The 50120-nt window shown below is 38.7% G+C and carries 39 protein-coding genes; 29 read left to right on the top strand and 10 right to left on the bottom strand.

Going from position 1 to position 50120, the window contains the following annotated elements; all coding sequences use genetic code 11:
* Nucleotides 1–188 precede the first annotated feature (188 nt).
* Nucleotides 189–380: a hypothetical protein gene (locus HR057_RS14510; RefSeq protein ID WP_173732169.1), complete on the bottom strand. Its 192-nt coding sequence runs from the start codon at nucleotides 378–380 to the stop codon at nucleotides 189–191.
* Nucleotides 381–469: 89 nt separating this feature from the next.
* Here HR057_RS14510 and HR057_RS17460 point away from each other — a divergent pair, with 89 nt between their 5' ends.
* The 6 genes from HR057_RS17460 to HR057_RS14535 all read left to right on the top strand — a co-directional run bounded on the left by HR057_RS17460 (nucleotide 470) and on the right by HR057_RS14535 (nucleotide 8028).
* A complete protein-coding gene (locus HR057_RS17460) occupies nucleotides 470–691 on the top strand; it encodes a WYL domain-containing protein (RefSeq protein ID WP_456236880.1) in 222 nt (73 codons plus the stop codon).
* A 390-nt stretch (nucleotides 692–1081) separates the two neighbouring features.
* The gene (locus tag HR057_RS14515; protein WP_173732170.1) at nucleotides 1082–1780 is read left to right on the top strand and encodes a response regulator transcription factor; all 699 of its coding nucleotides are present in this window, start codon (nucleotides 1082–1084) and stop codon (nucleotides 1778–1780) included.
* A gap of 61 nt (nucleotides 1781–1841) precedes the next feature.
* A complete protein-coding gene (locus HR057_RS14520) occupies nucleotides 1842–4046 on the top strand; it encodes a sensor histidine kinase (protein ID WP_173732171.1) in 2205 nt (734 codons plus the stop codon).
* A 268-nt stretch (nucleotides 4047–4314) separates the two neighbouring features.
* Nucleotides 4315–5079: a threonine/serine exporter family protein gene (locus tag HR057_RS14525; RefSeq protein ID WP_374724198.1), complete on the top strand. Its 765-nt coding sequence runs from the start codon at nucleotides 4315–4317 to the stop codon at nucleotides 5077–5079.
* A 318-nt stretch (nucleotides 5080–5397) separates the two neighbouring features.
* A complete protein-coding gene (locus HR057_RS14530; RefSeq protein ID WP_173732172.1) occupies nucleotides 5398–5832 on the top strand; it encodes a threonine/serine exporter family protein in 435 nt (144 codons plus the stop codon).
* A 306-nt stretch (nucleotides 5833–6138) separates the two neighbouring features.
* Nucleotides 6139–8028: an LTA synthase family protein gene (locus tag HR057_RS14535; RefSeq protein WP_329955894.1), complete on the top strand. Its 1890-nt coding sequence runs from the start codon at nucleotides 6139–6141 to the stop codon at nucleotides 8026–8028.
* 351 nt (nucleotides 8029–8379) lie between these two features.
* On the opposite strand, the gene HR057_RS14540 is transcribed toward HR057_RS14535, so the two are convergent.
* Nucleotides 8380–8718: a DUF2680 domain-containing protein gene (locus tag HR057_RS14540; RefSeq protein WP_173732173.1), complete on the bottom strand. Its 339-nt coding sequence runs from the start codon at nucleotides 8716–8718 to the stop codon at nucleotides 8380–8382.
* Nucleotides 8719–8876: 158 nt separating this feature from the next.
* Between HR057_RS14540 and HR057_RS14545 the strand changes: the two genes are divergently transcribed.
* Nucleotides 8877–9245, top strand: coding sequence for a DUF423 domain-containing protein (locus HR057_RS14545; protein ID WP_173732174.1), 369 nt, complete (start codon nucleotides 8877–8879; stop codon nucleotides 9243–9245).
* Between the two features lie 543 nt (nucleotides 9246–9788).
* On the opposite strand, the gene gerQ is transcribed toward HR057_RS14545, so the two are convergent.
* The 3 genes from gerQ to hemQ form a co-directional block, all read right to left on the bottom strand.
* Nucleotides 9789–10250 carry a spore coat protein GerQ gene (gene gerQ / locus HR057_RS14550; protein ID WP_173732175.1) on the bottom strand — a complete coding sequence of 154 codons (462 nt, stop codon included), beginning with the start codon at nucleotides 10248–10250 and terminating at the stop codon, nucleotides 9789–9791.
* 33 nt (nucleotides 10251–10283) lie between these two features.
* The gene (locus tag HR057_RS14555; RefSeq protein ID WP_173732176.1) at nucleotides 10284–10709 is read right to left on the bottom strand and encodes a cell wall hydrolase; all 426 of its coding nucleotides are present in this window, start codon (nucleotides 10707–10709) and stop codon (nucleotides 10284–10286) included.
* Between the two features lie 1118 nt (nucleotides 10710–11827).
* Entirely contained in the window at nucleotides 11828–12571 is a 744-nt protein-coding gene (hemQ, locus tag HR057_RS14560) for a hydrogen peroxide-dependent heme synthase (RefSeq protein ID WP_173732177.1), read from the bottom strand.
* Between the two features lie 373 nt (nucleotides 12572–12944).
* Between hemQ and pta the strand changes: the two genes are divergently transcribed.
* Nucleotides 12945–13916 (top strand): phosphate acetyltransferase, encoded by a 972-nt coding sequence (gene pta / locus HR057_RS14565; RefSeq protein WP_173732178.1) that lies wholly within the window; start codon nucleotides 12945–12947, stop codon nucleotides 13914–13916.
* 735 nt (nucleotides 13917–14651) lie between these two features.
* Here pta and HR057_RS14570 read toward each other — a convergent pair.
* Together HR057_RS14570 and HR057_RS14575 are read right to left on the bottom strand one after the other, a co-directional pair.
* Nucleotides 14652–15497 (bottom strand): lipoate--protein ligase family protein, encoded by an 846-nt coding sequence (locus HR057_RS14570; protein ID WP_173732179.1) that lies wholly within the window; start codon nucleotides 15495–15497, stop codon nucleotides 14652–14654.
* Between the two features lie 119 nt (nucleotides 15498–15616).
* Complete coding sequence (locus tag HR057_RS14575) at nucleotides 15617–16303, bottom strand: RsfA family transcriptional regulator (protein WP_173732180.1); 687 nt, start codon at nucleotides 16301–16303, stop codon at nucleotides 15617–15619.
* Between the two features lie 837 nt (nucleotides 16304–17140).
* On the opposite strand from HR057_RS14575, the gene HR057_RS14580 reads away from it, so the two are divergent.
* From HR057_RS14580 to HR057_RS14590, 3 genes are all read left to right on the top strand, one after another.
* Nucleotides 17141–17371 (top strand): DUF1450 domain-containing protein, encoded by a 231-nt coding sequence (locus HR057_RS14580; protein WP_173732181.1) that lies wholly within the window; start codon nucleotides 17141–17143, stop codon nucleotides 17369–17371.
* 418 nt (nucleotides 17372–17789) lie between these two features.
* Nucleotides 17790–19082 (top strand): HD domain-containing protein, encoded by a 1293-nt coding sequence (locus HR057_RS14585; protein ID WP_173732182.1) that lies wholly within the window; start codon nucleotides 17790–17792, stop codon nucleotides 19080–19082.
* A 12-nt stretch (nucleotides 19083–19094) separates the two neighbouring features.
* Nucleotides 19095–19616, top strand: coding sequence for a YwgA family protein (locus HR057_RS14590; RefSeq protein WP_173732183.1), 522 nt, complete (start codon nucleotides 19095–19097; stop codon nucleotides 19614–19616).
* A 247-nt stretch (nucleotides 19617–19863) separates the two neighbouring features.
* Here the strand turns inward: HR057_RS14590 and HR057_RS14595 are convergent, their stop codons facing one another.
* Nucleotides 19864–20049, bottom strand: coding sequence for a 2-hydroxymuconate tautomerase (locus tag HR057_RS14595; protein ID WP_173732184.1), 186 nt, complete (start codon nucleotides 20047–20049; stop codon nucleotides 19864–19866).
* 403 nt (nucleotides 20050–20452) lie between these two features.
* Here HR057_RS14595 and HR057_RS14600 point away from each other — a divergent pair, with 403 nt between their 5' ends.
* Nucleotides 20453–20965: a YwhD family protein gene (locus tag HR057_RS14600; protein ID WP_173732185.1), complete on the top strand. Its 513-nt coding sequence runs from the start codon at nucleotides 20453–20455 to the stop codon at nucleotides 20963–20965.
* A gap of 438 nt (nucleotides 20966–21403) precedes the next feature.
* On the opposite strand, the gene HR057_RS14605 is transcribed toward HR057_RS14600, so the two are convergent.
* The gene (locus tag HR057_RS14605; RefSeq protein WP_173732186.1) at nucleotides 21404–23485 is read right to left on the bottom strand and encodes a transglycosylase domain-containing protein; all 2082 of its coding nucleotides are present in this window, start codon (nucleotides 23483–23485) and stop codon (nucleotides 21404–21406) included.
* Between the two features lie 897 nt (nucleotides 23486–24382).
* On the opposite strand from HR057_RS14605, the gene speE reads away from it, so the two are divergent.
* The 10 genes from speE to HR057_RS14655 all read left to right on the top strand — a co-directional run bounded on the left by speE (nucleotide 24383) and on the right by HR057_RS14655 (nucleotide 35179).
* Nucleotides 24383–25210 (top strand): polyamine aminopropyltransferase, encoded by an 828-nt coding sequence (speE, locus tag HR057_RS14610; protein ID WP_173732187.1) that lies wholly within the window; start codon nucleotides 24383–24385, stop codon nucleotides 25208–25210.
* A 308-nt stretch (nucleotides 25211–25518) separates the two neighbouring features.
* Nucleotides 25519–26400 (top strand): agmatinase, encoded by an 882-nt coding sequence (gene speB / locus HR057_RS14615; RefSeq protein WP_173732188.1) that lies wholly within the window; start codon nucleotides 25519–25521, stop codon nucleotides 26398–26400.
* A gap of 688 nt (nucleotides 26401–27088) precedes the next feature.
* Nucleotides 27089–27475 carry a GntR family transcriptional regulator gene (locus HR057_RS14620; protein ID WP_173732189.1) on the top strand — a complete coding sequence of 129 codons (387 nt, stop codon included), beginning with the start codon at nucleotides 27089–27091 and terminating at the stop codon, nucleotides 27473–27475.
* On the top strand, nucleotides 27472–28374 hold the full coding sequence (locus HR057_RS14625) for an ABC transporter ATP-binding protein (RefSeq protein WP_173732190.1): 903 nt from the start codon (nucleotides 27472–27474) through the stop codon (nucleotides 28372–28374). The genes HR057_RS14620 and HR057_RS14625 overlap by 4 nt, the downstream gene beginning before the upstream one ends.
* Complete coding sequence (locus HR057_RS14630) at nucleotides 28349–30364, top strand: multidrug ABC transporter permease (RefSeq protein WP_173732191.1); 2016 nt, start codon at nucleotides 28349–28351, stop codon at nucleotides 30362–30364. Before HR057_RS14625 ends, HR057_RS14630 begins: the two co-directional genes overlap by 26 nt.
* A 445-nt stretch (nucleotides 30365–30809) precedes the next feature.
* Nucleotides 30810–31235: a universal stress protein gene (locus tag HR057_RS14635; RefSeq protein WP_173732192.1), complete on the top strand. Its 426-nt coding sequence runs from the start codon at nucleotides 30810–30812 to the stop codon at nucleotides 31233–31235.
* A gap of 520 nt (nucleotides 31236–31755) precedes the next feature.
* Nucleotides 31756–32202: a DUF1934 domain-containing protein gene (locus tag HR057_RS14640; protein ID WP_173732193.1), complete on the top strand. Its 447-nt coding sequence runs from the start codon at nucleotides 31756–31758 to the stop codon at nucleotides 32200–32202.
* A gap of 137 nt (nucleotides 32203–32339) precedes the next feature.
* Nucleotides 32340–34010, top strand: a complete 1671-nt coding sequence (argS, locus tag HR057_RS14645; protein ID WP_173732194.1) for an arginine--tRNA ligase — start codon at nucleotides 32340–32342, stop codon at nucleotides 34008–34010.
* Nucleotides 34011–34508: 498 nt separating this feature from the next.
* Entirely contained in the window at nucleotides 34509–34667 is a 159-nt protein-coding gene (locus tag HR057_RS14650; RefSeq protein WP_173732195.1) for a XapX domain-containing protein, read from the top strand.
* 86 nt (nucleotides 34668–34753) lie between these two features.
* Nucleotides 34754–35179 carry a DUF488 domain-containing protein gene (locus tag HR057_RS14655; RefSeq protein WP_173732196.1) on the top strand — a complete coding sequence of 142 codons (426 nt, stop codon included), beginning with the start codon at nucleotides 34754–34756 and terminating at the stop codon, nucleotides 35177–35179.
* A 236-nt stretch (nucleotides 35180–35415) separates the two neighbouring features.
* On the opposite strand, the gene cls is transcribed toward HR057_RS14655, so the two are convergent.
* The gene (cls, locus tag HR057_RS14660; protein WP_173732197.1) at nucleotides 35416–36612 is read right to left on the bottom strand and encodes a cardiolipin synthase; all 1197 of its coding nucleotides are present in this window, start codon (nucleotides 36610–36612) and stop codon (nucleotides 35416–35418) included.
* 977 nt (nucleotides 36613–37589) lie between these two features.
* On the opposite strand from cls, the gene HR057_RS14665 reads away from it, so the two are divergent.
* The 7 genes from HR057_RS14665 (at nucleotide 37590) to icmF (ending at nucleotide 49898) form a co-directional block, all read left to right on the top strand.
* Nucleotides 37590–39710 (top strand): heterodisulfide reductase-related iron-sulfur binding cluster, encoded by a 2121-nt coding sequence (locus tag HR057_RS14665; protein WP_173732198.1) that lies wholly within the window; start codon nucleotides 37590–37592, stop codon nucleotides 39708–39710.
* Nucleotides 39711–39743: 33 nt separating this feature from the next.
* Complete coding sequence (locus tag HR057_RS14670) at nucleotides 39744–40925, top strand: acetyl-CoA C-acetyltransferase (RefSeq protein WP_173732199.1); 1182 nt, start codon at nucleotides 39744–39746, stop codon at nucleotides 40923–40925.
* A gap of 241 nt (nucleotides 40926–41166) precedes the next feature.
* Nucleotides 41167–42018, top strand: a complete 852-nt coding sequence (locus HR057_RS14675; protein WP_173732200.1) for a 3-hydroxybutyryl-CoA dehydrogenase — start codon at nucleotides 41167–41169, stop codon at nucleotides 42016–42018.
* A 121-nt stretch (nucleotides 42019–42139) separates the two neighbouring features.
* Nucleotides 42140–43282, top strand: a complete 1143-nt coding sequence (locus tag HR057_RS14680; protein WP_173732201.1) for an acyl-CoA dehydrogenase — start codon at nucleotides 42140–42142, stop codon at nucleotides 43280–43282.
* A 106-nt stretch (nucleotides 43283–43388) separates the two neighbouring features.
* Nucleotides 43389–44531: an acyl-CoA dehydrogenase gene (locus HR057_RS14685; protein WP_173732202.1), complete on the top strand. Its 1143-nt coding sequence runs from the start codon at nucleotides 43389–43391 to the stop codon at nucleotides 44529–44531.
* 1208 nt (nucleotides 44532–45739) lie between these two features.
* The gene (locus HR057_RS14690; RefSeq protein WP_230474467.1) at nucleotides 45740–46372 is read left to right on the top strand and encodes a TetR/AcrR family transcriptional regulator; all 633 of its coding nucleotides are present in this window, start codon (nucleotides 45740–45742) and stop codon (nucleotides 46370–46372) included.
* A gap of 259 nt (nucleotides 46373–46631) precedes the next feature.
* Complete coding sequence (gene icmF / locus HR057_RS14695) at nucleotides 46632–49898, top strand: fused isobutyryl-CoA mutase/GTPase IcmF (RefSeq protein WP_173732204.1); 3267 nt, start codon at nucleotides 46632–46634, stop codon at nucleotides 49896–49898.
* The last annotated feature ends 222 nt before the right edge of the window (nucleotides 49899–50120 follow it).

Below are 50120 nucleotides of genomic sequence, written 5' to 3' on the forward strand. Positions count from 1 at the left end.
TGCGGTAGGATTTAATAAGAAAATCACAATTTATTGTGTCCATTATCTTGACAGAGCATCATTTTGCATAAATTATTTTTTATTTTATCTATGCCTTAATATGCCTTTAGGAGCAATCTTGTATTGCGCTGCGGTTAACTCCTGCTTTTTTCACCACCTGAATTGTAATTAGAACTTTGTGTGAATATTTAAAGATCATAATCAAAATATCCACTATCAATTTGTTCTTTGATCTCTTCGATATACATTTTTAATTCTTTCGTAAGTTCATCTTTTTCAAGTTCATCCATTGTAAACTCAATGATTTGACTGTTATTGAAATCCATAACATGAACAAGCCGTTGACCGGCAAATAATTTTGTATATAGTACTTTGTACATCGTTAGCCTCCTTTTTGCGAACATATATTCTTTTTAATATTGATATTAAAACACATGTTCGGTTATAATGTAAATAGGGAGGCGAAAATATGTTTGCGTATTTAAAATCACATATTGAAAGTAAAGCTCCTGTTGAAATGATTTACCAATCTTCAAATGGAACGATTACACATCGAATCATTACCATATATGAAATAAGCGACAAATACATCAAAGCCTATTGTCATCTGAGAAAGAAATTCCGCATATTTAGGCGGGATAATATTTTATCAATATATCCATACAAACAATTAAGAAAATATATAAGTTAGGAGATAAAATGAACGATTTTATACGAAATGGGTGGGTGGATAGGTAATCCTTAACTAGGATTTTAACACCCGCCCGGTATTATTGTTGTACCCCAATGTACCCCAATTTAAAATCACTTGTACCCCATTTTTCCCACCAAAAGTAATGTAAAAAATAATGAACGCTTTTGAGTGAAATAGGTAAAATACGTGCTTTTTCCTACAACGCCAAAATGAAAATACATAAAAATAACTGAAAATCTTAAGAAAATCTTAAGTTTTATCATCAGTGAATATTAAGATTTGCCAGTTACAATAACAATTGTTCAGAACAGATGTAGATCTCCCGCTGTGTCCATGTCCAAAACATTTTTCAAAACGTTATAATTTGGGAAAGGAGTGTGATAAAAAATGAACAATTATAACGTACTTGTCGTTGATGATGAAAAAGAAATTCGTGATGCGATTGAGATATATTTGAGAAATGAAGGAATTACCGTTATTAAAGCAAAAGATGGGATTGAAGCGTTGGAAAAGTTAATGGAACATGATATTCATCTCATCATTTTAGATATTATGATGCCGCGGCTTGATGGTATTGCAGCAACGTTTAAGATTCGTGAGCAGAAAAACATTCCAATCATTATGCTGAGTGCAAAAAGTGAAGATACCGATAAAATTCTTGGCTTGCAAGTTGGTGCAGATGATTATGTAACGAAGCCGTTTAATCCGCTTGAGCTTATTGCCCGGGTAAAGTCACAGCTGAGGCGTTATGTTATGTTGGGGACGTATGAAGGAGCAAGAGGTGACCAGCTTGTTCATTTAAACGGCTTGACCCTTGACAGGTCTGCGAAAGAATTGACTGTGAATGGTGAACCGGTGAAACTGACACCAATTGAATATAAAATTGTTGAGCTACTCATGACCAATGCTGGAAGGGTTTTTTCAATTCAGGAAATTTATGAGCGGGTTTGGAAAGAGCCGGGATATAATGCTGAAAATACAGTGGCTGTTCATATTCGCAAAATTAGGGAGAAAATTGAAATCGATCCGAAAAATCCCCGCTATTTAAAAGTTGTATGGGGAATTGGCTATAAGATGGAAAAGTAAAGAGAGATGTTCTGTGCTTTATTTTAAGCGTAATTGAAACAAAGAAGGAGGTTTGAAGTCATTGTCTAAAAAATGGAAAAGAAGAGCAGCCGTTATAGCTTGGGTGCTTCTATTAACCTATGGATTAAGCGGGCTGTTTATTGGTCTTTCCAAAGCAAGTTATTTTATCAACAAAGATTATTTTCAAACGGATCCGTTTAATCATACATTAGATGACTTCATTAATAAATTATGGGTGTTTGAATTAAGTAAGATTACAAAAGAGGATGCAAAGAAAGAGATTACCGTGACAAAGGATGAAATTGATGAGCACCGCTATCGGTACGGAAATTTAAACGAACAAATTACAAGTATCAAAGAGCAATATGAAGGAAAAATTCAAGATGCATTGGAAGCAAAAAACGAAGAAGTTGCTAATATTTATAAGGCAGAACGGGATGCAAAAATTGAAGATATTACAAAAAACTTCACGAGCGATGACCATGTTCGTCAAAAAATAATAAAGGAAAAAGAAGCAGAAATTGATCAATATTTTGAAGAAATGGAACAATATCGTCGCGAGTTTCTTGATCTTAAAAATACATTTCAGTATTATTTGCGAAATGTAGAGACTGGTGAAATTTTTACAAATATTGAAGGTTCACCGGAACAAGTGTTTACAAGTAAACAGATGGCTTTTATTAAAACTTATAAAGAATTATCTACTGCGGATCGCTATCAGCATTTTGGCGAATTTAATGAGGCTGTAGAGCGGTTTTACAATAAAAACGCTGCTGTTTTTACAGGGCAAATTGCAGTTCCAAAAGCAGCACCAGAATCAAATACAGTATTGCAAGAGTATTACGATTTTAAACAAGACCAAATCATCTATTATATTTATACTTTAGTGGGAATTGCTGCCTTAGTTTTGAGCATCTATTTATATAAAAAGACAGAGGTTGTCCGTGTTTTCCAACCGGAACTCGATCAAATAGCAGTCTCCTATAATAGGGTTCCCATTGATGTAAAATTTGCTGTCTTTTTCATAACAGTTTGTATAGCCATTGCTGTTCTAGATGATAGTTGGTTCCTTTTTGGCTATCCGGAAAATATATATAGTTTTGCAGAAGGAGTAATTTATCATTTCTTCTGGACCACTTTGTCGGTAGCTTGTGTACTTTTGCAAGCGAAACTGCTTGTTGAGCGATATAAAGTTCATGGACAGTTTAAAGAGGATTTATCCAAAGCGATGGTCTGGAGGATCATTGATGCGGTAAAAAGCGCATTTTTAAACCGGCGGGTTGGCACACAAGTAATTATTATTTTGGCGATTGTTTTTGCTTTTGGCATGGGTTTTGCGGCTGGTTTCGTTGAGCCGATCTTTTTCGTTGTTTATTTTTTCGCTTTTCTTTTCGTTGGTTTTCCGCTTTTTATATGGCTTATGAAGCGAATCGGTTATTTTAATCGGATTGTTAAACATACGAGCGAGTTAGCTGCAGGAAATTTTGAGCAGGATTTGCCGGTTAAAGGGAAATCGGTTTTGGCCAATTTTGCGAGAAATATTAATGAGTTAAAGTATGGTGTAAAGGCATCGCAGAGAGAGAGAGCGAAAAGTGAACGGCTGAAAACAGAGCTCATTACAAATGTCAGCCATGACCTTCGAACACCGCTTACTTCGATTATTACGTATACAGAGCTGTTAAAAACGCCGGATTTGAGCGAAGATGAGCGTAATTCCTATATTGAAATCATCGACCGAAAGTCGAAGCGGCTAAAAGTGTTGATTGATGATTTGTTTGAAGCATCGAAAATGGCGAGCGGCAATATTGAGCTTTTAAAAGAAAAAGTAGATGTGGCTCAATTGTTGCAGCAAGCATTAGCCGAATATGATGAAAAAATCAATGAATCAACGCTGCAATTTAGGGTTACAGGTTTAGAAACGCCGGTGTATGCGGTTGTTGATGGACAAAAAATGTGGCGAGTATTTGATAATTTGATTGGCAATATTTTGAAATACTCCCTTGAGCATACCCGCGTTTATATAGATTTGAAGCGCAAGGATAATAAGGTAATCATTGAATTTAAAAATATTGCAAAATATGAGCTTGGCTGTGACGTTGACGAGCTATTTGAACGGTTTAAGCGCGGGGATGCGTCGCGGCAAACGGAAGGTTCCGGGCTTGGCCTTGCGATTGCAAAATCGATTGTTGACCTCCATGGTGGCGAGCTTACTATTGTAGTTGATGGTGATTTGTTTAAGGTAACTGTCGTTTTGGATGCGAGTTAAATTGATTTGAGCTTGTAGGGTTTGGTAATAGATTTTAGGGAACTTTTTAAAAATGGAAAAATCAAACTGTGAAAATGATATTTTTGCCTCTCAAGGAATTAGTGTTAGACTAAAAGCTTGAGAGGTTTTTTATTTTTTTCTTGTGACGATGAGTTTTTAGTGCTGTTTACTTTTGCTAGGATTCACTTTTAAATTTTTTTGCAAAAGAATAAAATGATGCTAAATAGAAACCGGATAGATTTCATTTCGGGTAGGAGAGATTTGTTCAATGGATATGAAAACGATGACGGAACCTTCATTAGAAGAGGTTGTAGATGTCTGTATGCTAGCAGGGAAAATCATGCTGCAAAACGGTGCGGAGACATACCGGGTTGAGGATACGATGATGCGGATTGCCGCTTCATACAACTATTTGGAACCTCATAGTTATGTAACGCCTACTGGTATTATTTTTACCGTTGACCAAATGGAGGCACCTCGATTTATCCGCATTACGGAACGGTCAACTGATTTAGAGAAGGTGGCCAAGGTCAATAGTGTTTCAAGAAAAATCAGCAGCGGGGAATTAACGATTGACGAAGCCTATGAACAATTGCTGCAAATTGAAGCAACAAAACATGCTTATTCCATATGGTGGCAAGTTGCAGCAGCGGCGATTGCTTCTGGCTGCTTTTTAATCATGTTTAAAGGAGAATGGCGCGATTTCTTCCCAGCATTATTAACTGGTGGAATTGGATTTATTTTTTTCATTTACTTGAGCCGCATGGTCGATATTAAATTTTTTGCGGAATTTATATCATCTTTTGTAATTGGGTTTATTGCCGTTATTTTTGTGAAAAGCGGGATTGGTCATGAACTTGACAAAATTATCATTGGTTCGGTGATGCCGCTTGTGCCAGGGTTATTAATTACAAATGCTGTCCGGGACTTGATGGCGGGACACTTATTATCAGGTCTCTCCAAAGGGGCTGAAGCATTCCTAACAGCTTTTGCGATCGGCTCTGGGGTTGCTGTCATTATCTCATTTTATTAATGACTGAGAGTGGGCGTTTGAGAGTGCCATTTGATGGTGCCAGACCCCTCTGGCGTACCGTCTGTGGCACCGTCTGCGGTGAGGTGCCAGACCCCTCTGGTGTACCGACTGCGGCACCGTCTGCGGTGAGGTGCCAGACCCCTCTGGCGTACCGACTGCGGCACCGTCTAGGGTGAGGTGTCAGACCCCTCTGGTGTACCGACTGTGGCACCGTCTAGGGTGAGGTGCCAGACCCCTCTGGTGTACCGTCTGTGGCACCGTCTGCGGAAGGGGTAGACCCTTTAAAGACCATTTAACAAATATGGAAAGGATTTTTTTATGTTTATGATTGAGCAGCTTGTTACGAGTTTTATTGCTACGGCGGCTTTTGGGATTATTTTTAATGTGCCGAAGAATGCATTGTTGAAATGCGGTTTTGTAGGTATGTTTGGGTGGATGGTTTATATGGTTCTCGTTAATATTCTTGAAATTGATATGATGTTGGCAACTTCGGTGGCATCAATTTTAATTGCCATTATGAGCCAGACGTTTGCTAAAATTTACAAAATGCCAATTATTGTATTTAATGTTTCTGGAATTATTCCGTTAGTCCCTGGGGGATTGGCGTATGATGCGATGCGTCATTTTGTCGTCAATGATTATAGTACAGCCGTTCAATTAGCTGCTAAAGCGTTTATGATTTCAGGTTCGATTGCCATTGGCCTTGTGTTTTCGGAAGTGATCAATCAAATGATTAGGCGTTCGAGAATTTAAATTCGAACGCCTTTTTTAACGATTTACTACTTACCACCCTTATAGTCTGAATGAATTGGCCAATATCCCTAATATTTAAACTTCCATTGGATCCCAAAAAACTACAGTCTGTTTGAAAATTGATGAAGTAGTGAAGAAACTTGCCGATTTTTGATGAAATTTGTAAAGCTTGTATTCATTTATGGTAAAAAATTTTATAATAAAAAAGGAAAACAGTTGATTTTAATGGGAAAAACCGGTTGAAAACTTGTAAAAAGTTTAAAAGATTGTTTAAAAACTAAGATAAAGTTAAAGGATGATAAAAAAGTGGCGGAGCGTAAAAAAGAAGGAAAAAGCAGTGTTGTTATTAAAATAGCCAAAATTTTGTATACGTTATTGTTTGTGGCTATTGCTGCTGGCATTTTATTAATCGTAATGGAAACTTTCATTCGTGGTGATTTTCTGGAGGCAAAAAAATGGATGGAAGAACATTATAACCCATTCATATTAAACTACTTGATTTTTATTGTCTTCTTTCTATTATTTTTAGGCCTCTTTAATGACCTATTATTTAGCACTTTTGCTTTTTCGCTGTTTATTTTATTGTTAAGTTTTATTAATCGTTATAAATATATGTTTTTAGGAGAAAACCTCTATCCATGGGACATATTGCTTTATCAGCAGATGTTTAATTTATTTCCCGAGCTGATTAAGGAAGTTGATCAACAGAAGCTGATTTTGGCAAGTATTACTTTTGTTGTTATTATGGCAGCACTTATTTTTATTAAGAAAAAAATAACATTTGCCGTTTTCCGGCTCGACCTCTTAAAACGTTTAGTTCTTATTGTTTTAAGTGTTGGGTTGATCATTTCCTTCTTTGCATTCAGATCAACGCCTTTAAAACATTTGTTTCAAACTTTGCAAATTACGCATATAAACTGGAATCAAGATTCGAACTACCGGATTAACGGGTTTATGCTAAGTTTTGTATTAAATACGGAGAGCACAATCGTATTCCCGCCGCAAGGGTATGGGAAGGCAAATATTTTACAAACTGTGGGTGATCTTGAAGAGCGGCTGCCTCAAGAAAAGCCCGCTAACCAATTGGAACAAAAACCGAATATTATTTTTATTATGAATGAATCTTTTTGGGATCCAACACAATTGCAATCAGTGACATTTAGCAAAGATCCAATGCCGACGGTTCGGCAAAATCAAATTGGTTGGCTCTTGTCACCGCAGTTTGGAGGCGGTACAGCCAACATTGAGTTTGAGGCATTAACGGGCTTTAGCGTATCATTTTTACCAACAGGATCAATCGCTTATCAGCAATTTATCGGCCGCCCAACTCCATCATTGGCGACGGTATTAACAAAACAAGGGTATGAAGCGACTGCGATCCATCCGTATTACGACTGGTTTTGGAATCGAAAAAATGTATATAAACATATTGGGTTCCATAAATTTGTTAGCTTAGATGATTTTGAAAAAAATAAAGCTGAATATCGCGGACCTTACATTGCTGATCTAGAAGTAACTAAAGAAATTATCAAAACAACGGAAGCAACGGAAAAGCCAGATTTTATTTATGCCGTGACGATGCAAAATCATGGTCCTTATGAAAAAGGACGTTATGGAAATGTAAGAGTGAATATTGAAAGCAGCCAGTTATCAGAAGAAGCGCGGGGAAGTTTAGAAACTTTTACGCAAGGTGTTTATGATGCGGATCAGGCTCTAGCTGAGCTTATGGAATACTATGAAAAATCAGAGGAACCGACGATCATTGTTTTTTATGGAGACCATCTTCCATTTTTAGGGGCAGACTATTTAACGTATAAAGAAGCAGGTTTTGTTGATGGCGAGTGGTCGCTTGATGAATACCGGAAAATGAGAACGACGCCATTAGTTGTTTGGAACAATTTTTCCGAAGATATACCAAGCCTTCCAGAAACGATTAGCCCATCATTTTTGGCGCCGTACGTTCTTGATTTAGCAGGAATTGAAAAACCGCTTTATTATCGTTTTTTGGAAGAGTTTAGCCATCAAATGCCAGGATTTACAACATCCGTGAAAAGCGATGGAAGCGGTGAACTGCATAAATCGACGCCAGAGAACGTCAAGCCTCTTGAAGATACGTATTTGCGCTTGCAATATGACTTGCTATTTGGAAAGCAGTATAGTATGGATGCGCTTTTTGAAGGGATGAAATTGGAATAAAATGACCTGAAGATGTGGTAAAAAGTGATCCATTCGCGTCTTTCTAGCATGTAAAAATCTTTAAATATGATGAAGTGTCGGAGGACTTTTGCCAAAAAGTTAAAAAAAGTTAAATAGGATTTTGATAGTTCGTTGATTAGTCTCCACTTGAATTAAGTGGAGGTTTTTTATGAGCCCACCAATCTTCGAGCGATTCTTTTCATTCAAATTTTTCATGGACAAACAAAAAAAGGATTAATCCCTTGATGTTTTATCGAGCAAGAAAGAGGGATTAATCCTCCGATGGCCTTATTGTATTTTGCAATGCTATTACGCAGAAAATTTCTTGATGGTCCTCATACTAGACATTTTTTAATCTTGGTCACCATCGTCATCGCATTTGCATTTGGACTTGTATGGCATTTTCATCATGCCGTCTTTTTTCATTTTTTCAGCTTTTTGGCGCAATTTTTCTTTTATTTTTTCACCTTTTTCTTTTGAAATGACGCCAAATTCAACGTGTTTATCAATCATCTCAAATTTCTTTTGGAGAATTTCATCATGGAGCTTGGAGAGCTCTTCTTGCTGCTCTTTTGTTAGTTCGACTTTCACCTCCCCAGATTTTTGAGAAGAGTCAGTTTGCGCCCAAACAGGCAATGCGAGCGCCATTGTTAAAAAGAGTGCTAAGAATAGAGAAGAAAGTTTTTTCATTGGTTGACCTCCTATACAAAAGTTTCATTGTTAATATGTGACAGATTAAAATATTTTATCCATTGTTTTAAAAAGTGGGGGCTCCATTATATTGGCGATTTTTTGGGCAATTCGTTATCATAAAGGTAAAGTTTAGAAAGAAAAGGTGAAATAGGTTTATGCGAATGTTTTTATTTTTGGGGGCAATTAATGGATTTTTAGCAGTTGCCTTAGGTGCTTTTGGCGCACACGGACTGGAAGGAAAGCTGACAGAGAGAATGATGGATGTGTGGGAAAAAGCGGTCGATTATCAAATGTTTCATTCAGTTGGCTTGTTCGTCACTGCGTTTGCTGCCAATCTATGGCGTGATTCCAAACTTGTGAAATGGGCCGGCATTATGATGTTGATCGGCATTATTCTTTTCTCCGGAAGCTTGTATGCTTTAAGTACGTCAGGAATTACGGTGCTAGGGTTTATTACACCGTTTGGCGGCGTGTCATTTTTGGTAGGCTGGGCGTTGCTTGGGCTGGCTGCTTTGAGAAACTAATGAAAATCTGATTGTGAGAAAAATATGCAGATAAGATTTGAGTGCTAAATTGATAAAAAATATGAGTTATCTTGGAAGGCGCCTTCGATTAAGAATGGCGCCTTCTTTTTATATCGATATTTTCGGGAACAAAAAAAGCTATGCACATGAATAGCACGCTTAAAAATTAGAGTTTAAAAATACGGTTCAAGTTGATGTTTACGCTATGGAAAAAAGTGGTTGAAAAAAGAATAAACCGTCGTGTTTCTAGGATGGAAAAGTGCTTGTAACACAGAGTTATAAAAATAAAAAATAGGATGTCCATAGAGTGGAAATCCCATCAAATAATATTATAAAGGGTGTTTAAAATGACAGATTGAAGCATTGGTAAGGGGCTTTCAGAGTTAATCATTCGATCATTCTGGTGCCCCGTTTTTCACAATGTGGTTAGGTATCATTTTCAAAAAAGTATGCGATATAAAGCAGTAAGTATGGACTTGGGGATCGTACTAGTTTTATTTTGCAATACAATTATGCTGCCTTATGAGTTTGCAGCAGATTATATTATCTAGGGCTAAATGAGGCAAGACCTGGCATGCCTGAAGCAAATGGATATTCATAATTAATTTCTTCATCAAATGTTACATAATCAACGTAAATCATTGGAATTAAATAGCGGGTGCCAGTTTGTTGATCGCTTAAAATCAGATGGTCTCTGCCCGCAGCTTCAATAGCGCCTTTGAAAATTTTTGCGTTCCATTCTTTATTGTTTTCAAACGTAGCATAAACTGTTGCAATTTTTCCTTTGTTTAAACGCAAAATATTTTCAATGTATGATTCTTCAATTGGCAGCATTCCCGGAATTTGAGGCGCAGTAGGTGTGGTAGGTACGCTAGGAGCAGTAGGTGTTTGTGGTATGCCAACTCCTGGGAAAAAGCCGCCGGATACTGTTGGAACTTGAACTTGTTGTTGGAACCCAAATTGTGGATATTGACCATATGGACTTGTTTGGAATTTTTTTGCCATTTCACATTCCTCCCTGAGATGATAGACATTTTTTTAAAAATAAATTTGTGGACAGTCACTTTGAGACGGTGCATAAAAACAATGAGATTTATAACGGCCTGCATTCCATTGATTAAACCATTGTGCTGGACAGGCGCCACTTGGCTTGAAGAACCAAAGACAATAAGATGCCGGATGGTATTTCCAGCCTCTGATAACTTGACGGGCTAAATTAATGTCCGATTCTCTTGCCCGCTGATAGAAATAAGGTTTATCAACGGCCTCGAAACCGCCGGGCTTTTGAAACACCATGCTTCTTAAAGAACGAATCCCTTTAAAATCAAGACAATTGCCGATAACACGGTTAACTCCCACATTGCCGACCATTAACATACCAAGTTTTCCATCGCCTTCTGCTTCTGCTCTCATCAATCTTGCAAGAAGTCTTAAATCTTCAGTTGTATGGGCAACAACAGCCATTTTCTCACCTCACAAAAGCGATTACCTTAATAACATATTGTAAGAGGTGAAAATGGTGACTAGTTTTTTGCTATTTATTGGGTTTTTATATTGAGATGCATACGTGTGAACCGATATTTCACGGCAGTCTTTTCGCCGTTTTTATACATTTAGATAATATGTGTCAGTTGGGGGTGTTATGATAAAAAATTAATGCTAGATAAGCTTGTACATTTTAAGTTTTGGGGAATTTAGTGAAAGGAGGTTTTTGGAAAATTAAGTGAGAGACCGAGAGACCTTTTTGCTTAGAGTTTGGGAGAGAAATTTTAGGTGGTGATAAATTGAATCCGGACCGGAGAGATTTAAGTATTTTAGATTTTAAGTTTTTTGACTGGCTAAAGTAGTTGTATGAAGCAAATAGTGAAGCAGTAATCAATGGCTTTATAGAGGACAAATTTCAATGAGAAATTAGGAAAAGAAAAATGCCTTGGGAAGCGCCAAGGATTTATTAATGACAAATTTCAATGAGAAATTAGGAAAAGAAAAACGCCTTGGGAAGCGCCAAGGATTTTATAGAGAACAATATTCAATGAAAAATCGGGAAAAGAAAAACGCCCCTGTGAAGCGCTAGGATTTATAGATGACAAAATTCAATGAGAAATTGGGAAAATAAAAATACCCTAGGGAGGGCCCGGGCTTTATAGAGAATAATATTCAATGAAAAATCGGGAAAAGAAAAACGCCCCTGTGAAGCGCTAGGATTTATAGATGACAAAATTCAATGAGAAATTAGGAAAAAAAAAAACGCCCTTGGGAAGCGCCAAGGATTTATAGATGACAAAATTCAATGAGAAATTAGGAAAAAAAACGCCCTTGGGAAGCGCCAAGGATTTTATAGAGAACAATATTCAATGAAAAATCGTGAAAAAGAAAAACGATCCCTGGGAAACAACAGGGATGTATAGATCAATGAAAAAGGGGAGGCCTCAATTTGAAATTCAACAAATAGGCCAGCCCCTAATGAACTATATATTTAATAACCAATGTGAAAGTTCAACTTTTGATGTAGGCCAAGAATTTATCAGTGATGTAATGCCCTAAATGAAAACATGCATATTATGAAATAATCCTTTAATGCACTAAATACTTAAAAACTTTGGAATAGCTTCTTCAGTTAAAATATTGCCGACGAAGAATGAACCGAATTCGCCGTAACGTGCACTTACTTCGTCAAATCTCATTTCATACACAAGTTTTTTGAATTGAAGGACATCGTCTGCAAATAAAGTAACGCCCCATTCCCAATCGTCAAAACCAACCGAACCAGTAACAATTTGTTTTACTTTTCCTGCATATTGACGACCGATCATGCCGTGAGAACGCATCATTCTGCTTCGCTCTTCCATAGGAAGCATATACCAGTTATCATTGCCTTGGCGGCGTTTATTCATTGGATAGAAGCAAATATGTTTTGTTTTAGGAAGGATTGGGTATAAACGCGCCAAAATTTCAGGATTTTGATATGGATCTTGATCCGCTGGCAAATAGTTGCTCAATTCAACAACAGAAACATATGAATAAGAAGGGATTAAAAACTCTGCAAATTTTGTTTTATTGAATTCTGTTTCAAGCTCATTTAGTTCTTCCATTGTAGGGCGTAAAATCATTAACAAAAAGTCTGCTTTTTGGCCAACGATTGTGTACAACGCATGGCTTCCTTGTTTAGCTTCCTCTGTTTGTTTTAATTTGTTGAGGAAATTTTGAAATTCAGCGATCGCTTCGTTCCGTTCATCACTTGAAAGAGTTTTCCAAGCTGCCCAATCAACAGTGCGGAAATCATGCAAAGTATACCAACCATCTAACGTTTTCACTGGTTCACTCATTAAAAACACTCCCTCTTTCTTTAATTCCTCTTTGAACAGTTTGTCCATAATCATTAACTACTATAGCAATAGTTTACTTTAGAAGAAAGTTATAGGTTTGAAAAAGTTGTAAAAAATTGTTGAACTCAAGTTCAAAAGATGAAAAAAGCTATTTATGAATTCCGCAATTTTTTTATATTTAGAAAAAAAGAACTTCTTTAAGGAAGCGCTTCCGAAGGTTTGTGCCCATTTTCAAGAGCGATTGAAAGGTATATTGTAATAGTAAGAGGGAAAGTTTCCGGTTACGACGACCCTTCGGTGGTTTTATCCGGATATGGCAATAATAAGGGGGAAAAGTTGTTATATTTAAATTTTGCTTGTGGAGGTTTTTTCTTTGAGCGATTTGTTTTCGATTGTAAAAGAAAAGGTGAGAAATCAAAATAAGTCGATTGTTTTCCCGGAAGGTTTGGATGAACGGATTTTAACAGCAGTTGGACGGCTTGCTTCTGAGGAAATATTAAAACCAATTTTGATCGGTGCGAAAAAGGAAATTTTACAGAAAGCAGCCTCTCTCAATGTTTCGTTGGAAAATGTAGAAATCATTGATCCGGCTTCTTATGACGAGTTTGATGAGCTTGTGAGTGCATTTGTAGAACGCCGCAAAGGAAAAGTGACGGAGGAAGAAGCAAGAGAAATTTTAAAAGATGAAAACTATTTTGGAACGATGCTTGTTTATATGAAAAAAGCGGATGGTCTTGTCAGCGGTGCTGCCCATTCGACAGCTGACACTGTTCGTCCGGCACTGCAAATTATTAAAACAAAATCTGGCATTCGGAAAACTTCAGGGATGTTTGTCATGTGTCGCGGGGAAGAACGTTACATTTTTGCTGACTGTGCTATCAATGTGGCCCCTGACAGCCAGGATTTAGCGGAAATAGCTATCGTGAGTGCTGAATCTGCAAAACTTTTCGATGTGGAACCACGTGTGGCTATGCTTAGCTTTTCTACGAAAGGGTCAGCGGTGACACCTGAAACTGAAAAAGTGGCTGAAGCTGTGAAAATTGCAAAAGAAAGACAGCCTGATTTGTTGATTGACGGAGAATTACAATTTGATGCCGCATTCGTACCATCTGTTGCTGCCAAAAAAGCACCAAATTCTGTCATTCAAGGGAATGCAAAAGTATTCGTATTTCCAACATTAGACGCTGGTAATATCGGTTATAAAATTACTCAACGGCTTGGCGGCTTTGAAGCCATTGGACCAATTTTGCAAGGCTTAAACCAACCGGTGAACGATCTATCTCGTGGCTGCAACGCTGAAGATGTTTACAAACTTGCGTTAATTACAGCACTACAAGCGCTGTAAAGAATTTATGATTTAGAAAGGGAACAAATTGAATCTAGGGATCAGAGGGCACAAGCGGTAGGGCTTGTGCCCTTTTTTGCATCTCCAGCCCCATCTGGGTTGTGGTTCCAGACCCCTCTGGTGTACTGTCTCTGGCGCCGTCTGGGTTAGGGTGTCAGCCCCTTCTGATGTACCGTCTGTGGCACTATCTTCGGTGTGGTTCCAGCTCCAACTGGTGTACTGTCTCAGGCACCGTCTGTGGTAGGGTGTCAGACCCCTCTGGTGCACCATCTCCGGCCCCGTCTGCTGTGTAGTGTCAGCCCCCACTGGAGCACCATCTCCGGCCCCGTCTGCGGAGTGGTGTCAGCCCCTTCTGATGTACCGTCTGTGGCACTATCTTCGGTGTGGTTCCAGCTCCCTCTGGAGCACCATCTCCGGCCCCGTCTGCTGTGTAGTGTCAGACCCCTCTGGTGCACCATCTCCGGCCCCATCTGCTGTGTAGTGTCAGCCCCCACTGGAGCACCATCTCAGGCCCCGTCTGCGGAGTGGTGTCAGCCCCTTCTGATGTACCGTCTGTGGCACTATCTTCGGTGTGGTTCCAGCTCCCTCTGGAGCACCATCTCCGGCCCCGTCTGCGGAGTGGTGTCAGACCCTTCTGGTGCACCGTCTCCGGCACCATCTGCGGTACAGTCCCTAATTTTGCTGGAGGTGGGTTGAAGCTTTCACTCCATATCATTTATAGCAACTTATTTCAATCTACATAAAATTTCGTTTTAATAAACGTTCGTAATGGTAATGAAATAATTCCTGTTCGTATTCATTTAAAGAGGTCGATGGTCTGATTGGTGTTCTAGGTTCACCAATATTTTGCAGTGCTTCAAGCAAGTAGTTCTTCATCTGATTGGTTGTAATGTCCGTATGGAGCAATTCTGATAAAGAAGCCATTGTAGCCGGAATAATTTTCGGATAGGAGAATTTAGTGTTAATCCCTTGTAATGCCCGTTCGTAAAATTCCTTTATGATTTCTGCCCTCTTACTGCCGCTTGCAGCAACACATAAATATATTTGTACCGCAACACCGCCGCGAAGCCGACGTTGGGAAATTCCTGCAAATTTTTTATTATCAATACTTAAATCAAAACTTCCCGGGCAATAAGACCCAACAATTTCCCTCGCTTCAATGGGCACATGAAACCCGCCTGTGCGCATTGTTAGTTGAACGAGCTGCCACATCGCTTCATATCCGCGATTAATCTCAATTCCTTTTCCTTCAGGCCAAATGAGGGAAACGTTTAAAATTTCTTCATCCAATATAACTGCAAGGCCACCTGAATTCCGAATAATTGTCTGGAATCCGAGTTGTTCAAGAAAATGAATTCCTTCGTCTAAATAAGGCAACCTTCCATCTTGAATTCCTAATACAACGGTCGGTTTATGGACCCATACGCGTACAACTGGAGCAGATTTTCCAGCACCTACCGATGTACAAAATGTATCGTCATATGCAAAAGATTGAAGTGCGCTAAATTCGAGGCCAAGACGGGAGTGGTCAACAAAACGCCATTCCTTTTGCTCTAAAAGTGGATGGATTTCCGTTGTCATATCTTATCTCCTTATAAAAGTTACGATTTCTCCCGCAATTATAACATTTTGTATCTTTCAATATAAAAAAATACGGTTGTCTCCCAGTAGTTTTTCCTAGGAGACAACCTTTTTCGAAGTTATTTTGCTAAGCGCTCAAGATTTCCGTTTTTATCCATAATGAATGTATTTGTTGGTTTATCCTCATCTTCAAATAAAACCATTTTACGAGCACGATCCATAATTTTAACAAGCGCTTGATAGTCTTCCTGAATAGTTTGGAATTCTTTTTCTGTCTCTTCAAGCTGTTTTTTTAGTTGGGCAATTTCTTCAGACAACGCTTTATTTTCTGTTTTTAATCTATCATTCTGTTGCTGTAAGCTTGTAGATTGTTGACCGTTATTTTTTAAGTTTGTTAAAAATAAAATCACATCGTCCAAGGTCATTTCTCTCGTTTGAGGACTTACACTGTTTCCAATGGTTTGTCCAATGGATTCTCCTTGTTGCCCCTCACTATCAACCAATAGTTCTGTTGGTGTATCAAATGAAAATGTTGGTGGTGGAGGGGTGTAAAGCGGTCTTGTTTTTTCCCCTAAGATTCTTTGTCTTTGCTTTCGTTGTTTTTTGGCTAATTCAATTGCTTTTTTGTAACCTTGTCGGACTACAGCGTTCCAACGGAATCCACATGCTGCAGATGTCCGATTTAGTTTATCACCCACTTCCTCAAAAGCGTTTAATTGCGTACTTCCCTCTCGAATATGGCGTAAGACTGTTTCCGCTAACAGCAAATCATCTTCTTCAGACCATGCATCTTGTCTTTGAGTCATTCAGTAACACTCCTTTTTTATTTTTCTAGTAAAAGTAGAATCATTCATTCAAATTAGAATTTTCGTTAGTCTAAGGATGGACAAATCGAGAAAAATTTATACATATTTTAGAAGGATAATAGAAATTTTATTTTTACGGGGGAGAGGCTGAAGGCATACGATCCGCATTGGCGGTTTCCGATTACATGGACCGTATCTTGGTACGTATGGTTTTTTGATTTGTGGATCTTATGATCTTTTGCATTGCTTTGTTCGCTGAATTTTAACTTTGTAAAATGCGAAAAACTTAGATTGTAAAAAAAGAAGCAACTAAAGAATTAGCAGGAGTTTTTTTAGAGGTAGGTAAGAAAGGTTGGGTGGAAGTTTTACGGGAGAAACGATGAAAGGTTAGGTTAGTTTTACGAAGTCGTACAAACGAATAGTTCGGTGAGAGTTTTACGAAGAAGAACTAAAATAGGCCGGACAGGATATAAGAGCTCGGTGAGTGTTTTGAAAGATAGGCTAAGAGGGCTCATGGGCAGCATTTTAAAGGCTTAGTGGGAGTTTATGGAAGTAATGTTAAGAAACGATCAGCAATTATGAAAGGTCAAGTAGGAGGTTTAAGAAAGATAAGCAATCGAAGGGGGGAGATGTTAAAAACGATGGTAATTGAAAAGCTGGTGTGTGTCGAATCATTGATGCCTATAGTTGAAAGTGGTAAAATATCATTTGTTTAAAAGCGAAATTTGCAGGATTTCTGCATGGTTTATTGTGATAAAATGTACATTTAAACGTTTCAATAGATTCAAGATAGGGGAAAAGGCTGGGTATTGTTTCAAAGAAAGGTAGGTGGTTATGATGTCAAAAAATAATGAATTTCGAGTTTGTGACGATTGCCAAGGTACAAATTTAAAAACATTGTTGCCAAGGCTAAAAAAATTAGATCCAGATGCGGAAATTGTGATTGGCTGTCAATCTTATTGCGGTCCAGGTAGGAAAAAGTCATTTGCCTTTTTAAATAATCGTCCAATTTCAGCACCAACGGAAGATGAGTTAATAAGCAAACTAGAAAAGAAACTAAAAAAATAGTAGGTAGGCATTTTTTGATAAGTAAATACACCATCGGTTGCCAAAAAAAAAGCGGAAGAACCTTCTTTCAAACGAAAAGAGGGTTTTTTTTATTTGGGTGCCAAATCTCACTGGGAACACGTCTACGGAGCGGTGTCAGACCCCTCTGATGCACCATCTCCGGCACCATCTACGGAGCGGTGCCAGACCCCTCTGGTGTACCATCTCCGGCACCGTCTGGTGTAGGGTGCCAGACCCCTCTGGTGTACCGTCTCCGGCACCTTTTACGAATTTTGACTCGTTAAGAGGTTTTTTGTAGAAGAAATAGAATGTATAATGAAAAATAGTAAATTGATTGTAAAAGATACTTGTTGTATTTGTTCGGAAGTTTCTTGTGCAATGAGCTGCAATGGATAATGGATTGAAGGGAGCTCCTTTAATGGCATATGAAAACGAACAACTTCACGAAGAAAAAGTTTTTAAAGACCCCGTGCATCGGTATGTGCATGTTCGGGATAAATTAATTTGGGATTTGATTGGGACTGCTGAGTTTCAAAGGCTAAGGAGAATCCGCCAGCTTGGTACGACATTTTTTACCTTTCATGGTGCTGAGCATAGCCGTTTCAACCATTCGCTTGGCGTTTATGAGATTATTAGGCGAATCATTGAAATTTTTCAAGGTCGCGAGCATTGGGATAATTCTGAACGGCTCTTGTGTCTTTCAGCAGCTTTATTGCATGACGTTGGTCATGGTCCGTTCTCTCATTCATTTGAAAAGGTTTTTAATCTTGATCATGAAAAATGGACACGTGAGATTATTACCGGTGATACCGAAATTAATCAAGTGTTAAGAAGAGTAAATGACGAATTTCCGCAAAAAGTTGCAGAAGTTATTGCAAAAACTTATGAAAACAAACTGGTTGTCAGCATGATCTCCAGTCAAATTGATGCTGACCGTATGGATTATTTGCAGCGTGATGCTTTTTATACGGGCGTGAGCTATGGTCATTTTGACATGGAGCGAATCTTGCGCGTCATGCGGCCAACAGAAGATATGGTTGTTATTAAAAAAAGCGGGATGCATGCCGTTGAAGATTACATTATGAGCCGTTACCAAATGTATTGGCAAGTTTATTTTCATCCAGTCACACGGAGCGCAGAGGTTATTCTTACAAAAATTCTTCACCGTGCAAAAAAACTATTTGAACAAGGTTATAAATTCCAAATTGAACCCACCCATTTTTATTCATTGTTTAATGGAGATATTAGCTTAAAAGATTATTTGGCGCTTGATGAATCGGTTATGTTGTTCTTTTTCCAAAATTGGATGCATGAAGAAGATAAAATTTTAAAAGACTTGTGCAGGCGCTTTATCAATCGAAATCTTTTTAAATATATAGAGTTTAATCCAAATTCAAGCTATAAACAGCTAGTAGAATTAATTCAGCTCTTTAAAGAGGCTGGAATTGATACAGACTATTATTTAGAAGTTGACTCTTCCTCTGATCTCCCTTACGATTTTTATCGGCTTGGAGAAGAAGGGGAACGTATGCCGATTAATTTATTAATGCCAAACGGTGAACTGCGTGAACTTTCAAGAGAGTCTGAGATTGTTGAAGCTATTGCCGGTAAAAAAAGAACAGATCATAAGCTTTATTATCCACAAGATTTTGTCGACAATCTGCCAGAGGGTGCAGTAAAGAAGAGAATAAAAGAAATTTTGCAAGGATAGGAGAGAGCATGAATGTTGCAGGATCATGCAAAATTAATGAAGGTGTTTTCGTATGCAGGTGAAATCGTCGGCAGAAAAAAACTCCAAAAGATGATTTATATTGCAAAAAAACTCCATTTTCCTTTTAATGAAAAATACGATTTTCACTTTTTTGGGCCTTATTCTGAAGAGTTGACTTTACGGGTTGAGGAACTTGGAAACAATGGTTTTTTACACGAGGAAAAAGAAAAGAAAGGCGGCTATGTCCAGTATCGTTACACGCTGTCTAAAGCAGGGGAAGAATTTCTGCGTCATTTCCAAATTGAAATGCCGCATCTTGAAGACTGTATTAAAAATATGAACGAGCAAAGCTCCCGTTTCTTAGAGCTAGTTTCAACTGTGCTTTATTTTGAAGATCTCCCAAAAGAACAAGTAAGAGATAAAGTATTTACTTTAAAAAGCAAACAGCGCTACACAAATGAGGAAATCGAAAACGCCTATCAATACATAGATACGCTTCGAGAACAAATATTTGAAAAGGCTAGGTCCTTGTAAGGATCTAGCCTCTGTTTTTGTGCTGGATGCCAGTTTTAGGGCCTGCTATCGAGGGCTCAGGTATGTAATATTAAGATTGTTTTCCTGGCTCAGTTAACTCGGGCAGGCAAGTAGACATATTGGAAAACCCCGTTTATTCAGTCTTCATTAAAGGCAAGCAAGGTGGAGACTGGAATCCGCATCACACGGGTATGTTACCTGAATTTCGTTGGTCTACACCTAAAAAATGACTTACTGGCAAGCCTTTTTATTGTTCACTAGCCAATTTTCCACCAATTGCAAGGTGATTTTTTGGCATTTCTTCGATCATCACATGGATTCTCTCAGCAGGTGCACCTGTTGTTTCGGAGACAGCTGCTGTTACTTTTTCTGCCAATGCTTTTTTCTGTTCATCTGTGCGTCCTTCTAACATTTTGATCGTTACATATGGCATGAAAATCTCTCCTTATTTTAATTTTTTTAAGTCAACATGAAAAATTATACCATAAACACTAAAAAGCTATCCCCATTTATCCATTGGTTACGCACGTTTTTTATGAAATGGTAAGGTTGGCAACCCTAATGCAAAACCCGTGAAAAAGGGAGAATCAAATTGCAGTAATCGCTTTAAAAATCGTTTGTCTAAGTCTTTCAAAATGAAGGCATGGGATCCTCCATGTAAATCCTAGAAGATGAGTAAAATTTCTTCGTATGCAAAAATGGACGAAGTCTTCAAAGATGAAGTTTCTGTGTATAGGTGTTAAAATAAGGATATTATGTATATGATAGTAATTCTTTAAAAAGCTTGTTTATAGAACGTCACACCCCTAATAATTCATATAAAAGAGGTGAAAAAAATGAACAAAAACCAACGTCCTGGTTTTAATATTATAAAAAACGATTCTACGATGGGTCATGGTGGTTTTGGAACTGGCTCCATCAGCTTAAATAATGTTTCACCTGTGATCATCGATACAGAAAAGCAGGAAGTTTTTATTGACATGGGAGCGCTCCATGCTAGAAGTGAAATTGAAAAAGGAAACAAAATTGTAAAGGACAGATCAGAAGTGCCGAACGGCAAAACGTATTGGGTCGTTTGGGTCACCGTTAACCGTAATGAAAAAGGACCGTATTACCATGGTCTTGGAGCTTGTGAACTTTTCATTGACCATGAGGCAAAACGTCTTTATAAATCAATGCCAGAGCATGTGAACAATATGGATCGATCACTGAAAGGCCGAATTGTCGTCAACCATATGGATGACAAATCTAGAAAGTCTTTAGGAGAGTTTTTGAAAAATTTCAATGCAGACATGTGGGCTAATTCATCGGAAGAATTGCGGCAGTCGCTTTTTGGCGCTGAAGGATAAAAATTTTACAAAATATAGAGGGAACAAGAGGAAAATTGCGAAGGGTATAAATAACATAATTAAATTTCGGAAAAGTTAGTTTCCAAAATATTTATACTATTTTTGAACATTCTGTGAACAGCACTTGAGCTTTTAGCGGAAAAAAAGTAAACTAATAAATAGTCTACAAACACACAGACTAGGACAAAGAAACCAAGGATCAACATGAAGGTCCTTGGTTTCTTCTTTTTTAAAAAGTTTTTGTTGGGGCTTTTCGAAAAGTAGTGAATTGCCTTTTTAGAGAAACGCACCCTGGGAATTAGGAAGAACGTATTTAGCTTTTCGAAAAGCAAGTCCCTCCTTTATAGTAGACTTCTAAAATAAAAAATAGCAGCACAAACCATAATATTGGTCCGAACTGCTAATGGAATTAATCTTAAGATTTTATTAAGGGGATTATTACCACCAATTAAATAGCTTATCAAACCAAGTTTTATCCGCATTTTCTTCGTTGCCAGGCTTTTCTTCTTTATGCTCATCAGCGTGATTTGGCAAATGAACCGTACAATACTCGGTTGGCTCCGTACCTTCAACATAGTATGTTAAGCGGGCATTTTTGCATCCGCTTGTCGCCAATAATCCGTTTGTTGGATCGATATAAACAGGCACTGTACCTTTTGGTGCTTTGAATGGGATAAACGGTTTATTTTGTAAAACATCTTCCATAAAATCCGCCCAAATTCGTTTTGCGTACGCTCTTTCAGCGACAATGTCGAGCGTTTTATCACGATCATAGCCGATCCAAACGCCTGTTACAAGTTGTGGAGTAAAGCCGATCATCCAACTGTCTGTTGTCGTTGTACCGGACTTTCCAGCGTAAAGACGTGTAAGCTTATTGGCAATAGACTGGCCGGTGACCGATGTATATGAATTTAATTTTGTATCAAACATGCCAGTCATAAGATGGGCAGTGACAAAGGCAAGAGCCGGATCTAAAATTTGTTCATGCTCCGATTTATATTCGTAAATGACTTCACCTTTATGATTTTCAACTTTTTCTATAAAAACAGGATTTACGCGAACACCGCCGTTGGCAATGGTCCCATACGCTTTTACCATATCAATCATTTTAACTGTAGAAGTTCCAAGAGCTAGTGATGGAACTGCGTCTAATTCGCTTGTAATTCCAAGCAATTTCGCTGTTTCAATTAGCTTTTCAATACCTAAAAACATATGGGTTTTCACAGCATAAATATTATCAGACAAGGCCAAAGCTTGAGCCATTGTAATAAAATCATTTGCATAATAATTGTTAAAGTTGTCTGGACGGTAAACAGCGCGTCCTTCATCATATGTGAAAGTCATTGGTTCGCTGCGCATAACTGTTGATGGCGTAAAGCCATGAGCCAGGGCAGTATAATAAAGAAACGGCTTAAATGTGGACCCTGGCATTCGTTCTGCTTGCGTCACCCGGTTAAAAGGGCTTTTTTCATAATCACGTCCCCCTACTAGGGCACGCACTTTTCCTGTGTGTGGCTCCATAGCCATGAGCGCAACTTCGATTTCTGATTCTGGGTTAATTATATTCTTAATATGGGTTTCTGCTTTTTCTTGAGCCTCAGGATCGAGCGTTGTATAGACACGTAATCCACCCAATTCAATCGTTCGCTCATCGAGTTTTACAATATCTCTTAAAGCAGTTTTAACAGCATCTTGGAAGTAAGGTGCTATTTTTTTAGTTGCCATCTTTTTATCATTATTGTACTCAATAGGTTTTTCAAAAGCTTCGTTTGCCTCAGCTTCAGTGATCATGCCGCTTTGAGCCATCGATTGCAGCACGATTTTTTGTCTAGTTTTTGCTTTCTGTTCATTGGCAAAAGGAGAATAATAGCTAGGTGCTTTTGGAATTCCTGCAAGCATTGCCGCTTCGTGTAAATCTAGTTCACTAGCATGTTTATTAAAATAATAGTTTGCTGCTGCTTCGATCCCATAAGCTCCATGGCCATAATAGATTGTATTTAAATAACCTTCTAAAATTTCATCTTTGCTGTAGTTCGTTTCCAATCGGATCGTATACAATGCTTCTTCGATTTTTCTTTTCCAAGTTTTGTCGTGTTCTAAAAATAAATTTCGGGCATATTGTTGGGTAATCGTACTGGCCCCTTGGACCTTGGCCATTGCTTTCAAATCAGCAATCACCGCGCCGAATATTCTTTTTATATCAAAGCCAAAATGATCATAAAATTTCCGATCCTCTATCGCAATGGTAGCATTGATTACGTTTTCTGATATTTCACTTAATGGCATCCAATAACGATTTTCACCGTTCTGAACGCTTTTGCCGATAATCGTTTCTCCATCATAGGCGTAATAAATCGTCGTTTGTGGAACTGCCAACGGTGGAGGACCTGTTAGCTTACCGTAAGCCACAAAGCCAATGATGGAAATAACGAGTAGGATGAATAGAATCATGCCAATAAAGAAAATGGCCCTCAACCATTTTCTAGTCTTCTCTAAATTCTCTTGGGTAATAAGCTCCAACAAACTCCCCCCTAAACATTGCAAAAAGTTTGGCGGTGTACATCAGCAGTGTGGTGCCAGACCCCTCAGGTGATACGTCTGCGGCACCATCTGAGGTGTGGTGCCAGACCCCTCTGGTGTACGGTCTGTGGCACCATCTGAGGTGTGGTGCCAGACCCCTCTGGTGTACGGTCTGTGGCACCATCTGCGGTGTGGTGTCAGACCCCTCTGGTGTACGGTCTGTGGCACCATCTGCGGTGTGGTGTCAGACCCCTCTGGTGATACGTCTGTGGCACCATCTGCCACATCTTTTGCTTTTTTTCCTCTATTTCGTTCATTTTGTTTTGTAATCAAAAATTATTACTAGTATGGGAATTTTTTTTGGAAAATAAACCTATGTTTATCACTTAGAAAAAGGGATGATTCTTTGATAGGTTTGCCAATTTGCAAAGGGTAAAGGGGGATGAATTTGCTAGGAGACACATCATAATCTACTAAATACTTTTTAAATAGATAGATATTTTCAGGTATCTAATAGTTTTTAGTTGGAATCAATCCGTTTTGTTGAAGGTCGTCAACCATTAGGAAAAAAAGGGCTTTCCTTTCCTAAATATCCATGGAGAAAATGTCTCATCACTTTAGGAAGGTGAAACTTGATGCTCCACAAAAATTTGCTTTCCTAATCCTGTATTTTTAAATTCATTTGCATTGATTTTTTGGGCTTTAGTTGCCCTGCGAAAAATAAATGATGAAACCAAAAAAATTCCTTGCATTTTTAGTAGATTCATCTATACTTTGTACTTGTATTTTTGATTTTTTATGGATTTCCATGATTTTTATGGAATGGGTAGGGAACATTAATAAAGTAAAAAATAGAGCATTAAAATGGTATTTTTTAGAAGAAAGGGATGTAAAAATATGGAATTATGGTTTACGGAAAAGCAAACAGAACATTTTGGGATTACAGCTAGAATTAAACAGACTTTACATACAGAACAAACAGAGTTCCAAAAATTAGATATGATTGAAACAGTAGAGTTTGGAAACATGCTTGTTTTAGATGGCATGGTTATGACAACAAAAAAAGATGAGTTTGTATATCATGAAATGGTTGCTCATGTGCCGCTATTTACTCATCCAAACCCAGAAAATGTACTAGTAGTTGGCGGCGGTGATGGTGGTGTTATTCGCGAAATTTTAAAACATCCAAGCGTGAAAAAAGCAACATTAGTTGAAATTGATGGAAAAGTCATTGAATACTCTAAAAAATATCTTCCAGAAATTGCTGGAGAGCTTGACAACCCACGTGTAGAAGTCATCGTCGGCGACGGCTTCATGCATATTGCACAAGCTGAAAATGAGTATGATGTGATCATGGTTGATTCTACAGAACCAGTAGGTCCTGCTGTCAACCTATTTACAAAAGGATTTTATGCAGGGATTGCTAAAGCGTTAAAAGAGGACGGTTTGTTTGTAGCTCAAACGGATAATCCTTGGTTCAAAGCTGATTTAATCCGTTCAGTTCAACGCGATGTAAAAGAAATTTTCCCAATCGTCAAACTTTACACTGCAAATATTCCAACATATCCAAGCGGCATGTGGACATTTACTTTAGGTTCTAAAAAATATGATCCACTTAAAGTAGAAGATAGCCGCTTCCATGAAATTGATACAAAATATTATACAAAAGAACTTCATAAAGCAGCATTTGTACTTCCTCGTTTTGTGGAAGAATTAACGAAATAAAAAAGTGCTTACGTGTCTGTTTGCGCTCGAGTCTATTCAGGGAAAATGGGCTTACCGATATAAGATTCTTGGTTTCTATCAGCGCCCGGTTCTTTCTGACAAAATGGCATGATATAACGAAGTTCTTGTATGTCATTTTTGCTTGGATCTATACCTATAAAACCGGCTAATTAGCGAAAGACAAATGTTTTTAAGTGTCAGTTGGTGTTCCGTGCAAGGATTTGGAAAAGCAGCTGTTCAGAAGATTTTGGTTGAAAGTTTCTTGCAAATTTTGTTCAAGTGGATGGAATTTTTGAGGAGGTTCTTACATGAGATTTGATGAAGCCTATTCAGGGAACGTTTTTATAAAAAGCCACCCAAATTTTGAAGAAAGTGAAGCAGTTTTATACGGAATGCCGATGGATTGGACAGTAAGCTATCGCCCAGGCTCCCGTTTCGGTCCAGCCCGCATTCGGGAAGTTTCAATTGGTCTTGAAGAGTACAGTCCATATTTAGACCGAGAACTTGAAGAAGTGAAGTACTTTGATGCGGGGGATATTCCTCTTCCTTTTGGTAACGCACAAAGAAGTTTGGATCTTATTGAAGAGTTTGTCGATAAAATTTTAGCAGCTGATAAATTTCCGCTTGGTATGGGTGGCGAGCATTTAGTAACATGGCCAGTCATTAAAGCGATGTACAAAAAATATCCGGATTTAGCGATCATCCATATGGATGCCCATACAGATCTTCGTGAGCAATATGAAGGGGAACCTTTATCCCATTCAACTCCGATTCGTAAAGCTGCTGAATTAATTGGTCCACAAAATGTGTTCTCCTTCGGTATCCGTTCTGGCATGAAGGAAGAATTTGAGTGGGCAAAAGAAGTAGGCATGTATATTGCAAAATTTGAAGTGCTTGAGCCGCTGAAGGAAGTTTTGCCGAAGTTGGCTGGACGCCCAGTCTACGTCACGATCGATATTGATGTGCTTGATCCAGCTTTTGCACCTGGTACGGGTACCGTTGATGCTGGCGGCATTACTTCGAAAGAACTATTAGCTTCTATTCATGAAATTGCGAAATCAGATGTGAAAGTTGTCGGTGCGGATTTAGTAGAGGTTGCACCAATTTATGACCCATCTGAACAAACTGCTAATACCGCAAGCAAATTGCTGCGTGAAATGATTTTAGGATGGGTACAAAAAAGAAAATAAGACATGATCGAAAATATAGGGCTGGGAATGTTCGAAAAGAGTAAACTTCCAAAATTTATATTGGTTTTAGAACCATTCAGAGCCCTAGGCTGCGCCGAAAAAAAGAACGGCGGTTAAAATGGAATAATGGAGATGTTTGGAAAAGGGACGTTTAGAGGTCAAAATACGACTTTCTGAACGGTCCCTTTTTTGTTTGTCTGGCTCAAGTGCCAGAGACGGAGCCGGAGACGGTACAGTAGAGGGGTCAGGCACCGCACGGGAGATGGAGCAGGAGATGGTGCAGTAGAGGGGTCAGGCACCGCGCAGGAGATGGAGCAGGAGATGGTGCAGTAGAGGGGTCAGGCACCGCACACCAGATGGTACCGCAGGCGGTACACCAGACGGTACCACAGAAGGGTCTGACCCCGCACCGGAGACGGTGCCACAGAGGAGCCTGACCCCTCTCTGGCACTGTAATTCCAATTTTTGGGACGTATTTATTATTGACAAAACTGTATTATGTTTTATAATACAGTTAAAACAGATAATACAGACTAAGCTTGCAGATCTTTTACCAAAAGCATTGCCCACTGTTGAAAAACAAAATGAGCATTATCCATTCAAACCGACAAACGATTAGACCTAAAAACAACCTAATTTTTTCAACGCAAACAAACTTACTAAAAATGAAAGGGGGTTCTACTTAATCATGTTTCAATTAGACATACGAAGCAGGGTGCCGATTTATGAGCAGCTCGTTGAAAAATTTAAAGAATTAATTATCAATGAAGTACTTAAAGCAGATGAACAATTACCTTCCGTTCGGCAGCTCGCGAAAGATTTGACGGTTAATCCGAATACGATTCAAAAGGCATATCGAGAATTAGAACACCAAGGTTATATCTATTCAGTACCGGGAAAGGGGAATTTTGTGACACCGCCATCGGCCATCAATAAGGAGGAAAAGGTAAAGAAAATGAAAGAAGAATTGCTCAAATTACTGGCAGAGGCTCTTTTTCTAGGTGTTGAGAAAGAAGAAATCATTTCATTGATTGAAGAGGCAGAACGAACAGTCAAAGGAGGGGAAAAATCATGATAAAAGTAAAAAATGTTCGGAAAGTATTTGAAGACATGGAAGCCCTAAAAAATGTGAGCCTACATATCGAAAAGGGGTCTATCTATGGCCTTTTGGGTTCCAACGGGGCTGGGAAAACAACATTGTTAAAAATATTGGCTGGCATTTACAAAGAAGACAGTGGAGAAATCCTCATTGACAACCAACCGATCTTTGAAAATATTGCGCTTAAACAAAAAATGATTTTTTTGCCGGACACGTTATACTTTTATCCACAATACACGATTAGCCAAATGGCTGATTTTTATCGAAGCATGTTTCCTTCTTTTTCAGAGGAACGCTTTCAAAAATTGAGCGAAATTTTTACGATTGATCAAAATAAAAAAATACATCGCCTTTCGAAAGGGATGCAGCGCCAAGTAGCGTTTTGGTTAGCGTTGTCAACGATGCCTGAAATTTTAATACTTGATGAACCGATTGATGGCTTAGATGCGGTGATGCGGCAAAATATTAAAAATTTGCTTTTCCAAGATGTAGCTGAGCGGGCGATGACGGTACTTATTTCTTCACATAACTTGCGTGAAGTGGAAGATATTTGCGACCACGTAGGAATTTTACATCAAGGAGAAATCATCATAGAAAAAGATTTGGATGATTTAAAAGCGGATGTGCATAAAATCCAAGTTGCTTTTAAAGGTGGGGTGCTTCCAGACTCATTTTTACAGAATTTCCAAGTTCTTTATAAAGAAACTCGGGGCAGTGTCCTATTATGCATTGTAAGAGGCAAAAAAGAAGATATTACAGCGAAAGTGCAATCATTCCATCCAGTTATATTTGACTTGCTTCCGCTAACGCTTGAGGAGATTTTCGTTTATGAAATGGGGGATGTCGGTTATGAAATCGAAAATATCATCGTTTAAACGAGGGATGATCGTTCAAGATTTCCGGATGGCCGGCTGGATCGGCATCATTTATTTAATTGCACTTTTGTATACGATTCCGTTGCAAATCGTGATGATGCATCAAGCTGATCGATTAATTTATTTTATTCAAAATCATAATCTCTTTTCAGTTTTGGCCGGTCTTCAAATATTAATGATGTTTGGTGTCCCGGTTCTTTTAGCCGCTGTTCTTTTCCGTTATTTACAAGTAAAAGCTCCGGCTGACTTTATTCATAGTTTGCCAATAAAAAGAGCGGAGATTTTTCATCATCATGCGCTAATTGGAATGTTTCTATTAGTTGTCCCGGTAGTCATCACCTCTATTGTGATTGCTATCGTACACGGATTACTGAACTTAGACGCTTATTTTTCGATCACAGATATTTTCGTCTGGACAGGTTTAACTATTTTAATGAACGTATTCGTGTTTTCCCTGTCTTCATTCTTAGGAACGGTTACTGGTATATCAGCGTTGCAAGTTATTTTAACTTATATTTTTCTATTTTTCCCAGCTGGTATAACGGTTTTAACCCATTGGAATGTAAAATATTTTATTTATGGATTTCCGTATGATTATTATGTCATAAGAAATATTGATTATTTAACGCCGGTTTTCCGTTTATTGGAAATTGGGACAAAAAATTTTAAGGGTATAGAAATTGCTACTTATATAGGTCTTACAATTGTTTTTTACTTACTGGCCATTTTTGCTTATAAAAGAAGACCAATTGAGGCAGCAACTCAAGCAATTGCGTTCCGCTATTTAAAACCGGTTTTTAAATACGGTGTTACATTTTGCATGATGCTTTTAGGCGGCGTTTATTTCGGTGAAACGCAGGATCAAATGTTCGGTTGGATTTTATTTGGTTATATTTCCGGTTCTCTTTTTGGTTATGTCATCGCCGAAGTAATTCTTCAAAAAACTTGGCGAATTTTTAGAGAAATGAAAGGGTATGCCTTTTATAGTGTTGCAGTAGTGGCAGTAGCATTTCTATTAAGTCTAGATATGACTGGTTTTGAGAAAAAACTACCTGATGCTAATGCAATTGAAAAGGTATATTTTTCCGATACTATGCATTGGTTTATTGAAAAAGATGAGGCATCTGAAGAAGAGAGAGAACCGCTGTATTACTACCATTCTGCATTTCCTCATGCGGTTTCTGTTTTGGAAAAAATTGATCCTTACTTTTTTGAAGATAAAGACGTCATTGATTCGGTTTTGAAACTTCATCGTCAATTAATAGAGGATAAAAATTTGGGGATGATGACTAGCCGCAATTATACAAATGTTGCCATTGCCTATGAACTGAAAGATGGTTCAAAGCTTGTCCGTCAGTACCGTGTGCCAGAAAATGCTTATGGTGCTCTTTTAAAACCGATTTATGAATCGCTGGAATATAGGTATTCCAATAATGATTTATTACGGTTAAAAGAAGAAATCACCGTTGATAAGATTATCATTACAGGATATAGTCCTTCGAAAAAATTTGAAACAGTTGATCCAGAACAAATAAAAGAAATACTCCATGCGTTGAAAACCGATATGTTAACAGAACCGTATGAACAAATGATTTCAAAGCGGGAATCATGGGCAGATATTGAACTATTATTAGAAAATAACGAGCGTCTATATGTTTCTTGGAAAAAATCTTATACCCATTTTGATGAATGGATGAAGCAAAACGAACTGTTGGAAAAAGTAAGGGATGTACCAGCTGACATCGACTATGCTCTCGTGACGCGCAATGATGAACGAATCAAAGCAGCGATAAACAATAAGGATGAATTAATCGCAATTATAAAAGAATCACCAGAAACTGTAAAAATCGATGACCCAGCATTGCTGGAAGAATGTCTATATGAAGCATCGTGGGGTTACGATACGGACTATGTAGTCTTGTTTTATTATAAAAATTCCAACACGCCGAAATTCAATAGTTTAGCGAACACACCATCATTTATAAAATAGTGCTTTGAGGTGAGTAATACAGAGGTGCCTGCAGAAGGTGCCAGAGATGGAACCGGAGACGGTACATCAGAGGGGTCAGGCCCCGCACTGGAGAAGGTGCCAGAGACGGAGCCGGAGGCGGTACATCAGAGGGGTCAGGCCCCGCACAGGAGAAGGTGCCAGAGACGGAGCCGGAGACGGTACATCAGAGGGGTCAGGCACCCACACCCAGACGGTGCCGCAGAAGGGTCTGACCCCGTACCGGAGATGGTACAGTAGAAGTGTCCGGCACCGGCCTACAGATAGAAGTCTAGAGGTAGAGGTGCTGGCTTTCTACCACCAAATAATAATAGGGTGGTCTGGTCATCTTTCAAAATAATGAAAAAACTATTATATTTGAAGATTAATAGAAAATGTTAAAATAGTAGTAGAAGCATTGTTTTTAAATGATTGGGGGAGCAAACCTATGGAAAAGACAATTTTAGTTCCTGTTGATGGTTCAGACCACTCAAGAAGAGCTTTACAATTTGCTGTTGATCTTGCTAAAGGGCTTCAAGCAAAAATTATTGTGCTAAATGTCCAGTTAAGCTTGAATACACGCAATGTAAGAAGATTTATCAGCCAAGAGCAAATCCGCGAATATCAAGAAGGTGAAGCTCAAGAAGCACTTAATAAAGTATTGGATATTCTAGAAGGACAAGATTTAGTTGTTGAAACAAAGGTAAGAATCGGTGTTCCAGACTTGGAAATTTGCAAAGAAGCAGAAGAAGAAAAAGTAACGATGATTATAATGGGAACAAGAGGATTAGGTGCTATTAAGAGAAATATCCTTGGAAGCGTGAGCTATAGAGTCCTTCATGAAGCTCCATGTCCGGTGACTGTTGTTCCTTAAAAAATGCATAGGGAGAATTTGATATATTAGATTCGGATTCACCAATGATAGAACATCCTTTGTAAATAAAATAAAAGATATTTATTAATAGGATTTTTCCAAAAAGTAAAAAAAAAACAGCGAAGTGAGAAAACGGTGAGTTTTCCAATTCGCTGTTTTATCTTTTGTTCAAAAATATAGTGTGGCGGATCCCTCCAATTTTAGAGATTGTTTACTTGGGAGCTTAATTTCAAACATTTTTTAGTAAATGGTAAAAGACTCTCATTCAAAGGGGTAGAGTAGTCCACAGTGAGTGCAGCACATTTTGCCCTAAGTGCCCAGGAGCTCCAAGATATATTTGTTAGGCACCCCAACAAAAGAAGAATCCTAAAACCTACTTATGTCTTTCCCTTGCGAATAATGGTTACAATTAATTATAATAGTTAGGTTAAATAGAGTAATTTTTTCATGAAATAAAAGGAATAGAATACATAACTTTCTATTAAATTAGAAGCTGAATGAATTGAAGTGGGTGTTTCTTGTGACTGAAACTGAACAACCGAAAACGCCGATTTTTGTAAAGCTTGTCACGGAAATTCGTGATAATGATGGTCGGAAAGATTTATTGACAACTGAAACGGAAGGGGCTCTCTATTCGAAAGATGGTGCAACCTATTTGGCTTATAAAGAAATGATGGAGGATGTAGGCCAAATTTCGAATGTTATTAAGATTAAAAATGAAGAAGTGACAATCATTCGAACAGGTGCAGTCTCCATGCGCCAAACTTACAAAAAAGGAGAGATCACTTCAGGTTCGTACCATACTCCTTATGGAAGGTTCGAAATGGTTGCAAAGACAGAACATGTTGATTTTACAAATAAACCCCAATCCCGAAAAGCCCAGCTTCTTTTAACTTATCAGCTGAAAATGCAAGGTGAATGGATTGGCCGTCATCGGCTGACATTCATGATTGAAAAGGTACAGTAATTTTTTGGTAAACAAGATTTTTTTTGCAAAATGAAAAGCATTTTTTATAAAAAATATCTTGAGTAGACTTGCTCCGATGGAAAACGCTCTGCTTTTATGAATGAATATTTATTACAAAAAAATAAGGAGGATAAAGGATGAATATTGTTGAACAAGTGAAAGAGCGGATTAAAGAAGAAATAAAAGCGTCTGTAATTAAAGCACAGTTGGCAAATGAAGCTGAAATTCCTGAAGTTATTTTGGAAGTTCCAAAAGAAAAAGCACATGGTGACTACGCAACAAATATTGCAATGCAGCTTGCAAGAGTTGCGAAAAAAGCGCCTCGTGCCATTGCAGAAGAAATCGTTCAAAGTTTTGACAAAACAAAAGCTTCCATTGAAAAAATTGAAATTGCTGGTCCTGGTTTTATCAATTTTTACATGAATAATAGTTATTTGACAGACTTAATTCCAACAATTTTACAAGCAGGTGCGGATTACGGAAAAACTAATACTGGTAAAGGGCAAAAAATTCAGGTTGAATTCGTGTCTGCAAACCCAACGGGAGATCTTCATTTAGGACATGCCCGCGGTGCGGCTGTTGGTGACTCGCTCTGTAATATTTTAGAAAAAGCAGGCTATGATGTTTATCGTGAATATTACATTAATGATGCAGGTAATCAAATACATAATTTAGCACTTTCTGTTGAAGCTCGTTACAAGCAAGCATTGGGAATGGATGCGCCGATGCCTGAAGATGGCTATTATGGTGCAGACATTATTGAAATTGGTAAAAAATTGGCTGAAGAACAAGGGGACAGTCTTTTACAAAAAGATGAACAAGAACGCTATCAATATTTCCGTGAGTATGGTCTAAAATATGAGCTTGATAAGCTTCGTGAAGATTTAAAACAATTCCGTGTTGAATTTGACAACTGGTACTCTGAAACTTCATTGTATGAAAATGGAAAAATTGATGTGGCGTTAGAAGAGCTTCGCAAAAGAGGAGATCTTTATGAACAAGATGGAGCAACTTGGTTCCGCTCAACAAAATATGGTGATGATAAAGACCGTGTTTTAGTAAAAAGTGATGGCAGCTATACTTATTTGACTCCGGACATTGCTTACCACCAAGATAAACTACAACGCGGATTTGAAAAACTGATCAATATTTGGGGTGCTGACCATCATGGGTATATTCCAAGAATGAAGGCGGCCATTCAGGCTCTTGGCTATGATGCAAATACATTGGAAGTAGAAATTATTCAAATGGTTAATCTTTTCCAAAACGGGGAAAAGGTGAAAATGAGCAAGCGTACCGGTAAAGCGGTCACATTGCGTGAATTGATGGAGGAAGTCGGAATTGACGCCATGAGATATTTCTTCACAATGCGCAGCGCCGACACCCATTTAGATTTTGATATGGATTTAGCGGTATCAAAGTCAAATGAAAACCCTGTTTACTATGCACAATACGCTCATGCCCGCATTTGCAGCATGCTGCGCCAAGGGGAGGAGCATAACCTATCATATGAGGGAGATATAGATCTTTCCTACATTCAATCTGAAAAAGAAATTGATCTTTTGAAAAAGCTCGGGGAGTTCCCAGAAGTGATTGCTGAAGCTGCGGAAAAAAGAATACCACACCGCATCACTAACTATATCAACGAATTGTCATCCGCGCTTCATAGTTTCTATAATGCTGAAAAGGTTATTAACGTTGATGAACCAGAAAAATCAAAAGCACGCCTAGCGTTAGTAAAAGCTGTGCAAATTACGTTGAAAAATGCTCTAGACCTTGTAGGTGTCGCTGCGCCTGAAAAAATGTAATTAAATTCGTACGTTTTTTAAGTTCCTAAAGGGGACGGAACGCACGAAAAGCGCAGATCATATTAAAATCATTAAATATGTAAATTGGATAGATAAAATACAAAAGCCCCGGTTGATACTTGCCGCGGGCTTTTTTGCGTCTGTGTTACGGTGCCAGACCCCACTGGTGAACCGTCTGCGGCACCATCTGGGGTGCGGTGCCAGCCCCCTCTGATGTACCGTCTGTGGCACCATCTGGGGTGCGGTGTCAGACCCTTCTGGTGAACCGTCTGTGGCACCATCTGCGGCACCGTGTCCGCCTTTGCTTTACCAAAATCATAAAAACAATGAATTTTAGAGTAAAATTTTCACTTCAAGGTTAGTCAATTCCAATCGATTGACTAAAAAAATCTTATTCAGGGAACATATGAGTATTAAGGTTTTTGAGCGTCTTGTCTAGCTTGTTAGAAATGGATTTCATATAAATCGGGAACATAATAGTATGGAGGAGGGGTTGTTTTGAAAGAAGTTTTACTTTCACTTATATCTGGCGGGATTGTTGGCTTTTTGTTTGCTTGGCTGAAATTACCGATTCCGGCTCCACCTGCGTTAGCTGGTGTGACGGGAATTGTCGGTGTTTATCTTGGTTTTAAATTGTTTGAGTATTTTTTTAAATGAGTTTTTTGATGTTTTCAGGGAATTTCAAGTGTTATTTAATATTAAGTAGAAACTTTTAACATTAGTAAAAGAAATAAGGGGAAAATATGGTTGATAAAAAAGATAATCTTCAAATCAAACGAATTTACAAAGAGCCATCGCTTGATGATGGTTTCAGGGTTTTAGTTGATCGTTTATGGCCAAGAGGGGTAAAAAAAGAGCGGGCAAATATTGATTTATGGCTAAAAGAAGTTGCGCCAAGCCCAGAGTTAAGGAAATGGTTTTGCCATAAGGAAGAAAGGTTTCCAGAGTTTCGTAAACATTATTTGGAAGAATTACAGACTGATCCACTCCATCAAGCCCAAGTTGAAATACTTCAACAGAAACTAAATGAAGGCCGGGTTACGTTGTTGTATGCGGCTAAAGATGAAAAACATAACCATGCTATTGTTTTATATGAATTTTTACAAAGCACATCATCCAATCAATCACATATAAAAAGTGATAGTAAAACGCTGCGTAATCAACAATGAGCAAACCCTATTTTTTCTCCTACAACATAAATAGGTGCAAAGGTGCTGTTGAATGAAGTTGCACCTTTCACCAAACGGTCTATCATATTTTTCGAATGAAAATTTCAATATTTGTAAAAACAGTGTAATTGTACTATTTTCTCAATTCCTTCCCTCCAACCCAACCTAATCACTCATTAGAGGAAACCCCACAACCAAACCTCCAAAAACGAAGCCCCATCTCCTATATCCAATAACTACAACAAATCTGAAATCAAAGAAGAGACGATTTCTTTTCCTCGATGCCAAAAAGGGCGCTTCTTATATTCAGCCAATGTAAGTTGTTCAGAACGTAGGAGGATATCATTGACCAACTCTCTCCGAATTTTTTTAATAAAAATAGGATCGCGGATGATGCAATTTAATTCATCATTAATAAAAAGACTGCGCTTATCAAAATTGGCCGTACCAAAATCGCAATACTCATTATCAATTAAAATGATTTTCCCGTGATAAAAACCGTTTGTATAACGGTAAATACGACCGCCGGCCTTCAACAACTGTCTAAAATATGGAAAAGCAGCTTCTCTAACTAAAACATGGTCAGCTTTATACGGGACAAGAATTGTAACACGAACCCCGCGCTTTAAAGCAGCCACAAGTACTTGCAATATTTCTTTACCTGGAATGAAATAAGGGGTGCCAATTAAAATTTCAGTTTTAGCATTATTGAGAAGGTGAACTAAAAATTCCTTCAAATGTGCGCCATCAGTTGGCAAAAAGCGCATCGGCAAAGCACCTTTCGAAAGTTCAGGGAAATAGATCTTCTTCTTCAGTAAATCTTCACCCGTTGCTCTTTTCCAGTCCCATAAAAACTCTGTTTGCAAATCCTGGACGCCGTCCCCAACAAGCTTTAAATGGTAATCTTGCCAATAACCTAAATACGGATCTTGGCCTAAATATTCGCGGCCGATATTAAAACCGCCAAAATAACCGATCGTTCCATCAATCACAGTGATTTTGCGATGGTTTCGGTAATTTAATGAGTAAAAAAGGAAAGGAAACTTTGGTTTATTGCAAAAAGATACATGAATGCCGCTTTTTTTGAGAGAGTGAATAATTTTACGGGAAATCCGATAAGAGCCGATACGATCCAACAGCAAGCGAACCGTAACGCCTTCTTTCGCTTTCTTTTTTAATAAATCCAAAAATTCAAGGCTGACATGGTCATTTTTCACAATGTAAAACAAAATATGAACATGGTACTTTGCATTAGAGATGTCTTTAAACAAATTTTTAAATAAATCTCCTCCATCTGTAAAAAGAAGCCATTTTCCATGGCGAATCGGATAATGCCGTTTTAATACTTTTTTCAAATGGAATTTTCGCCCGAAATAAAAATCAAGGGTACACCATATGAAAAAAACTAGGATAAACATGAGTATATTCGTCATCAAGTTGAACTCCTCAAACATTTTAATTGTAATTAGTGCTTCTGAAAGAAGATAAATTCCAGAGAATAGATATTGGGTGTTTTTAAAAGGTGAGTGTTTTGTCGAATGCCTAGAGATTTAAAGCGACAACGCTGTGAATGATTGCCACATACGTTAGTTGTTTTTAAAATATAAGATTTTTGCTATAAGCAAGTGCCTCAAGATTTAAAGGAACAAGGCTAGGAATAATTGCCACAGACGTTAGGTGTTTCTAAAATATAAGATTTTCGCTATAAGCAAATGCCCCGTGATTTAAAGCGATAAGCTGGGAACAATTGCCACAGGCCTTAGATGTTTCTAAAATATAAGTCTTTCGCTATTAGCGAATGCCTCGTGATTTATAAGACAAATATAGAAATAATTAACAAATAAGTTAGGTGTTTCTCTAAGAAAAGATAAGTCTTTCGTTATTAATCAAAAATAAAGCAACAAAGCTGGTATCAACGTTTAAAGTAACAAAGATGTTTTTTCGTCATTAAAATGAATCCTGAAACATAAAAATAGCTATTGGTTATACAAAACAATTGATCCTATTGAAATTGAATTCGTTATGAAGAAGGTGATTGTTATCAATCTAAACATTTGAATGTAAAAAGTTGCCGCTTGTTGTTTGAAAGGAAAAAGAATGAACATGTTGTCATCAGTGATCCTTCCAACACATAAAAATTTCTACATAGTATAACATCCAAAATGCCCTTTAAACATGGATTGCTATTAAGTAGTATGTACAATTTGGTAGAACGTTACAAAAAAATTTTTTTAAAAAGATTGTCGACTGAGCGCTTGCTCGATTATAATTTATGATATAATAAATTCAGAAAATTTTATATTAGGCGAAAAGTACTGCTAAACTATACAATTTGCCAATAGACGAAACCATAAAAAATGCAAGCGATTTCGTAAGCAAATCTCATCATTTAAAAAAAGGAGGATCATATATGCTTTTGGTCATCAATTGGATCGCATTTTTATTAGTAACCGCTTACGGCATCTACTTATTTGCATATTTGCTGAAGACAAGATATGAATACATCAAATTAGGGAAAAAAGTAGAATTTGACCGTAAGTATAAAGAGCGCTTCGATAAAATTTGGGTCATGGTGTTCGGACAAAAGAAGCTGTTAAAAGATAAGAAAAGTGGAATCATTCATGTGATGATGTTTTATGGCTTCTTGCTCGTTCAGTTTGGCGCTATTGATTTTATTTGGAAAGGGTTAGCGCCAGGATCACACTTGCCGCTTGGGCCATTGTATCCTGCGTTTACGTTTTTCCAAGAAATTGTAACGCTTATGATTTTGGTTGCTGTTTTGTGGGCGTTTTACCGCCGTTATATTGAAAAGCTTGTCCGTTTAAAGCGCGGACTTAAAGCTGGATTAGTTCTTATTTTTATCGGTACATTAATGATTTCTGTTTTATTCGGTAATGGGATGGATTTGATTTGGCATGGCCATGAGCCTTCCATGAGCGAACCGGTTGCTTCATTGATCGCTATGATTTTTGCTGGAATTAGTTCACCGGTTGCTGCCGTGCTGTTTTATATCGCTTGGTGGGTTCACTTGCTTGTTTTGCTTACTTTCTTAGTTTATGTGCCGCAATCAAAGCATGCTCACTTAATTGCCGGACCACTGAACGTCTTTTTCAATCGTTTGGACAAACCGGGTAAGCTTCGTCCAATCAATTTTGAAGATGAAACACAAGAATCTTTTGGTGTTGGCAAAATTGAAGATTTTACACAATACCAAATGATTGATTTTTACGCATGTGTGGAATGCGGACGCTGTACGAATATGTGTCCGGCAACGGGAACAGGTAAGATGTTATCGCCAATGGATTTAATTATCAAAATGCGTGATCATCTCACTGAAAAAGGTGCAGCAATTACATCGCTTCAGCCGTGGGTACCTACTTTTGCCTTTGCCAATACAACTGGCAATCAGTTAGCTATGCAGGCAGCCCAAGCTCGTCAAGGTGAAGGGGCTAACGAGGCAGCAGCAGCTTATAGCGGCTATGATAAAAGCTTAATTGGCGATGTCATCACGGAGGAAGAAATTTGGGCCTGTACAACATGCCGCAACTGTGAAGATCAATGTCCAGTTATGAATGAACATGTTGAAAAAATTATTGATTTGCGCCGTTACCTTGTTTTGACAGAAGGTAAGGTGAATCCGGATGCTCAACGCGCTATGCAAAACATTGAGCGTCAAGGAAATCCTTGGGGCATTAGCCGTAAAGAACGTGAAAATTGGCGCGACCTTCGCGATGATGTTGTCATTAAAACTGTAAAAGAAATGCAAAAAGCTGGAGAAGAGTTTGAGTATTTATTCTGGGTCGGCTCTATGGGTTCTTATGATAATCGCAGCCAAAAAATTGCATTATCATTCGCTAAGTTATTGAACGAAGCAGGCGTATCCTTTGCAATTTTAGGAAATAAAGAAAAGAACTCCGGTGATACACCGCGCCGTCTTGGTAATGAATTCTTATTCCAAGAGTTGGCAACTGCCAATATTGCTGAGATTGAAAAGAGCGGTGCGAAGAAGATTGTAACGATTGACCCGCACGCCTATAATACGCTGAAAAATGAGTATGTTGATTTTGGTCTGGAAGTGGAAGTTTACCACCATACAGAAGTGCTTGCTCAGTTAATCAAAGAAGGCCGTTTGAAGCCAAAATACGAGCTTGATGAAACAATTACATTCCATGATTCTTGTTATCTCGGCCGTTATAACGAAATTTACGACCAACCGCGTGAAATATTGCGTTCAATTCCTGGCGTGAAGCTAGTTGAAATGGAACGCAACCGAGAAACAGGAATGTGCTGCGGTGCTGGCGGTGGATTAATGTGGATGGAAGAACATGTCGGCAACCGCATCAATGTGGCACGCACAGAGCAAGCTCTTGAAGTCAATCCAACGGTCATTTCCAGTGGCTGTCCTTACTGTCTGACAATGCTGTCTGATGGTACGAAGGCAAAAGAAGTAGAAGATAAAGTGAAAACTTACGATATTGCAGAACTGTTAGAGATGGCGGTTTATCGAAAAGAAGACCAAATTGCACAGTAAAACTTTTCAAAGCAAATTCGGGGAGGAACTCATATGACAAAAACAGTGATTGTAAGTGGTGCAAGAACACCTTTTGGCAAATTCGGCGGGGGGCTTAGCTCCCTCACCGCTGCCCAGCTTGGCGGAATTGCCATTAAAGAAACGCTGAAAAGAGCCGGTCTTGACGCTTCCGAAGTTGGCGAAGTGATTATGGGAACTGTTTTGCAAGGTGGACAAGGGCAAATTCCATCTCGCCAGGCTGCTCGCGAAGCAGGTATTCCTTGGGAAGTGCAAACGGAAACAATCAATAAAGTTTGTGCATCTGGTCTAAGAAGTGTAACGTTTGCAGATCAAATCATTCGCGTTGGCGATCAAGAAGTAATCGTGGCTGGCGGAATGGAATCAATGAGTAATGCTCCATATTTCATGCCACAAGCGCGCTTTGGTGCACGGATGGGCGATGTAAAAATGATTGACCTCATGGTGCATGATGGATTAACTTGCTCTTTCAAACATGTTCATATGGGTACTTATGGAAACATGACTGCGAAGGAATTTGGCATCACAAGAGAAGAGCAAGATGAGTGGGCATTAAGAAGCCATGAGCGGGCGATTGCAGCGATCGAAGCAGGAAAATTTAAAGATGAAATTGTTCCTGTTGAAGTGCCGCAACGAAAAGGAGATCCGCTTGTAATTGATACGGATGAATGCCCTCGTAAAGATACATCACTTGAAAAGCTAAGCAAGCTTCCATCTGTATTTGGATCAGATGGCACCATTACTGCTGGAAACGCTCCAGGTGTCAACGATGGCGCAGCTGCACTGTTGTTAATGTCTGAGGAACGGGCTCTTAAAGAAGGAAAAGAAATCATGGCAACGATCGTTGGCCATACGGCAATTGCAGTGGAAGCTCATCGTTTCCCAGAAACGCCGGGTCTTGTCATTAATGAACTTTTGAAAAAAACAGGCAAGTCGCTTGATGACATCGCGTTATTTGAAATTAACGAAGCTTTTGCTGCTGTTGCTTTAGCGAGCGGAAAAATTGCAGGTCTCGATCCAGAAAAAGTAAATGTCAACGGAGGAGCGGTTGCTCTAGGACATCCGATTGGCGCAAGTGGAACACGGATCATTTTAACTTTAATTCATGAATTGAAACGTCGTGGCGGCGGCCTTGGAATTGCAGCAATTTGCAGCGGCGGCGGCCAAGGTGACGCGATCATGGTGGAAGTTAAATAAAGCTATAGATTGCGTTGTTCCTTTATTTTGAACGTGAATTCATTTCAAGTACGCTAGTGGTCTGAAAGTTTGATAGATTTTATGAAAAAATTGCACAGTCGAACTTAAATTGAGTCCGCTAAATTTCCTAGGAAAGTTGCGGGCTTACATAAGAAATCTAGAAAATTTAGGAAACGCGCAAACTTCCTAGCGTTTAAATTTAAGAGAATGCTAGAAATTTTAATAGAGGGGGAACGATCAAATGGATATTCAAAAAGTGATGGTCATTGGGGCTGGACAAATGGGCTCCGGAATCGCGCAAGTTTGTGCAATGGCTGGTTTTTCTGTTGTTTTACAAGATTTAAAAGATGAATTTTTAGACCGCGGCATGGGTGTGATCAATAAAAATTTGCAGCGCCAAGTGGACAAAGAACGTATGACAGCTGCAGAAAAAGAGGAAATCATCGCTCGAATTCAAACGACAACAGACATTCAAGCAGCAAAAGATGTCGATATCGTTATTGAAGCTGCTGTAGAAAATATGGAAGTGAAAAGCAATATTTTCAGACAACTTGATGAAATTGCACCCGCTCATGCCATTTTAGCAACAAATACATCTTCACTTCCGATTACGGAAATTGCTGCGGCTACGAAACGCCCTGAAAAAGTTATTGGTATGCATTTTATGAATCCTGTTCCGGTAATGAAGCTCGTTGAGATCATTCGTGGTTTGGCAACAGCTGACGAAGTATACCAAGCGATTGAAGATATGACGAAAAAGTTGAATAAAGTGCCGGTTGAAGTGAATGATTTCCCTGGATTCGTTTCAAACCGCGTACTCATGCCGATGATCAATGAAGCGATTTACACTGTTTATGAAGGGGTGGCAACTCCTGAAGCAGTTGATGAAGTAATGAAGCTCGGAATGAACCATCCAATGGGACCTCTGACACTCGCAGATTTTATCGGTCTTGACACTTGCTTGTATATTATGGAAGTGCTTCATGAAGGATTCGGCGATGACAAATACCGTCCTTGCCCATTGTTGAGAAAATACGTGAAAGCAGGCTGGCTAGGCCGTAAGTCAGGACGCGGCTTCTATGTTTACGAATAATATAAAAAGAAACGGCATTTATGAATACCGATCAATAGGCAGCAAATGATCGAATGGCGGGGCGAGCTTTTGCTTTCCCCGTTCGACAATGCAACTAGACGGATTAAAAGGAGGACTTGAAATGGACCTTCGTTTTTCAGAAGAACAAGAGATGATGCGAAAAATGGTCCGTGATTTTGCACAAACGGAAATTACTCCATTTATTGAGAGAATGGAAGAGCACGATGAATTTCCTCGGGAAATATTGAATAAGATGGCTGAACTAGGTTTAATGGGCATCGTTATTCCTGAAGAATATGGTGGAGCCGGGATGGATTACACATCCTACATCATTGCAATTAATGAGCTTTCACGTGTGAGTGCAACGGTCGGCGTTATTTTATCTGTTCACACTTCAGTCTGCACAAATCCGATTTTATTTTTTGGAACGGAAGAGCAAAAGAAAAAATATGTTACAAAACTAGCTTCTGGCGAGTACTTAGGCGCTTTTGCTTTAACAGAGCCAAACGCTGGATCTGATGCAGCAAGTCTCAAAACACGTGCAGTGAAAGATGGCGATGTTTATGTTTTAAATGGCTCAAAAATATTTATCACAAACGGCGGAGAAGCGGATGTCTATATCGTTTTTGCAGTAACAGATCCAGATAAAGGAAGCAAAGGCATTTCAGCTTTTATCGTTGAAAAAGGAACACCAGGATTTATTATTGGAAAAAATGAAAAGAAAATGGGTCTGCACGGTTCCAGAACCGTTCAATTATCATTTGAAGATTGCAAAGTTCCTGCAGAGAATCTCTTGGGGCAAGAAGGAGAAGGCTTTAAAATTGCTATGAGCAACCTTGAAGCAGGACGTATTGGTATAGCAGCCCAATCGCTCGGAATCGCAGAAGCTGCTTTAGAAGCTGCAGTCGCTTATGCAAAAGAGCGTCAGCAATTTGGTAAACCGATTGCATTACAGCAAGGTATTGGTTTTAAGCTTGCTGATATGGCAACAGCTGTTGAAGCAGCAAGACTATTAGTTTACCGTGCTGCTAATTTAAAATCAAATGGTATTCCTTGCGCTCAAGAAGCGTCAATGGCGAAATTGTTTGCATCAAGAACAGCGATGGAAGTTGCGACCGAAGCCGTTCAAGTTTTTGGTGGTTACGGTTATACAAAAGAGTATCCGGTAGAGCGTTATTTCCGCGATGCTAAAATTTGTGAAATTTATGAAGGCACAAGTGAGATTCAAAGAATCGTTATTAGCCGGAAACTGATCGCAGACTAATTGGTTTGCATGCGCTAATTGACTGAGCACTCACTCAGGATGAAAAAATTTGAACATGAAAAAAAGCTCAACGGGTTTTAAAAATAAAAGTCTAGGGGGATTAAATATGAATTTTCAATTATCAGAAGAACATGAAATGCTTCGAAAAATGGTTAGAGATTTTGCAAATGATGTAGTGGCACCTACTGCTGCTGAACGTGATGAAGAAGCACGTTTTGACCGGGAAATTTTCGACCAAATGGCGGAGCTCGGTTTAACAGGGATTCCATGGCCAGAACAATACGGCGGCAGCGGCTTCGATTACTTAGCTTATTGTATCGCTGTTGAAGAGCTTTCCCGCGTGTGCGCATCAACGGGGGTAACATTATCTGCACACGTTTCACTTGCAAGCTGGCCAATTTTCAAATTTGGTACAGAAGAGCAAAAGCAAAAATATTTGCGTCCATTGGCAGAAGGTAAAAAAATAGGGGCTTACGGTTTAACAGAACCTGGCGCAGGTTCGGATGCCGGAAGCATGAAAACAACTGCGAAACTTGTTGGAGATGAATATATTTTAAATGGTTCAAAAATCTTTATCACAAACGGCGGCGTTGCTGATATCTATGTCGTTTTTGCATTAACAGATCCTGAAAAGAGAACAAAAGGAGTTAGCGCCTTTATTGTTGAAAAAGACTTCCCAGGTTTTTCAATTGGTAAAAAAGAAAATAAATTGGGCATTCGTTCATCTCCTACAACTGAAATTATTTTTGAGGACTGCCGTGTGCCAAAAGAAAACTTGCTTGGCAAAGAAGGCGAAGGATTTAAAATTGCAATGATGACGCTTGATGGCGGACGCAATGGTATCGCAGCCCAAGCGGTTGGGATTGCCCAAGGTGCATTAGATGCAGCGGTAGCATATGCAAAAGAACGTCATCAATTTGGTAAGCCGATTGCTCATCAACAAGGAATTAGTTTCAAACTAGCAGACATGGCAACACAAATTGAGGCTGCAAGACTATTAACTTATCAGGCAGCTTGGAGAGAAAGTGAAGGATTACCTTATGGTCAAGCTTCTGCAATGGCGAAATTGATGGCCGGTGATACTGCTATGCGTGTGACAATCGATGCAGTTCAAATCTTTGGTGGTTATGGATATACGAAAGAATATCCAGTAGAACGGTTTATGCGCGATGCGAAAATCACTCAAATCTATGAAGGAACACAAGAAATCCAACGTCTTGTTATTTCAAGAATGTTGATTGCAGATTAATTTTTAAGGATACGGCTATAGGTGAAAAGGGCTGAAATTAGCCGGTCTAATAACGATTCGTTTAAAAATTGATCGGTTCTTTTTGGAGTTAGCTGACTCAATAGGATAACCATCACTTGGTTCGTTTTAAAAATTGCTGGATCCTATTTTAAAGTTAGCTTGATCCAATTCTGTACAAGGAAGAGTGGTTCAATTTTAAAATGGTGGATCTTATTTTGAAGTTAGCCTGATCTATTTTGTACTAGGTACAGCGGTTCGATTTTAAAATGGAGGGCCTTATTTTGAAGTTAGCTCGATCTAATTTTGTACAGAGTACAGCGGTTCAATTTTAAAATGGTGGATCTTATTTTGAAGTTAGCCCGATCTAATTTTGTACGGGACACAGCAGTTCTATTTAAAATTGCTGGATCCTATTTTAAAGTTAGCTTGATCCAATTCTTTATAAGGAAGAGTGGTTCAATTTTAAATTGCTGATCCTTTTGAAGCTAGCTGATTCAATATGAAACAAGGTATATGAATTTGATTATAAAATGCTAGATACTATTTTGAAGTTAGCCCTAAACATTAGATTGCATAAAATTTAAAACCTTTTGATTGGATTCGTTGGCATTCTCGTGAGCAAAATTTTTCATTTGGATCTTATACACATTTTGACAAAGGATGGGGCGGGAAATAGAAAATTTTGTAGAAAATAGTCAAAAAAGATAAAAATCTTTTCAATATTGTATAAAATAAAAGCGTAGTAGAGAAGGTTGGCAACTGGCTTGAAGTAAATGAAACAAAAGTCGTCCAACAGTCAAAAATAATAAGAATCCCGTCCCCCTTGAAGATCTGAAGTCAAAAATGGTGTAATCGGTTGCCCTGATGTTTTACCAAACTCAAGTTTACTTTTTAAAAGGGCATAAAGCTTCTAGAAACAAAAAATTAGTGTACGAGATGATAACTCGGGGAAAAGGGGCTGTCGTGCTTAGTTTTACAAGGAGAGGTGAGCCCCGGCACCCGCCCAAAACAATGGGAGTGTCCATTAGTGAGACGGACGAAATCTTAAGGACACCGTGCTATTTTGACTCTTGTTTTTTAAGACAATTCCGGATAAAGTGGCCAAGAAATAATAAGGACAACGACCCAAGTCGTCCAATGCCGAGAATGCTATGCTTTCAAATAATTGGGCGGTGTGCAACTTTTTCCTGGGAAGGAGGAGAAAAATTTTGACAACAAAACGAGAAGTGCCAGCTTCAGTCAAAGATGAGAAGCTCATTCAAAAACGACGCGATCAAATGATCAAAGGTGCTGTAAAGCTTTTTATAAACAAAGGTTTCCACCGAAGCACGACAAGAGAGATTGCAAAAGCAGCTGGTTTTAGCATCGGCACGCTTTATGAATATATCCGCAAAAAAGAAGATGTCCTTTATTTAGTTTGTGATGCGATTTATGACCAAGTACAAGAACGTTTGCAGGAAGTCATCGATACCGACCGTGGAAATATTGAGAGCTTACGTGAAGCAGTCAGGGCCTATTTTAAAGTTATGGATGAAATGCAAGATGAAGTTCTTGTCATGTATCAGGAAGCAAAATCGCTCACAAAAGATGCGCTGCCTTATGTTTTAGAAAAAGAGCTGGATATGGTAGCCATGTTTCAAAAAGTCATTGAAGGTTGCGTTCGCAATAAGGAACTCATGTTAAATGAGCAAGAAATAAAACTTGTCTCCCACAATATTTTTGTACAAGGGCAAATGTGGGCATTCCGCCGCTGGATTTTGCGAAAATTGTATACGCTTGAGGAGTATACAGAACTGCAAATCAACCAGTTGTTATATGGCGTTCAAGGAAGAAAGGAATAGATGCCCCACATAAGCAGAATTTTTAAACATTGTTTAGCTTTGCAAATGTTTATTAGTACTAGCTTCATGCAGTTTTATAACGATTTTCTAACCAAAGAGTCGTTACCACAACATAAAAACCATATAGATCATGCAGATTTTCACTACAGGGGATTTACATTTAGTTTCACACCACTAAAGATGCGCAAATGTACACCAATTTTCTAATGTTATTAAGTAAAAACATTAGACATCAGACTACAAAGGGGGATTCAAACGAATGAGTACGGTAGAAGTATACCGGCCGAAAAATCATGTTCGTTTTATTACAGCGTCCAGTCTTTTTGATGGACATGATGCGTCCATCAATATTATGAGAAGGATATTACAGTCAAGCGGGGCAGAGGTTATTCATCTCGGCCATAACCGATCAGTTGAAGAAATTGTAAATGCTGCTATTCAAGAAGATGTGCAAGGAATTGCCGTTTCTTCCTATCAAGGCGGTCACGTTGAGTTTTTTAAATACATGTATGATCTTTTAAAAGAAAAAGGCGCTTCACATATCCGAATTTATGGCGGTGGTGGTGGCGTTATTATTCCTAGGGAAATAAAAGAACTCCATGATTATGGAATTGCCCGTATTTTTTCTCCGGAAGACGGACGGCTTCTCGGTCTTCAAGGCATGATTAACGTCATGATGGAAGAATGTGATTTCCCAACGGTTACGAGAATCGAAAATGAAGAGCTTGAACTATTAAAGAAAGGCGATCATAAAACAATTGCCCGTTGCATTACATTGGCAGAAAATGCAGTAACATTCAGCGAGGAAGCAGCAGCGGCAGCACAAACAATGCTTGCTAAAGTGAAAGAGATGGAAAAACAAGTGCCAGTCGTTGGTATTACTGGTACAGGTGGTGCAGGAAAATCTTCTTTAACAGATGAATTAATTCGCCGCTTTCTTAATGAAATTCCAGAGAAAAAAGTGGCCATTTTGTCAGTTGACCCAACGAAACAAAAAACTGGTGGAGCACTTCTTGGCGACCGTATTCGTATGAATTCGATTTTCAATCCTCGCGTTTATATGAGAAGTCTTGCGACGCGTAATTCGAAATCAGAGTTATCGGATGCTATTAAAGAAGCGATTCAAGTTGTAAAAGCAGCTGGATTTGACTTAGTGATCGTAGAAACGAGCGGAATCGGCCAAGGGGATGCTGGTATTACAGAAGTTACTGACATTTCAATGTATGTCATGACAAGCGAATTCGGGGCTCCAAGTCAGCTTGAAAAAATAGATATGATCGATTATGCAGACATCATCGTTATTAATAAATTTGAACGTCAAGGGTCAGAAGATGCCCTTAACCAAGTGCGCAAACAATATCAGCGGAGCCATCAACTTTTTGATAAAAAACTTGAAGAAATGCCTGTATACGGCACAATTGCTAGCCAATTTAACGATGAAGGGACAAATACGCTGTTTGTCGCATTTCTAGAAACAATTCAAAAGAAATTTGGCGGCGAATGGTCAACGAAGCTTAAAAAATCGGATAAAGTTGTCAAGAAAAATGTCATTATTCCAAACAACAGACGCCATTATTTACGTGAAATTGCAGATACAGTGCGCAATTATCACAAGCATGTAGATGAACAAGTTAGAATTGCCCGCCGTTTATTCCAAGTAAATGGTACTTTGGAAGAGCTTAAAAAGCGTGAAACAAATAGCGATGTCATTCAATCGCTAGAAGCATTAAAAGCTTCTCTTGAAGATAAGCTCACTCCAGAATCGAAGAAAATTTTACAAGAGTGGCCACAGCGCTTGAAAGAGTATAGTGGTAAAGAGCTAGTAACAAAAGTGCGCGATAAAGAAATCCGCACAGAATTAACAACAAAGAGCTTGTCTGGTTTAGATATTCCGAAGGTGAAACTGCCGAAGTTTGAAGATTGGGGAGAAATTTTACGCTGGGTGTATAAAGAAAATGCACCAGGATTTTTCCCATATACGGCTGGTGTATTCCCGTTCAAACGTCAAGGAGAAGATCCGAAGCGTCAGTTTGCTGGGGAAGGTACACCAGAACGGACGAACCGTCGCTTCCATTATTTATCAAAAGACGATGATGCGAAGCGCTTAAGTACAGCGTTTGACTCTGTGACGCTTTACGGTGAAGATCCAGATTACCGTCCGGATATTTACGGAAAAGTAGGCGAAAGTGGCGTTAGCGTCTGCACATTGGAAGATATGAAGAAGCTGTATGAAGGTTTTGACTTGTGTGCACCAACAACGTCTGTATCTATGACAATCAATGGTCCGGCGCCAATTATGCTTGCATTTTTCATGAATACAGCGATCGACCAACAAGTGCGTAAGTTTGAAGAAGAAAACGGACGTATTCCAACGGTTGAAGAATTTATTGAAATTAAAGAACGGACATTGCAAACAGTCCGCGGTACAGTGCAAGCAGATATTTTAAAAGAAGACCAAGGGCAAAATACGTGCATTTTCTCAACGGAATTTGCACTCCGTATGATGGGCGATATTCAACAATATTTTATTGATCATAAAGTACGTAACTACTATTCTGTTTCTATTTCCGGTTATCATATTGCTGAAGCAGGCGCCAATCCGATTTCACAGCTTGCCTTTACACTTGCAAATGGCTTTACGTATGTAGAGTACTATTTAAGCCGTGGCATGGATGTTGATGATTTTGCACCAAATCTATCATTCTTCTTCTCGAATGGCCTTGATCCGGAATATACGGTATTAGGCCGTGTGGCTCGCAGAATTTGGGCCGTTGTAATGAAACATAAATATGGTGCGAACGAACGTAGCCAGAAATTGAAATATCATATTCAAACATCCGGACGCTCCTTGCACGCGCAAGAAATGGATTTCAACGATATTCGTACAACATTGCAAGCGTTAATTGCATTAATGGACAATTGTAATTCACTTCATACGAACGCTTACGATGAAGCGATTACGACTCCGACTGAAGAATCCGTACGTCGTGCAATGGCAATTCAGTTGATTATTACGAAGGAATTTGGATTAACGAAAAATGAAAATCCAATGCAAGGTTCCTTCATCGTTGAAGAATTGACTGATATTGTCGAAGAAGCAGTTCTTCAAGAGTTTGAGCGGATTAATGACCGTGGCGGCGTGCTAGGCGCAATGGAAACTCAATATCAGCGCAGTAAGATTCAAGAAGAATCCATGTACTATGAACATAAAAAGCATAGCGGTGAGCTGCCAATTATCGGTGTTAACACGTACTTGAATCCGAATCCGCCATCTGAAGAAGAATTGAACAGTATTAAATTGGCTCGTGCGACAAAAGAAGAAAAAGAAACGCAAATTGCGAATTTGCGGAAGTTCCAAGAAGAGCATGCGCATGAAGTTGATGCAGCACTGGCTAGACTAAAAGAAGTGGCAATTTCCGGAGGCAATATTTTTGAAGAACTCATGGAAACAGTTAAAGTCGCAAGTCTAGGCCAAATTACAAAAGCATTGTATGAAGTAGGCGGACAGTATCGCCGGAATATGTAAAATGGATCTGCTAAACAAAGCGGGACAATAGGCCAGATCTAGGCAGAAGGAAATGCTTTGGAACAGATTTTGAGGTAGGTTTAATAATATGATTTAAAAGGAAAACCGAAAGATAGACGCGGTTTTCCTTTTTTATCGTACTGCAGGGATGCTGTTATTCGGTGCAATTTAACGGTGTCAGACCCCTCTGGAGGTACGTCTGTGGCACCGTCTGAGGTGGGG

The organism is Calidifontibacillus erzurumensis, assembly GCF_013303125.1.
Lineage (GTDB): Bacteria > Bacillota > Bacilli > Bacillales > Bacillaceae_J > Calidifontibacillus > Calidifontibacillus erzurumensis.

What these genes read in the sequence shown, in the direction of transcription:
- HR057_RS14510 (WP_173732169.1), bottom strand. Translation starts at nt 380, where the DNA reads ATGTACAAAGTACTATATACAAAATTATTTGCCGGTCAACGGCTTGTT.
- HR057_RS17460 (WP_456236880.1), top strand. Translation starts at nt 470, where the DNA reads ATGTTTGCGTATTTAAAATCACATATTGAAAGTAAAGCTCCTGTTGAA.
- HR057_RS14515 (WP_173732170.1), top strand. Translation starts at nt 1,082, where the DNA reads ATGAACAATTATAACGTACTTGTCGTTGATGATGAAAAAGAAATTCGT.
- HR057_RS14525 (WP_374724198.1), top strand. Translation starts at nt 4,315, where the DNA reads ATGGATATGAAAACGATGACGGAACCTTCATTAGAAGAGGTTGTAGAT.
- HR057_RS14530 (WP_173732172.1), top strand. Translation starts at nt 5,398, where the DNA reads ATGTTTATGATTGAGCAGCTTGTTACGAGTTTTATTGCTACGGCGGCT.
- HR057_RS14540 (WP_173732173.1), bottom strand. Translation starts at nt 8,718, where the DNA reads ATGAAAAAACTTTCTTCTCTATTCTTAGCACTCTTTTTAACAATGGCG.
- HR057_RS14545 (WP_173732174.1), top strand. Translation starts at nt 8,877, where the DNA reads ATGCGAATGTTTTTATTTTTGGGGGCAATTAATGGATTTTTAGCAGTT.
- gerQ (WP_173732175.1), bottom strand. Translation starts at nt 10,250, where the DNA reads ATGGCAAAAAAATTCCAAACAAGTCCATATGGTCAATATCCACAATTT.
- HR057_RS14555 (WP_173732176.1), bottom strand. Translation starts at nt 10,709, where the DNA reads ATGGCTGTTGTTGCCCATACAACTGAAGATTTAAGACTTCTTGCAAGA.
- hemQ (WP_173732177.1), bottom strand. Translation starts at nt 12,571, where the DNA reads ATGAGTGAACCAGTGAAAACGTTAGATGGTTGGTATACTTTGCATGAT.
- HR057_RS14570 (WP_173732179.1), bottom strand. Translation starts at nt 15,497, where the DNA reads ATGACAACGGAAATCCATCCACTTTTAGAGCAAAAGGAATGGCGTTTT.
- HR057_RS14575 (WP_173732180.1), bottom strand. Translation starts at nt 16,303, where the DNA reads ATGACTCAAAGACAAGATGCATGGTCTGAAGAAGATGATTTGCTGTTA.
- HR057_RS14580 (WP_173732181.1), top strand. Translation starts at nt 17,141, where the DNA reads ATGTCAAAAAATAATGAATTTCGAGTTTGTGACGATTGCCAAGGTACA.
- HR057_RS14585 (WP_173732182.1), top strand. Translation starts at nt 17,790, where the DNA reads ATGGCATATGAAAACGAACAACTTCACGAAGAAAAAGTTTTTAAAGAC.
- HR057_RS14590 (WP_173732183.1), top strand. Translation starts at nt 19,095, where the DNA reads ATGTTGCAGGATCATGCAAAATTAATGAAGGTGTTTTCGTATGCAGGT.
- HR057_RS14595 (WP_173732184.1), bottom strand. Translation starts at nt 20,049, where the DNA reads ATGCCATATGTAACGATCAAAATGTTAGAAGGACGCACAGATGAACAG.
- HR057_RS14600 (WP_173732185.1), top strand. Translation starts at nt 20,453, where the DNA reads ATGAACAAAAACCAACGTCCTGGTTTTAATATTATAAAAAACGATTCT.
- speE (WP_173732187.1), top strand. Translation starts at nt 24,383, where the DNA reads ATGGAATTATGGTTTACGGAAAAGCAAACAGAACATTTTGGGATTACA.
- speB (WP_173732188.1), top strand. Translation starts at nt 25,519, where the DNA reads ATGAGATTTGATGAAGCCTATTCAGGGAACGTTTTTATAAAAAGCCAC.
- HR057_RS14620 (WP_173732189.1), top strand. Translation starts at nt 27,089, where the DNA reads ATGTTTCAATTAGACATACGAAGCAGGGTGCCGATTTATGAGCAGCTC.
- HR057_RS14625 (WP_173732190.1), top strand. Translation starts at nt 27,472, where the DNA reads ATGATAAAAGTAAAAAATGTTCGGAAAGTATTTGAAGACATGGAAGCC.
- HR057_RS14630 (WP_173732191.1), top strand. Translation starts at nt 28,349, where the DNA reads ATGAAATCGAAAATATCATCGTTTAAACGAGGGATGATCGTTCAAGAT.
- HR057_RS14635 (WP_173732192.1), top strand. Translation starts at nt 30,810, where the DNA reads ATGGAAAAGACAATTTTAGTTCCTGTTGATGGTTCAGACCACTCAAGA.
- argS (WP_173732194.1), top strand. Translation starts at nt 32,340, where the DNA reads ATGAATATTGTTGAACAAGTGAAAGAGCGGATTAAAGAAGAAATAAAA.
- HR057_RS14655 (WP_173732196.1), top strand. Translation starts at nt 34,754, where the DNA reads ATGGTTGATAAAAAAGATAATCTTCAAATCAAACGAATTTACAAAGAG.
- cls (WP_173732197.1), bottom strand. Translation starts at nt 36,612, where the DNA reads ATGACGAATATACTCATGTTTATCCTAGTTTTTTTCATATGGTGTACC.
- HR057_RS14665 (WP_173732198.1), top strand. Translation starts at nt 37,590, where the DNA reads ATGCTTTTGGTCATCAATTGGATCGCATTTTTATTAGTAACCGCTTAC.
- HR057_RS14670 (WP_173732199.1), top strand. Translation starts at nt 39,744, where the DNA reads ATGACAAAAACAGTGATTGTAAGTGGTGCAAGAACACCTTTTGGCAAA.
- HR057_RS14675 (WP_173732200.1), top strand. Translation starts at nt 41,167, where the DNA reads ATGGATATTCAAAAAGTGATGGTCATTGGGGCTGGACAAATGGGCTCC.
- HR057_RS14680 (WP_173732201.1), top strand. Translation starts at nt 42,140, where the DNA reads ATGGACCTTCGTTTTTCAGAAGAACAAGAGATGATGCGAAAAATGGTC.
- HR057_RS14685 (WP_173732202.1), top strand. Translation starts at nt 43,389, where the DNA reads ATGAATTTTCAATTATCAGAAGAACATGAAATGCTTCGAAAAATGGTT.
- icmF (WP_173732204.1), top strand. Translation starts at nt 46,632, where the DNA reads ATGAGTACGGTAGAAGTATACCGGCCGAAAAATCATGTTCGTTTTATT.